This is a genomic window from Pseudoramibacter porci, from assembly GCF_009696145.1.
GTDB lineage: Bacteria > Bacillota > Clostridia > Eubacteriales > Eubacteriaceae > Pseudoramibacter > Pseudoramibacter porci.
On the sequence record NZ_VUMO01000004.1, the window covers coordinates 115,343 to 171,895 of the forward strand.

Annotated in this window: 50 protein-coding genes and 1 tRNA gene (1 of these 51 running past the window's edge); 46 read left to right on the forward strand and 5 right to left on the reverse strand. The window is 43.1% G+C overall.

Annotated features, from left to right (window positions below):
• The 22 genes from miaB to FYJ52_RS04495 form a co-directional block, all read left to right on the forward strand.
• Positions 1-160, forward strand: the final stretch of a protein-coding gene (miaB, locus tag FYJ52_RS04390; RefSeq protein ID WP_205960757.1) for a tRNA (N6-isopentenyl adenosine(37)-C2)-methylthiotransferase MiaB. 1,166 nt of this gene lie to the left of the window's left edge; only the last 160 of its 1,326 coding nucleotides appear in the window; its start codon lies beyond the left edge, outside the window; the stop codon is at positions 158-160.
• 23 nt (positions 161-183) lie between these two features.
• Positions 184-2,856, forward strand: a complete 2,673-nt coding sequence (gene mutS / locus FYJ52_RS04395) for a DNA mismatch repair protein MutS (protein ID WP_154576048.1) — start codon at positions 184-186, stop codon at positions 2,854-2,856.
• A gap of 11 nt (positions 2,857-2,867) precedes the next feature.
• Entirely contained in the window at positions 2,868-4,757 is a 1,890-nt protein-coding gene (gene mutL / locus FYJ52_RS04400; protein ID WP_154576049.1) for a DNA mismatch repair endonuclease MutL, read from the forward strand.
• Positions 4,754-5,740 carry a tRNA (adenosine(37)-N6)-dimethylallyltransferase MiaA gene (gene miaA, locus FYJ52_RS04405; protein WP_154576050.1) on the forward strand — a complete coding sequence of 329 codons (987 nt, stop codon included), beginning with the start codon at positions 4,754-4,756 and terminating at the stop codon, positions 5,738-5,740. Before mutL ends, miaA begins: the two co-directional genes overlap by 4 nt.
• Positions 5,721-7,043, forward strand: coding sequence for a methionine gamma-lyase family protein (locus FYJ52_RS04410; RefSeq protein WP_154576051.1), 1,323 nt, complete (start codon positions 5,721-5,723; stop codon positions 7,041-7,043). Before miaA ends, FYJ52_RS04410 begins: the two co-directional genes overlap by 20 nt.
• 18 nt (positions 7,044-7,061) lie before the next feature.
• A complete protein-coding gene (locus tag FYJ52_RS10295; protein WP_328598760.1) occupies positions 7,062-7,910 on the forward strand; it encodes a class I SAM-dependent methyltransferase in 849 nt (282 codons plus the stop codon).
• A 24-nt stretch (positions 7,911-7,934) separates the two neighbouring features.
• Positions 7,935-9,356: an aminopeptidase gene (locus FYJ52_RS04420; protein WP_154576052.1), complete on the forward strand. Its 1,422-nt coding sequence runs from the start codon at positions 7,935-7,937 to the stop codon at positions 9,354-9,356.
• 241 nt (positions 9,357-9,597) lie between these two features.
• Positions 9,598-10,947: an electron transport complex subunit RsxC gene (rsxC, locus tag FYJ52_RS04425; RefSeq protein ID WP_154576053.1), complete on the forward strand. Its 1,350-nt coding sequence runs from the start codon at positions 9,598-9,600 to the stop codon at positions 10,945-10,947.
• The gene (locus tag FYJ52_RS04430; protein WP_154576054.1) at positions 10,940-11,896 is read left to right on the forward strand and encodes an RnfABCDGE type electron transport complex subunit D; all 957 of its coding nucleotides are present in this window, start codon (positions 10,940-10,942) and stop codon (positions 11,894-11,896) included. Before rsxC ends, FYJ52_RS04430 begins: the two co-directional genes overlap by 8 nt.
• Before the next feature lie 13 nt (positions 11,897-11,909).
• Positions 11,910-12,527 carry an RnfABCDGE type electron transport complex subunit G gene (locus tag FYJ52_RS04435; RefSeq protein ID WP_154576055.1) on the forward strand — a complete coding sequence of 206 codons (618 nt, stop codon included), beginning with the start codon at positions 11,910-11,912 and terminating at the stop codon, positions 12,525-12,527.
• Complete coding sequence (gene rsxE, locus FYJ52_RS04440; RefSeq protein ID WP_154576056.1) at positions 12,527-13,183, forward strand: electron transport complex subunit RsxE; 657 nt, start codon at positions 12,527-12,529, stop codon at positions 13,181-13,183. Before FYJ52_RS04435 ends, rsxE begins: the two co-directional genes overlap by 1 nt.
• Before the next feature lie 28 nt (positions 13,184-13,211).
• Positions 13,212-13,784, forward strand: coding sequence for an electron transport complex subunit RsxA (rsxA, locus tag FYJ52_RS04445; protein ID WP_154576057.1), 573 nt, complete (start codon positions 13,212-13,214; stop codon positions 13,782-13,784).
• A 22-nt stretch (positions 13,785-13,806) separates the two neighbouring features.
• A complete protein-coding gene (locus FYJ52_RS04450; protein ID WP_154576058.1) occupies positions 13,807-14,676 on the forward strand; it encodes an RnfABCDGE type electron transport complex subunit B in 870 nt (289 codons plus the stop codon).
• Positions 14,677-14,766: 90 nt separating this feature from the next.
• Positions 14,767-15,951, forward strand: a complete 1,185-nt coding sequence (locus FYJ52_RS04455) for a cysteine desulfurase family protein (protein WP_154576059.1) — start codon at positions 14,767-14,769, stop codon at positions 15,949-15,951.
• Between the two features lie 10 nt (positions 15,952-15,961).
• Positions 15,962-17,134 (forward strand): tRNA uracil 4-sulfurtransferase ThiI, encoded by a 1,173-nt coding sequence (gene thiI / locus FYJ52_RS04460; protein WP_154576060.1) that lies wholly within the window; start codon positions 15,962-15,964, stop codon positions 17,132-17,134.
• Positions 17,135-17,218: 84 nt separating this feature from the next.
• Positions 17,219-17,794 carry a TetR/AcrR family transcriptional regulator gene (locus tag FYJ52_RS04465; protein ID WP_154576061.1) on the forward strand — a complete coding sequence of 192 codons (576 nt, stop codon included), beginning with the start codon at positions 17,219-17,221 and terminating at the stop codon, positions 17,792-17,794.
• A gap of 15 nt (positions 17,795-17,809) precedes the next feature.
• The gene (locus tag FYJ52_RS04470) at positions 17,810-18,400 is read left to right on the forward strand and encodes a ComEA family DNA-binding protein (RefSeq protein ID WP_205960758.1); all 591 of its coding nucleotides are present in this window, start codon (positions 17,810-17,812) and stop codon (positions 18,398-18,400) included.
• Between the two features lie 136 nt (positions 18,401-18,536).
• Positions 18,537-19,169, forward strand: a complete 633-nt coding sequence (locus FYJ52_RS04475; RefSeq protein WP_154576063.1) for a ribbon-helix-helix domain-containing protein — start codon at positions 18,537-18,539, stop codon at positions 19,167-19,169.
• A gap of 68 nt (positions 19,170-19,237) precedes the next feature.
• The gene (gene clpB, locus FYJ52_RS04480; RefSeq protein ID WP_154576064.1) at positions 19,238-21,841 is read left to right on the forward strand and encodes an ATP-dependent chaperone ClpB; all 2,604 of its coding nucleotides are present in this window, start codon (positions 19,238-19,240) and stop codon (positions 21,839-21,841) included.
• A 108-nt stretch (positions 21,842-21,949) separates the two neighbouring features.
• Positions 21,950-23,440: a sodium/proline symporter PutP gene (putP, locus tag FYJ52_RS04485; protein ID WP_154576065.1), complete on the forward strand. Its 1,491-nt coding sequence runs from the start codon at positions 21,950-21,952 to the stop codon at positions 23,438-23,440.
• A 78-nt stretch (positions 23,441-23,518) separates the two neighbouring features.
• Positions 23,519-23,725, forward strand: a complete 207-nt coding sequence (locus FYJ52_RS04490) for a hypothetical protein (RefSeq protein ID WP_154576066.1) — start codon at positions 23,519-23,521, stop codon at positions 23,723-23,725.
• Between the two features lie 95 nt (positions 23,726-23,820).
• Positions 23,821-25,236 carry an AAA family ATPase gene (locus FYJ52_RS04495; protein ID WP_154576067.1) on the forward strand — a complete coding sequence of 472 codons (1,416 nt, stop codon included), beginning with the start codon at positions 23,821-23,823 and terminating at the stop codon, positions 25,234-25,236.
• Positions 25,237-25,267: 31 nt separating this feature from the next.
• Here the strand turns inward: FYJ52_RS04495 and FYJ52_RS04500 are convergent, their stop codons facing one another.
• Positions 25,268-25,543 carry a metal-sensing transcriptional repressor gene (locus tag FYJ52_RS04500; RefSeq protein WP_154576095.1) on the reverse strand — a complete coding sequence of 92 codons (276 nt, stop codon included), beginning with the start codon at positions 25,541-25,543 and terminating at the stop codon, positions 25,268-25,270.
• 155 nt (positions 25,544-25,698) lie between these two features.
• Between FYJ52_RS04500 and radC the strand changes: the two genes are divergently transcribed.
• The 8 genes from radC (at position 25,699) to holA (ending at position 39,637) form a co-directional block, all read left to right on the forward strand.
• On the forward strand, positions 25,699-26,400 hold the full coding sequence (gene radC / locus FYJ52_RS04505) for a RadC family protein (protein ID WP_154576068.1): 702 nt from the start codon (positions 25,699-25,701) through the stop codon (positions 26,398-26,400).
• Between the two features lie 52 nt (positions 26,401-26,452).
• Complete coding sequence (locus tag FYJ52_RS04510) at positions 26,453-27,367, forward strand: RluA family pseudouridine synthase (protein WP_328598761.1); 915 nt, start codon at positions 26,453-26,455, stop codon at positions 27,365-27,367.
• A 14-nt stretch (positions 27,368-27,381) separates the two neighbouring features.
• Positions 27,382-29,922, forward strand: coding sequence for a transglycosylase domain-containing protein (locus tag FYJ52_RS04515; protein ID WP_235901531.1), 2,541 nt, complete (start codon positions 27,382-27,384; stop codon positions 29,920-29,922).
• Between the two features lie 60 nt (positions 29,923-29,982).
• Complete coding sequence (gene nth / locus FYJ52_RS04520) at positions 29,983-30,627, forward strand: endonuclease III (RefSeq protein WP_154576069.1); 645 nt, start codon at positions 29,983-29,985, stop codon at positions 30,625-30,627.
• A gap of 71 nt (positions 30,628-30,698) precedes the next feature.
• Positions 30,699-33,341 (forward strand): valine--tRNA ligase, encoded by a 2,643-nt coding sequence (locus tag FYJ52_RS04525; RefSeq protein WP_154576070.1) that lies wholly within the window; start codon positions 30,699-30,701, stop codon positions 33,339-33,341.
• Between the two features lie 195 nt (positions 33,342-33,536).
• Complete coding sequence (locus FYJ52_RS04530) at positions 33,537-36,182, forward strand: calcium-translocating P-type ATPase, PMCA-type (RefSeq protein ID WP_154576071.1); 2,646 nt, start codon at positions 33,537-33,539, stop codon at positions 36,180-36,182.
• A gap of 186 nt (positions 36,183-36,368) precedes the next feature.
• Positions 36,369-38,579 carry a DNA internalization-related competence protein ComEC/Rec2 gene (locus FYJ52_RS04535; RefSeq protein WP_154576072.1) on the forward strand — a complete coding sequence of 737 codons (2,211 nt, stop codon included), beginning with the start codon at positions 36,369-36,371 and terminating at the stop codon, positions 38,577-38,579.
• A 29-nt stretch (positions 38,580-38,608) separates the two neighbouring features.
• Positions 38,609-39,637, forward strand: a complete 1,029-nt coding sequence (holA, locus tag FYJ52_RS04540) for a DNA polymerase III subunit delta (protein WP_154576073.1) — start codon at positions 38,609-38,611, stop codon at positions 39,635-39,637.
• A gap of 49 nt (positions 39,638-39,686) precedes the next feature.
• Here the strand turns inward: holA and rpsT are convergent, their stop codons facing one another.
• The gene (gene rpsT, locus FYJ52_RS04545; RefSeq protein ID WP_154576074.1) at positions 39,687-39,953 is read right to left on the reverse strand and encodes a 30S ribosomal protein S20; all 267 of its coding nucleotides are present in this window, start codon (positions 39,951-39,953) and stop codon (positions 39,687-39,689) included.
• Between the two features lie 169 nt (positions 39,954-40,122).
• Between rpsT and lepA the strand changes: the two genes are divergently transcribed.
• On the forward strand, positions 40,123-41,931 hold the full coding sequence (gene lepA / locus FYJ52_RS04550) for a translation elongation factor 4 (protein ID WP_154576075.1): 1,809 nt from the start codon (positions 40,123-40,125) through the stop codon (positions 41,929-41,931).
• Positions 41,932-41,994: 63 nt separating this feature from the next.
• Here the strand turns inward: lepA and malQ are convergent, their stop codons facing one another.
• The 3 genes from malQ to FYJ52_RS04565 are packed head-to-tail and all read right to left on the reverse strand — an operon-like array spanning position 41,995 to position 44,501.
• Complete coding sequence (gene malQ, locus FYJ52_RS04555; RefSeq protein ID WP_154576076.1) at positions 41,995-43,581, reverse strand: 4-alpha-glucanotransferase; 1,587 nt, start codon at positions 43,579-43,581, stop codon at positions 41,995-41,997.
• Positions 43,582-43,603: 22 nt separating this feature from the next.
• Entirely contained in the window at positions 43,604-44,287 is a 684-nt protein-coding gene (locus FYJ52_RS04560) for an HAD family hydrolase (RefSeq protein WP_154576077.1), read from the reverse strand.
• Entirely contained in the window at positions 44,250-44,501 is a 252-nt protein-coding gene (locus FYJ52_RS04565; RefSeq protein ID WP_154576078.1) for a hypothetical protein, read from the reverse strand. Before FYJ52_RS04565 ends, FYJ52_RS04560 begins: the two co-directional genes overlap by 38 nt.
• Here FYJ52_RS04565 and uvrC point away from each other — a divergent pair.
• The 15 genes from uvrC (at position 44,480) to FYJ52_RS04640 (ending at position 56,392) form a co-directional block, all read left to right on the forward strand.
• Positions 44,480-46,492, forward strand: coding sequence for an excinuclease ABC subunit UvrC (gene uvrC / locus FYJ52_RS04570; RefSeq protein ID WP_328598762.1), 2,013 nt, complete (start codon positions 44,480-44,482; stop codon positions 46,490-46,492). The genes FYJ52_RS04565 and uvrC overlap by 22 nt on opposite strands.
• On the forward strand, positions 46,485-47,564 hold the full coding sequence (hprK, locus tag FYJ52_RS04575; protein WP_235901532.1) for an HPr(Ser) kinase/phosphatase: 1,080 nt from the start codon (positions 46,485-46,487) through the stop codon (positions 47,562-47,564). The genes uvrC and hprK overlap by 8 nt, the downstream gene beginning before the upstream one ends.
• A gap of 70 nt (positions 47,565-47,634) precedes the next feature.
• Positions 47,635-48,498 (forward strand): DegV family protein, encoded by an 864-nt coding sequence (locus tag FYJ52_RS04580; RefSeq protein ID WP_154576080.1) that lies wholly within the window; start codon positions 47,635-47,637, stop codon positions 48,496-48,498.
• A gap of 53 nt (positions 48,499-48,551) precedes the next feature.
• On the forward strand, positions 48,552-49,622 hold the full coding sequence (prfA, locus tag FYJ52_RS04585; RefSeq protein WP_154576081.1) for a peptide chain release factor 1: 1,071 nt from the start codon (positions 48,552-48,554) through the stop codon (positions 49,620-49,622).
• Between the two features lie 71 nt (positions 49,623-49,693).
• On the forward strand, positions 49,694-50,386 hold the full coding sequence (locus tag FYJ52_RS04590) for a regulatory protein RecX (protein ID WP_154576082.1): 693 nt from the start codon (positions 49,694-49,696) through the stop codon (positions 50,384-50,386).
• On the forward strand, positions 50,379-51,356 hold the full coding sequence (locus FYJ52_RS04595) for an NAD(P)-dependent oxidoreductase (RefSeq protein ID WP_154576083.1): 978 nt from the start codon (positions 50,379-50,381) through the stop codon (positions 51,354-51,356). Before FYJ52_RS04590 ends, FYJ52_RS04595 begins: the two co-directional genes overlap by 8 nt.
• A gap of 124 nt (positions 51,357-51,480) precedes the next feature.
• Positions 51,481-51,789 (forward strand): metal-sensing transcriptional repressor, encoded by a 309-nt coding sequence (locus FYJ52_RS04600; RefSeq protein ID WP_154576084.1) that lies wholly within the window; start codon positions 51,481-51,483, stop codon positions 51,787-51,789.
• A gap of 14 nt (positions 51,790-51,803) precedes the next feature.
• Positions 51,804-52,187 (forward strand): heavy-metal-associated domain-containing protein, encoded by a 384-nt coding sequence (locus tag FYJ52_RS04605; protein ID WP_154576085.1) that lies wholly within the window; start codon positions 51,804-51,806, stop codon positions 52,185-52,187.
• Between the two features lie 20 nt (positions 52,188-52,207).
• A complete protein-coding gene (locus FYJ52_RS04610; protein WP_328598763.1) occupies positions 52,208-52,423 on the forward strand; it encodes a heavy-metal-associated domain-containing protein in 216 nt (71 codons plus the stop codon).
• A 111-nt stretch (positions 52,424-52,534) separates the two neighbouring features.
• A tRNA-Leu gene (locus FYJ52_RS04615) sits at positions 52,535-52,618 on the forward strand.
• Positions 52,619-52,754: 136 nt separating this feature from the next.
• On the forward strand, positions 52,755-53,390 hold the full coding sequence (locus FYJ52_RS04620; RefSeq protein ID WP_154576087.1) for a redox-sensing transcriptional repressor Rex: 636 nt from the start codon (positions 52,755-52,757) through the stop codon (positions 53,388-53,390).
• 82 nt (positions 53,391-53,472) lie between these two features.
• Entirely contained in the window at positions 53,473-53,883 is a 411-nt protein-coding gene (locus FYJ52_RS04625) for a hypothetical protein (protein ID WP_154576088.1), read from the forward strand.
• A gap of 105 nt (positions 53,884-53,988) precedes the next feature.
• Positions 53,989-54,957: a TIGR01212 family radical SAM protein gene (locus FYJ52_RS04630; protein WP_154576089.1), complete on the forward strand. Its 969-nt coding sequence runs from the start codon at positions 53,989-53,991 to the stop codon at positions 54,955-54,957.
• A gap of 29 nt (positions 54,958-54,986) precedes the next feature.
• Positions 54,987-55,826, forward strand: a complete 840-nt coding sequence (locus tag FYJ52_RS04635; RefSeq protein ID WP_154576090.1) for a GTP pyrophosphokinase — start codon at positions 54,987-54,989, stop codon at positions 55,824-55,826.
• Positions 55,827-55,843: 17 nt separating this feature from the next.
• Positions 55,844-56,392 (forward strand): Uma2 family endonuclease, encoded by a 549-nt coding sequence (locus FYJ52_RS04640; RefSeq protein WP_154576091.1) that lies wholly within the window; start codon positions 55,844-55,846, stop codon positions 56,390-56,392.
• The last annotated feature ends 161 nt before the right edge of the window (positions 56,393-56,553 follow it).

Here is a 56,553-nt window from a genome sequence, read left to right on the forward strand (position 1 = left end):
CGTCGAAGGCAAGAGTGCACATAATCCCAATAAGCTATCCGGACGGACGAAAAACGGAAAATTGGTCAATTTTTCCGGTGATGATCAAACCATCGGCACGATTATTCCGGTGCACATCGACCGAGCTAAAACTTTCAGCCTTGACGGGACAGCAATTTAGTATAAAAAAAGGAAGTGGTAAAGATGGGTTTAACGCCGATGATGCAGCAGTATCTGAAAATGCACGAGCAGGTGCCGGATTGCATTATGTTATTTAGAGTCGGGGACTTCTTCGAAACATTTTTTGATGATGCGCTGACGGCATCTAAGGTGCTTGAAATTGCGCTGACAGGAAAACAATGTGGACTGGATGAACCGGCGCCGATGTGCGGCGTGCCCCATCATGCGGCAGAACCGTATATTGCCAAGCTGGTCGAAAGAGGTTACAAGGTTGCCGTGTGCGAACAGATGGAAGACCCGTCTTTAGCCAAGGGCTTAGTCAAACGTGAAATCATCAAAGTCATTACGCCGGGCACCATTACCTCAGACGGTGCGATTAAAGCGAAGGAAAATAATTATCTTGCTTCGCTTTACGGCGGACGGGGCAGTATCGGGCTGGCTTACGTCGATTTGACAACAGGAGATTTTAATACGACGGAAATTCCGAACACACCTGAACAGAATGAGCTGATGGGTGAAATTGGAAAGATCGGTCCGTCGGAAATCATCATGAGTTCAAGTCTGTTCAAGCAGTCAAAATTTGTCCATCAGCTGAAAATGCGTTTTAATTGTATGGTGTCGCTGTATGCCGATCAGCATTATCAGCTCGATTCCGGAAAAGAAGTGGTTAAAGAGCAGTTTCACGTTTTTGCGCTGGATGCTCTGGGATTAAAGGATCATGACGAGGCAGTTCGGGCTTCGGGGGCGCTTTTGGATTATATTGAATCGTCTCAAAAAAAAGTTTTAACCCATATCAATCACATCTCTTTTTATAAAACCAGCGAGTACATGCTCTTGGATTTGTCGACGCGGCGCAATTTGGAACTGACTGAAACCTTGAGACATGTCGAAAAGCGCGGCAGTCTTCTTTGGGTCTTGGATCAGACGACGACGGCGATGGGCGGCAGAATGCTCAGACAATGGATCGAAGCGCCATTAATCGATCGAGATAAAATTGAAATCCGCCAGCAATATGTGGCAGAACTGGTGGATAATCCAGGGGTACTCCAGGATTTTAAAATGATACTGGGGAAAATTTACGACTTGGAGCGGATCTGTGGAAAGATTTCTTTTGGAACGGTGAATCCGAAAGACATGCTGTCACTTAAACAGTCGGTTGGCATGCTTCCGGCATTGCGAGACTGCATCAACAGCATTCAAGCGCCAAAGCTTCAGCAGGCCTTTGGTCAGGCGGATGATCTCGAAGACATTTACCAGCTCATCGCGTCAGGCATTTCAGACGACGCGCCTTTCGTTTTGAAAGACGGCGGCGTGATTAAGACGGGCTACAATCAGGAAATTGATGAATATAGAGAGGCACAGAGCAAAGGCAAAGACTGGCTGAAGAATCTGGAGGGTGCAGAACGAGAAAAGACCGGCATCAAATCGTTGAAGGTGAAATACAATCGGGTCTTTGGCTATTTCATTGAAGTGACCAAAAGTAATTTGGACTTGGTCCCGGAGCATTATATTCGAAAACAGACCCTAGCCAATTCTGAACGGTTTTTCACACCCGAATTAAAGGAGATGGAGACAAAAATTCTCGGCGCAGAGCAGCGGCTTTCCCAGCTTGAGTATCAGATTTTTTCTGATATCCGGGAAAAAATCATGGCGCAGATTAAGCGGATTCAAAAGCGTGCTCACGACGTCGCCTTCTTGGACGCCCTTTATTCTCTTGCCGCAGTTGCTGTTTCCAATCATTACGTGAAGCCGGAAATTGCGGACGATGGGGTCATTGAAATGTACAACAGCCGTCATCCAGTGGCCGAGATGCTAATGGACGAGGGTACCTTTGTATCCAACGACTGTTTACTTGATTTAGCAGAAAATAGGATGATGTTGATCACGGGGCCCAATATGGCTGGAAAATCCACGTATATCAGACAAGTGGCAGTCATTACGCTGATGGCGCAGATTGGCTCATTCGTTCCAGCGGACAGTGCCCATATCGGGATTTGCGACCGCATTTTCACAAGAATCGGAGCATCGGACGACCTTACGACAGGTCAGAGCACTTTTATGGTCGAGATGTCTGAAGTTTCCAATATTTTAAAAAATGCGACACAGCATTCCCTCGTGATCTTGGATGAAATCGGCCGTGGCACCAGCACTTTTGACGGCGTCAGCATTGCGTGGGCGGTGGCAGAGTATCTGTCTAATCCATTGACCATTGGTGCGCGGACGCTGTTCGCAACGCATTATCATGAACTCACGCAATTAGAAGATCAGCAGCCAGGGGTTAAAAATTTAAGTATCGGTCTAAAAGAAACACCTGAAGGTGTTGTGTTTTTAAGAAAGATTCGTCACCAACCGGCCGATCAAAGTTATGGCATTGAGGTCGCTCGACTGGCGGGTTTTCCTAAAATCGTGACCCAGCGGGCGAAAGCGATTTTAGAGGAATTGGAGGCTGAAGCACCGGTCTCTAGTTTGTATAGAAAAGACCCAGCATTTCCTGAGAATGACAATCAAATCGGTTTTTTTACGGAAATGGTGCCGAAAAATTCAAAGCCAGAGCCTGAAAATGAGATGAAGCCGGCAGAAAAGGAAGTGTTGTCTCAGATTTGTGAGGCGGATTTAAACAGCATGACGCCGATTCAAGCACTTAACCTGCTCAGTACATTAAAAACAGAATTAACAGTACCTGAGACAGAGTCATAAAAAGGAGCGAGATGTTGAAAATTAAAATGTTGGCACCGGCGACCATTGAAAAGATCGCAGCGGGTGAGGTTATTGTCCGCCCAGCGTCTGTCGTCAAGGAGCTGGCGGAAAACGCCATTGATGCGGGCAGTGACCGCATTCGTGTCGATATCGAACAAGGCGGCAAGCGCAGCATTCGCATCCGCGATAATGGTGAAGGCATCCGATACAATGAGGTTAAGCTGGCTTTCGCGCGGCACGCAACGAGCAAGCTCTCTCAGATCGAAGATTTAAATCATTTGGAAACCTTGGGATTTCGCGGGGAGGCGTTGGCCAGTGTCGCGGCGATTTCCCGAGTGACGATCCGCACCATTTCAAAATCAGAGGAGCTTGGCAGTGAAACGACTTTTGAAGGTGGACACTGTACCGCACAGCGGGTGCTGCCATACGACAAAGGGACAGATATCTGTGTCAGAGATTTATTTTATAATGTGCCGGCTAGACAGAAGCACATGATGAAAGACAAGACGGAAGAACGGGTTATTCACCAGGTGATGGGGCGGATCGCATTGTCCCATCCTGAAATTGCCTTTGATTTTATCTCAGACGGGCGAAAAATTTTTTCGACGCCGGGAGATGGCCGTCTCCAAAGCGTGATCGAATGCTTGTACGGCCGATCTTTTTTTAAATCGCTTAAGAAATTGGACGCAAAAAACGAACCCATGGAATTACAGGGGTATATCGGCGACTTAACCAGTATGCGCAGTTCGAAAGACCGGCAGATTTTGTTCATTAACGGCCGAACCGTTGAAAACCGCGGACTCTCGCGGGCATTTGAAGAAGCTTATCAAGGGTACCTGATGAATCACAAACACCCGGTGGGCATCATTTTCATGACGCTGCCGGGCAGAATGTTGGACGTCAACATGCATCCTTCAAAAATGGAAATCGGAATACTGAATCAAAGCTTGGTTGATATTCTGTTTCGCCAGGAAATTCGGCGCGCGGTTCAGCAAATGGATTTAACCGTTGATTTGAGTGAAAAGATCGCGCCATCGCCAGAGGTGCAAAAAACGGAGGCGTACATCGAGCCCAATTCGCCATTGCCGAAGGTTTGCGAAGCACCAGAGCAGACAATGCTTTCGGGTTTTCAAAAAACACCTCTTGATCTAAAACCACAGCGCCCAATTAAAATACCTGAAAAGGCAGGTCAATTTCAACGAACGGCAATTAAAGACACGCCTTCGGAAGTAACAGAAAATCGGACGCAATATCGCGCGGCAGCACAGCAGCCGCTGTATGATCAGCAGGCGGCTGAAGTCGGTCGGCCTCATCTGGATTTATCGGGCACACGGATTATTGGACAATTATTTAAAACTTTTATTCTTTTGGAAAAAGAAGACATTGCCGTTTTAATTGATCAGCACGCCGCCCATGAGGCCTTTATGTTTGAAAATCTCAAGAAAAAAATGATGGGCAGCGAACGCGTTCCTTCGCAAGCCTTGTTAGTGCCTGAAGTTGTCGATGTGTCGAGAGAAATGGTCTTGCAATTGGATACCCTTCAAACGCAGCTCGAGGCAAAGGGATTTTTTTGCGAAGTGTCCGGCGAAACGTCATTGTGTGTGAAAAGTGTGCCGGTTTTGCTTGGAGAGCCGCAGTCGGCGGAGTTGCTTCCGATGTGGATTGAAAATATCATGACAGGAGACCCTGCGCTAAAAGAAAAGCAGTGGCTAAAAATTGCAACCATGGCCTGCAAAGCAGCAGTCAAGGGGAATCAGGAATTGGATGAGCGCGAGATTAGAAAGCTTTTAAATGATTTAATGACATTAGAAAATCCCTATACCTGTCCCCATGGACGGCCGATTATTTTGTATTTAAAAAAATACGAATTGGAAAAATTTTTTAAAAGGGTGGTTTCATGAATAAGCGGCAGAAAGGAGAAAAGCCGGTTGTTCCGGTAATTGTCGGACCAACGGCGTCGGGGAAAACCAGTCTTTCTATTGATATTGCTAAACATTTCGACGGAGAAATTGTATCAGCGGATTCGATGCAGATTTACCGAAGAATGAATATTGGAACGGCCAAACCGACTGAAACAGAGAAGCAGGGAATTGTCCATCATCTAATGGATTTTGTCGAGCCGGATCAAGCTTTTAGTGTGGCGGATTACAAAGACAGCGCGATTGCGGCGATTCACGATATCGTCGATCGAGGAAAAACAGCGATAATCGTCGGCGGAACGGGACTGTACATTAATGCGTTGACGCAGAAATGGGGCTTTCCAGATATTAAGACAGATCCAGAAATTCGGAGAAAGTTGACAGCGGCGTACAACACACAGCCGCCAGAGGCTATTTACAAGCGTTTAGAACAAATCGATCCAGAGGCTGCGGCAAAAATTCATCCACATAATCATAAGCGTGTCATTCGCGCGCTTGAAATCTATGAGACAACAGGCAAAACCAAGACCTATTGGGAAGGCCAGGTGCGAAAAATTGATTTGCCCTTTGATTATCTGCTTTTAGGCATTCAAATGTCGCGGGACGTTTTATATCAAAGGATCGACGAACGGGTCGATTTAATGATAAAAGATGGCTTGGTTGAGGAGGTTCGCGGTCTTTTAAATGATGGGTATGATCCAGCTCTTGTATCGATGCAGGCGCTGGGGTATAAAGAAATCGTGCCGGTTTTGAAAGGACAAGCTACTTTAGAGGAACAGGTCAGAATACTCAAACGCGACACACGGCATTTTGCGAAACGGCAGCTGACGTGGTTCAGAAAAAACACAGATATTCATTGGTTCGACGTAGAAAAAAACAAAGACCGTGAACAATTAGCCGATCAAATGATACAATACATTGAGAATTACAAAGGGGAATACAACATTGAACGATACTCTTATTGAAAGCTATTTAGCTGAAAATTTTCATATTTCAAAAGAAGTGATTGATTTTGTCGAAAAGTCGGAAGCAAAAATTTCAGATCGCATGGCCCATTGGAACAGACTGGCGGAGTACCATCAGTTTAAGGTGATTCAGGCGATGCAGAAAGTCGGTCTGAGCGATCGCCATTTCCATCCGACGACAGGCTACGGCTACGATGACGAAGGTCGGGAAGCCACAGAAAAAATTTTCGCCGATGTTTTTGGCTGCGAAGCAGCTCTGGTTCGTCCGCAAATCACCTGCGGAACTCACGCCATTTCGCTTTGCCTGTACGGTGTGCTCCGTCCAGGAGACGAGCTTTTGTCGATTAGTGGAGATCCCTACGATACGGTCCGAACCTTTATCGGCGCAAAAGGAGAAGAAAAGGGAAAAGGTACGCTGACCGATTTGGGCGTGATTTTCAATCAGATCGAATTAATGGCGGACGGGATTTTTGACACAGAAAAAATCATGAATGCCATTTCTGAAAAAACGAAAATGGTCTACATTCAGCGTTCAACCGGCTACAGCTGGCGGAAAGCCATCACTTTATCTGAAATTCAGAGAATCTGCACAGCTATTAAAGCTAAATGGCCGAAAGTTGTGATTTTCGTTGATAATTGCTATGGAGAATTTTTAGATGAAAAGGAACCGGTCGCGGTCGGGGCCGATTTAATGGCCGGCTCGCTCATCAAAAATCCAGGCGGCGGTTTGGCACCGACGGGCGGTTATACGGCAGGCCGGGCTGATTTGGTTCAGCTTTGCGCCAATCGTTTGGCAGCACCTGGTATTGGTGGCGAAACAGGAGCGACCCTTGGCATTACCAGAACATTCCTTCAAGGCTTTTTTCAGGCGCCTTATATTGTTTCTCAGGCGATGAAAACGGCGATTTTGGTCGGTGCGGTTTATAAAAATCTTGGTTATCCAGTTTGTCCGGACGTGGACGATTACCGGTCGGACATCATTCAAAGTATTCGGCTGGGTGATCCAAAGGCTGTTGAAGTTTTCTGTCAGGCAGTTCAAAAGGCGGCGCCGGTCGATTCCTTTGTAACGCCGGTTCCGTGGGATATGCCGGGGTACGACGTGCCGGTGATCATGGCCGCTGGTGCTTTTATTCAGGGATCGTCGATTGAACTGTCAGCAGATGCGCCGATGCGAGAACCCTACATCGTTTATTTTCAGGGCGGCTTAACTCACGCCCACGGCAAGCTCGGATTAATGCTTTCGCTCCAGCAATTGGTTGATGCGGGATTTGTCAAACCGGAAAAACTTCATGCCCTTGACTGAGAAAGCAGGAGGGAAAACGTGAATAAAAAAGTTTCAAAGTTGAAAACGCTCAAACAAAAACAGGCGAAGAGTCAGCTGTCAGATCGAGAAAAGAGCGTACAGCAGGATTTAAAGGCTCAGCTTCAAAAACAAATTGACGCGTTGAATTTCGGAAACCTTAAACCAGAAGAAACTTATACAGAAGCGGAGAAAAAGCACGTGGCAGATTTAACAGAAAAATTAAAAAAAGAATATTCGGAACAACAGATCACAGAGGCCGGCCGTCCCAATCACCCGACTGGCGAAGCAGGCCGTGCGATGCTCGAGCGTATGAACGACAGTCACGGGCCGATGACGCAGTGGGCCTTATCCCATTTGCAGTTTGGCGAAAAAGACCGGGTGCTCGATATTGGCTGTGGCGGCGGCGCATGTATAGCCAGGTTATCGACGATGGTCAAGGACGGCACCTTTGTCGGTATTGACTACGCGAAAACTTCTGTTGAGGCGACACGCCAGTTTAATCAGGCCCTCATTGACGCGGGGAAACTTGAGGTGATTGAGGCCTCTGTTTCCGATATGCCTTTTGCGGACGACACATTTGATAAAATTGTGACGGTGGAAAGTTATTATTTCTGGCCGGATTTTGAAACCGACATGCAAGAGGTTTACCGCGTCTTAAAACCCAGCGGACATTTTCTGTTGATCGCAGAAGTGTACGATCACGTTGGTCTGCCGCAGTCCGTTTTAGACAATATTCAGGCATATGAGATGCGTAATTTGGATCTCGATGGATTTATCGACGTTTTTGAAAAAACAGGATTTGCCGATATTGCAATCCACGTTAAACCGGGCGAGCGCTGGATTGCAGTTGAAGGCATTAAAGCATAAGAAAAAAATGACAGGAGGCAATCAATGGCAGCACAAACAATGAATAAGGCGCTTGGCGCTGAATTTAAACTTGGTTGGAAAAAACTGGAACCAGGTGAAGACCAAAAGGTTCTGAATTATGCGGAAGACTACAAGGCATTTCTGGATGCGGGCAAGACAGAGAGGCTTTGTGCGGAAAATGCCGTGAAATTAGCAAAAGAAGCCGGATTTCGTTCGATTGAACAGGCTATTGAATCAGGCGAAATAAAAAGCGGCGATAAAATTTACGCTATGCACCGAAATAAAACGGTCATGCTGTTTAAAATCGGCGAGGAGCCGCTGGAACAAGGCATGGCCGTTGTTGGCGCACACATGGATTGTCCGAGACTGGACCTTAAACCCATGCCGCTGTACGAAGATTCAAATATCGCTTATTTTAAAACCCATTATTACGGCGGCATCAAGAAATATCCATGGTTAACCCTGCCTCTGGCGCTTTATGGCACAGTCGTTAAAAAAGATGGCACCGTGGTGAAAATAACCATTGGCGACGCGCCAGACGATCCGGTTTTCTGTATTTCAGATTTGTTGCCCCATTTATCTCAAAAGCTGAATCAAAAGAAAGTCTCCGAGGCTTTTGAAGGTGAACAGCTTAATCCGATGATCGCCAGCAGACCCCTCAGCGGTGAAGAAGATGGCGAAGCGGTTAAAGCGACAGTGTTAAAATATTTAAATGAACACTATCAAATGACCGAAGATGATTTTGCATCCGCAGAATTTGAAATTGTACCAGCTGGAAAATCCCGAGATATTGGCTTTGACCGCTCGATGATCCTTGCATTCGGCCAAGACGATAGAATCTGCTCTTACGCAGCCGTCCGGGCAATGCTCGACGCATCAGACACGCCGCAGAAAACACAATGCGTTATTTTAGCAGATAAAGAAGAAATCGGCAGTTATGGCAATACCGGTATGCAGTCCCGATTTTTTGAAAACACGCTGGCGGAATTGGTGGCGCTCCAGTCTGATGGATCAAATTCTCTTTTAGTTCGCCGCTGTTTATCACATTCGTTCTGCTTATCTGCAGACGTAACGGCCGCCTACGATCCGAATTTCCCGAGCACGCACGACATGTATAACGCAACCTTTGCGGGAAAAGGGGTTGCTGTCAATAAATACGGCGGCGCTCGAGGAAAATCTGGCGGAAGCGATGCGAATCCGGAATTTTTGGGAAAGCTCAGAAAATGTTTCGATGAAGGCGGCGTGACATGGCAGCTGGGCGAAATGGGTAAAATAGATTTAGGCGGCGGCGGAACCATCGCTTATATGCTGGCTGCTTATGACATGGAAGTAGTTGACTGCGGAACACCGATTCTTTCGATGCATGCCCCGTGGGAACAGAGTACAAAGATTGACGCGTATATGACGTACAAAGCTTACCGCACGTTTTTCAATTACAAATGGTGAGGAAATGTATTAATTAACAGACAAGCGGCGTAATCGCCGCTTGTTTTTTTATATAAACGCGGATTTCTTAATTATCTAATTGTTTACAGAAATACAATATATAGCTATAATTGCCGAGATATTAAAAAATAGTACCATATGTATGATAGCAAACGTTTTCTTGATGGTATAAAATATACTGTTCATTTTCTTTTAAGAATGTTAAAATAATGAGGAAAATTTATAAGTAGAGGTGTTTGACTTGCAAAAAACGGAAACCTGTTCCTTTAAAGGTGGTATCCATCCACCTTATAATAAGGAATTAACGAATGCCGTTCCGGTTCGGAAAGCGAAAGAACCTGCAGTTGTCACGATCCCTATGTCATTGCATATCGGTGCGCCTTGCAAACCGGTTGTTAAAAAGGGAGACACCGTTTATATGGGACAAATGGTCGGCGAAGCCACAGGTTTTGTGTCCTCACCAGTGTTTGCCAGTGTCTCTGGGACGGTGAAAGCTGTAGAGGAACGTCCGCATCCAAACGGGAACAACGTGCTTTCAGTTGTCATCGAATCCGATGGAAAAGATACCGTTGATCCATCGATCCAGCCGTATAAACCTTATACGGCGTACGGTTCGAAAGAAATCATCGATATCATTAAAAACGCCGGAATCGTCGGTATGGGCGGGGCAACCTTCCCGACACACGTCAAATTGACCGTTTCACCGGATAAACACGTGGATACCGTGATATTAAACGGTGCGGAATGTGAACCGTATTTAACGGCTGACGATCATCTGATGCAGGATCATCCAGATCGTGTGGTGAAGGGGCTTCAGATTGCGATGCGCGCTTTAAATGTTTCAAAAGGCGTTATTGCGATTGAAAACAACAAACCTCAGGCCATTGAGGCTGTGGCCAAGGCAGCAGAAGGGCTCGACGGCATTGAAGTACAAAAGCTTGCGACTAAATATCCGCAAGGGGCTGAAAAGCAGTTAATTACGGCTGTCACGGGCCGGGAAGTTCCGGCAGGCGGTTTGCCAGCTGATGCTGGCGTGGTGGTGATGAATGTCGGGACAGCAGCTCAGGTTGCCTTGACTTTTGAAACCGGCATGCCATTAATCAGCCGTTATGTCACGTGTACAGGCGATGCAGTAAAAGAACCGTGCACGATGCTGGTGAAGGTCGGCACACCATATCAAGAAGTGATCGACCAATGCGGCGGTTTTTCCAAACCCGTTGGCAAGGTGATTTCCGGTGGTCCGATGATGGGGGTTGCGATGCAGCGCACGGATATCCCGGTCATGAAGGGAACATCCGGTATTTTATGCTTGTCGAAAGAAGCGGCCTATATTCCAGAACCGTCTGCATGTATCCGCTGCGGCAGATGTGCGTCGGTTTGTCCGATCCATTTACAGCCGTTTTTGATTAGTGCGTTTGCTCAGAAAAAACGTTGGGATCGGTGTGAAGAATTCCATGCACTCGACTGTATTGAATGCGGAAGCTGTTCGTTTATTTGTCCGGCTAAGCGCACAATCGTTTCGTCTATTCGTGTTGGCAAGCGTCAAGTTCAAGCTGAAAGAAAGAAGAAGGCGGTGAAGTCTAATGGATAATGAAAATATGATGCTGACAGTCTCATCTTCGCCGCATATTCGCGCGAAAGCGACAACAGCAGGTATTATGCGCGATGTTGTTATTGCACTCATTCCGGCTCTGATTGTAGCCGTGATTGTGTTTGGAGCAAAAGCGCTATTGATTGTGGCATTGTGTGTGGTGACCTGCGTAGCGTCCGAAGCGATCACAGAACGAATCATGCACCGCGATGTGACCATTAATGACTGCAGTGCCGTGGTCACAGGGATTCTACTAGCATATAACCTGCCGATTCAGGCACCATGGTGGATGTGCGTCGTTGGCAGCGTTTTTGCCATTGTTGTTGTCAAACAGCTTTTCGGCGGATTAGGACACAATTTTGTCAACCCGGCCTTGGCTGGACGTGCGTTTTTGTTATCCTCATGGCCGACACATATGACGGGGACAGCTTTTATTCCGCTTACAGATACCGTGACATCGGCGACGCCGCTTGGTATCTTGAAGGAAGGGGCAAATCTGTCAAAACTGCCAAGCAATTTGGATATGTTCTTAGGGCTGCACGGCGTATACGGTGCCATTGGTGAAATTTCAGCCTTAGCACTGCTGATCGGTGGTGTCTACTTGATCATTAGAAAAGTCATCAATTGGCGGATTCCTGTGATTTATATTGGAACCGTTGCGCTGCTTTCTTTCCCGTTTGGGCAGGATCCGATTTTCATGATTTGTTCAGGTGGGCTGATGCTCGGTGCAATTTTCATGGCAACGGATTATGTCACGTCACCGACGACGGCAACGGGCCAAGTGATCTACGCTGTTGGATGCGGCCTGATGACCATGCTGATTCGAATGTTTGGCGGCTATCCGGAAGGTGTTTCTTATTCCATTCTTCTGATGAACGTCGCAACGCCATTGATTGAACGATTTACCAGACCGAGAATTTACGGTTATGAAAAAGAAAAAAGCGAATGAGAAGGTGTGAGTCATGGAAAAAGATAAATTAGATGTTAAACACGTTATTCACGTCGCTTTAATCCTTTTGATTATTTCTGCGGTTGCAGCGGCTCTACTCGGAATGACCAATGCCGTGACGAAGTCGAAAATTGCAGAACAGGAAAAACAGACCAACATTGAAGCGCGTCAGAAAGTATTGAAAGGTGCCGATAAATTTACAGAAGTAAAAGATATTAAGGCAATCGCAAAAAAAGCATCCAAATCCAATGCCGGTATTGTCAGCGAAGCATATAAAGGCTACAAAAACGGCAAGTTGGTTGGCTATACCGTTAAAGTTGCACCAAAAGGTTATGGTGGGGAAGTTGAACTGCTGTTCGGCTTTAATACATCGGGAAAAACAACAGGCATAACAGTTGTTTCCAATTCGGAAACCGCTGGCCTCGGCGCAAGATGTACAGAACCCAGCTTCCAAAAACAATTCAAGGGATTGTCGGCAGATACCACTTATACGGTTGCTAAACACGGGAGTAAGACTTCAAATAATCAGATCGAAGCCCTTGCAGGAGCAACGATCACATCTAGAGCGGTTACACTTGGTTTAAATACATCCAATCAAGTCTATCGCGTTCTTTCAAAGGAGGCCAAATAATGAAAAAAATTAAATATTTTACAAACGGTATCCTTGATGAAAACCCTGTTTTTCGCTTAGTTTTGGGGACTTGTCCAACGCTTGCGATTACAACGGCCGCGATGAACGGCATCGCAATGGGAGCGGCAACGACTTTCGTTTTGATTTGCTCGAATCTTGTCATCTCTCTATTGCGAAAGGTTATTCCAGATAATGTTAGAATTCCGGCTTTTGTCGTGATCATCGCATCATTTGTTACGATTGTCGATATGGTAATGCATGCTTTTACGCCTGCGATGTACAAAACTCTCGGCATTTTTATTCCATTGATCGTTGTGAACTGTATTATCATGGGACGCGCTGAAGGCTTTGCATATTCTCATGGGCCGATCGATTCTATTCTGGACGGTGCTGGAATGGGACTTGGTTTCACACTTGCTGATACCTTTATCGCCTCTGTTCGAGAATTGATTGGCGCTGGTTCTATTTTCGGTATCCATGTAATGCCCGCAGGCTATCAGCCCGCATTAATCTTTATATTGGCACCAGGTGCTTTTTTGACATACGGTATTTTGATGGCAATTCTTAATCAAGTTGGAATCAGCCGTAAAAGAGCAAAGGCAAAAGCTGCGGAAGAAGAAAAGTTAACTGCCAGCAGTGAAGTTGTTGCAGAATAAGAAATAGCAAAAAGGAGAAGTATCCATTATGCGAATTTTTACAATTTTAATTGCCGGCGTATTTGTTAATAACTTTTTGTTATCAAAGTTTTTAGGGATTTGTTCATTTTTAGGTGTTTCTAAAAAAGTTGATACCTCAATTGGAATGGGGATTGCCGTTATTTTCGTTATGACGCTGGCGTCAGCCATTACTTATGTGATTCAATATGGCATTTTATCAAAACTTGGTCTGGAATACCTGCAGACAATCGCTTTTATTTTGGTTGTTGCAGCGCTGGTCCAGTTGGTTGAAATGTTTATAAAAAAATCAAGTATGTCTCTATATCAGGCATTGGGGATTTATCTGCCACTGATCACAACAAATTGTGCTGTTTTGGGTGTTTGCACTTTGAATATTCAAAACAGTTATAATTTTATTGAATCTGTTGTGAATGGTGCAGCAGGTGGAATCGGCTATACACTGGCCATTGTGTTAATGGCAGCAATTCGTGAAAGAGCCGAAGTCTCGGATGTCCCAGAAGCTTTCCAGGGATTTCCTATTACCATGATTACAGCGAGCTTGATGGCCATTTCATTCCTCGGATTTTCTGGCATGCTATAAGGAAGAAAAAGGAGGAAATTAAATGGCTAGTCAAATTATCGTTCCTGTCGTTATATTAGGCATTATGGCGCTCATTATTGGTGTGGCCTTGGCCATTGCGGCAAAGCGATTTGAAGTAAAAGAAGATGAACGTATTCCTCAGGTTCGCGCTGTACTCCCTGGCGCAAACTGCGGTGGTTGTGGTTATCCTGGATGTGATGGATGTGCAGCAGCTATAGTTAAAGGTGAAGCACCTGTCAATGCGTGCCCTGTCGGCGGCGCTTCAGTTGCAGAACAAGTCGGTGCCATTATGGGTGAAGAAGTCAGTGATGCGATGCCTAACGTCGCGCAGGTACTCTGCGGCGGCGATTGCGAAAAAGCACCGAGACGGACAGAATACTACGGCCTGAAAGACTGCAACGAAGCTGTTGTCGCCAATGGCGGGCCGAAGGGATGCCGTTTTGGCTGTATCGGCTTGGGATCCTGTGTTTCGGTATGTGAATTCGATGCCCTGCACATGACGAATAAAATGCTTCCGAGTGTCAATATCGAAAACTGCGTTGCGTGCGGGAAATGTGTCGATATTTGCCCTAAAAACGTCATGACATTGATTCCAAAAGATCAAATTGTTCATGTCGACTGCCAGTCAACAGAAAAAGGGAAAACGGTTCGCGAAAATTGCGAAGTCGGCTGTATTGGCTGCGGGTTGTGTGAAAAGACGTGCATGTTTGACGCCATTCACGTTCAGAACAATTTAGCGGTGATCGACTATTCGAAATGCTCAAATTGCGGCGCTTGTGTCAAGAAATGCCCGACACACGCCTTGATTAAAGAAGGTCGAAAAGTTGCACCGCGCAAAGGATTAAAGCCTGTCAAAAAGCCTCAGCCAAAACAAAAACCAGCTGAAGCCTAGAACAGATAATTGAGCTGTCAATTGTAGAATTGACGGCTCTTTTTTTTTGTAATAAGATAAAGAGAACGCAAGAAAGCTTAGGAGAATTTAATGAGTGAGATATGTTATTTAGATAATGCTGCGACGACAAAGTCTGCGCCGCAAGTCGTCGAACGGATGGTTAAAAGCTTTCAGCAAGATTATTTCAATCCTTCGGCGATGTATAAACCGGGACTTAATGAAGAAAAGGCAATTCAGGCGTGTAAGGCGCAGTTAATGGCCGCAATTCACGCGAAGGGAGATGCAGATCGCCGGATCATCTACACTTCTGGCGGCAGTGAAGGCGATAACCTATTAATTCGCGGCGTCTTGGACAGAAAACGGCCATCGGCTTTAGAAAACGGGTCAATTGTCACAACGATCATTGAACATCCAGCGGTGCGGGAAGTTTTTTCGGATTATGAAAAACGTGGCGTCAAGGTGATTTGGCTCCCTGTGGATGAGGCGGGATTCGTTGACCCTCAAGATTTGTCAGAAGTAGTTGACGAACACACACTGCTCGTTTCGATTATGGGCGTCAACAACGAATTGGGAACATTCCAGCCGCTTGAGACTTTGGGGAAAATCATCAAGGATCACAACCCGGATTGCTTTTTTCATTCTGATTTTGTGCAGGGTTTTATGAAATGTCCGATCGACGTTGAAAAGGCGCAGTTAGACGGTGTAACTTTGTGTGGCCATAAAATTAACGGACCCAAAGGAATCGGTGCAGTTTATTTGAGAGAAGGGTGGCCGATTAAACCACTTGTATTCGGAGGCGGACAAGAACACGGCCTTCGCAGCGGGACAGAAAATGTTCAGGGCATTGTCGGATTTGACGAAGCGGTCAAACTTTGGGAATCGCATGATGTCATCAAAAGGCTGGTTCAATATCGGCGTTATGTTGAAAACACGCTGATGGATACCTTGGAAAACGTTAAAATATTGGGGCCTCAGGACGAAGAAAAGCGCAGTCCGGCTGTGATGAGCGTCGCTATTGAAGGTGTGCGGGGTGAGGTCCTTTTGCATGCATGCGAAGCCAAGGGTGTTTATATTTCAACAGGCTCAGCCTGTTCGACGCACAAAAAAGAAAAACATCAGGTCCAGAAGGCCATTGGGCTGTCCCCAAGTTATATTGAAGGGACCATTCGGATATCTTTCTCGGCACTGACAACTTTTGATGAAGTTAAACAAGGGGTCGAGATCATAATCGGGGAAGCACAGCAGCTTAGAAAATTTGCAAAATTCATTAAGTAAAGGAACAATGATGGAAAACAGAGAACACGTTATTCTTGTACGGTACGGTGAGATTGCCTTAAAAGGGTTAAATCGGCATACGTTTATTGATTTATTGGTCAAAAATATCCGCGGCGCTCTGAGCCATTTGGAAAGCGTGAAGGTAGAGAAAATTCAAGGGCGCATTATTGTGCACATCAGTGATACCGAGCTGGATCAGGGTGTCGATGCGGTTAGCCGTGTGTTTGGCGTCGTTTCATTGAGCCCGGCGACCGTCGTTGACAGTCAGATGGAGCAGATCGAGCCAGTTGTTCTGGAAGAAGCAGATCGTGCACCCTTTGACAGTTTTAAAATATGCGTCAAACGTTCAGATAAGCGTTTTCCCATGACGTCTCCGGAAATCGGTCGTCATTTGGGAGGCGTTGTCCTCAAACATTATGACGGGCAGGGTAAAAAAGTTAAAATGAAAGGCGCGGACCGAGAAATTTGGGTTGAAGTCCGGGAATCCGCATACATTTATTCGCAATTTGTCAAAGGGCGCGGTGGTCTTCCAGTCGGCTGTTCTGGGCAGGCGGCACTGCTGTTGTCCGGAGGGATCGACAGCCCTGTGGCGGGTTATATGATGGCGAAGCGCGGCGTAAAATTGACCGCCGTGTATTTTCACAGTTTCCCGTTCACATCGGACCGTGCGAAGGAAAAGGTCGTCGATTTAGCACGGATTATGACGCGCTACACCGGGCATTTTGATCTGTACGTTGTGCCATTTACAGATATTCAGACAAAAATTGTTGAAGTTTGTCCGGAACGGCAGACGACATTGATTATCCGCCGCTTCATGATGCGCATTGCAGAAATCATTGCGAGAAAAACAGGATCACTGTCATTGATTACCGGCGAAAGTCTTGGACAGGTTGCGAGCCAGACACAGGAAAGCTTGTCAGCAACGGGCAGTGTTGTTGGCATGGAAGTCCTCCGGCCTTTGATTGGAATGGACAAACAGGAAATTGTGGAAATCGCCCAGGATATCGGGACATTTGAAACTTCTATTCTGCCGTACGAAGACTGCTGTACGATTTTTGTCCCGAAACATCCCGAAACTCATCCGAATTTAAAGAAGATTGCTGCCGGAGAAGCCGCGATGATGGATGATGCGGAGCGCATGATTCAAGAAGCTGTGGATCAGGCTGAAAAAATTCGGTTGTAAATCAATATATATTTATTTGAACGTTTTCAATAATTCTTGTATAATAGCAATAACGAAAACTAGCATATTGAAGGGGTTTAAGCGTTGGGCCGTAAAGCGGAAGAGAAAAGAGATTTAATTCTAGAACAGGCGAGAAAAATATTTTTAAATCAAGATTTCGATCAAGTGACGATGACAGCGATCATTAACGCCTGCGGTATCAGTCACGGAGGCATCTACCGTTATTTTGCGTCACCGTCTGAAATTTTTGTGACGCTTTTTGAACGCGATACCCATACGCTTTTAGATGCTGTTTCGATTTCGATGTGGGAGCAGCGTTCTGCTGTTGATATATTAAAAGAAGTATTTAAGGTTTACCAAAATGCAATTTGGGATCCAGAACCAAATATGGCGGCGCGCTACAATACATTTTTCAAAAATCACCCGGAAAAGCAAGACGTCAAACGAAATCAGATCGACCGATTTATTAAAACAATCGCACAGGTTTTGGTATACGGCAACGAAAGGGGAGAGCTCAATTCCGTTGATTCGACTTTTTGGGCAAATCAGTTGGTTTATTATTTAGAAGGTCTTGATCATAACGTTTCGGTAATCGGATTAAAACAGAAGGAAGTAGAAAATTTATTTATTCTTTGGCTTGAACATTTAAAAAACGATTAATTTAGGAGAATGGCCATGGATGCGCGTTCGAAACGTCAAAAACGGCATAGGATCAAAATCTTGGTCGGTGTCGTCATTGTTGGAGCTTTAGTTGCAATTTACGGTGTCAAGTCCTATCAAAAAAATGAACTGCTGTTGTCTAAATCCGCTGCATCGTCTGAACAGGAAACATCTGTTGAGTCATCCAGTTCAAAAATTTACGTTCACGTAACCGGGGCTGTTAATCAGCCAGGAGTTTACCAATTAAAGGCGGATGCACGGGGCATTGATGCAGTCAATGCGGCAAGGGGCCTTACTGGTGATGCAGACGGCGACGCAGTTAACTTGGCGGCGAAACTGAAAGATGGGCAGAAATTAAACATCCCGACAAAGACGCAGACGCAGCAGGTTCAGACGGCTGGTACATCCTCACAAGCGAAGGTCAATATTAATACGGCAACAAAGGAACAGCTGATGGCCTTGCCGGGAATTGGAGAGGTTTTAGCACAGAATATCATCGATTACAGAACAAAAAACGGTGCATTTAGCGACCCAAGCCAAATCAAGAATGTCAATCGAATTGGCGATAAATTGTACGAACAATTGAAAGATCTAATTATCGTATAATTTGAATGTATAGCAAGTCGTTCACTTCATGAGTGGGCGACTTTTTTCTTAACAATAAATAAATTGAACGTATTTTTATATAAAATGATTGACAAAATAAATAGATGAGTGCATAATTGTAATCGAGGTGGGAGAAATGAAGAAAAGCCTATACAGCTTGACGTTATTTGATGATATTGTCGAGCAGATTGATGATCTGGCCTTTACTCAAGGAACAAATCGTTCTCAGCTGGTTAATGATATATTGGCGAGTTATCTTGGGATCAAAACGCCAGAGCAAAAAATTCATTCAGTCTTGGAATCGATCAGTGAAAATATGGCGGGTGAATTAAATATCAATCAAACGAATCAGAATAATAGCATCTATTTTGGAAAGAGCCTAAAGTATAAATACCGGCCTAAAATCATTTATATGTATGAATTTAAAAATGAAAATGACGGTCAGTACGCCGTGCTGAAAATCAGCTCCAGAACGCAAAATCAAAATCTCAATGCTTTATTTAATGATTTTTTCGGACGTATCAGCGCGATCGAGCAGAATCATCAGCAGCCGGATTGTGACAGTGGCAACGAACAAACAAATCATAAGTTCGTTCGTGCCTTTAAACATGCAGGTTCAATCCAACGAGATGAAAAAAATCTATCGGATTATCTAACAAGATATTTAAAAATGATTGATTCTGCAATGGATCATTATTTTGATAGTACAGAGGCGGACGACCTCAACGACCGGTTAGACTCGATCTACCAATATTTCTTTAATGATTAGGCACTTTCGTTGTGTGGCTGGTTGCGCATCAAGGAAAAAAGAAAGTGTAAAGTAAGAAGGTGAAAAACATGGATATGAATGCTTTTACAAAAAAATCTTTAGAAGCAATTAAAAATGCAGAAATGATCGCATCGGAACATCAGCATCAACAGATCGAAACCGATCATCTGATGTCAGCACTGCTCTCACAGGAGGGCGGATTGGTTCCGAGAATTATCAGTCGACTTGGCAAACCGATTGATGAGATGAAGTCAGTTATTGATCGTGAAATTGATAAACGGCCGAGCGTCTCAGGACCAGGCTCTCAGCCTGGGCAGATTTATGTCAGTCCTGAAATGAATCAGGTTCTTAATGAAGCTTTTCAAATTGCTCAAAATTTGAAAGATCAATACGTTTCAGTTGAACATTTATTTCTCAGCATGTTCAGCCTGCCGGAACATAACGATGTAAAAGAAATGCTGAATCAATTCGGTATTAGCCGCTCAGCAGTTGAAAAGGTGGTGAGTGAAATGAGAAATGGACAAAATGTGACAAGCGACAATCCTGAAGAAACCTACGAAGCTTTAAAACAGTATGGTCATGATTTGGTTCAGGATTGTATTGACAATAAATTGGATCCTGTCATCGGCAGAGACAATGAAATCCGCCATACCATTCGGATTCTGTCAAGAAAAACTAAAAATAATCCGGTTCTGATCGGCGAACCAGGGGTTGGTAAGACCGCCATTGTCGAAGGCTTAGCGCAGCGAATTGTCGCGGGTGATGTGCCGGAGGGATTGAAGAATAAGCGAATCATTTCTTTGGATATGGGCGCTTTGGTCGCAGGTGCCAAATACCGCGGCGAATTTGAAGAAAGATTTAAAGCGGTTTTAAAAGAAGTTAAGAATTCAAACGGCGAAATCATCTTATTTATCGATGAATTGCACACGATTGTCGGCGCAGGGAAGAGCGACGGCAGCATGGATGCCGGCAACATGCTTAAGCCGATGCTGGCGAGAGGCGAATTGCATTGTATTGGTGCGACAACTCTGGATGAATATCGAAAATACATTGAAAAAGATCCGGCCCTTGAAAGACGGTTTCAGCCAGTGATGGTCGACGAACCGACGGTGGAAGACACCATTGCCATTCTCCGTGGTTTAAAAGAACGTTACGAAATTTTCCATGGGGTTAAAATTTCTGACAATGCGATTGTTGCCGCCGCAACTTTATCTGACCGCTACATTACCGATCGTTTCCTTCCTGATAAAGCCATTGACTTAATCGATGAAGCTTGCGCCATGATTCGAACGGAAATCGACTCGATGCCTGAAGAAATGGATGAAATCAATAGAAGAATCATTCAACTTGAAATCGAAGAATCAGCCCTGAAAAAAGAAGATGACCAGCTGAGTCAGGAACGTTTGGCCAAATTGCAGAAAGAATTGGCTGACGATCGAGAAAAATTTGATGCCATGAAGGCACAGTGGGAAGATGAAAAACGGTCGGTTGACGAAGTTCAAAACATTAAAGAACAGATTGACCGATTGAATCATCAAATTGAAATGGCTCAAAGAGACAACGACCTTGAAAAAGCTGGAGAGCTAAAATACGGCGAATTGCCGAAGCTCAAAGCCAAAATGAAAAGTATTGAAGAATCTGCCAGCTCGCAAAGCGATCATGAAGAACATTTGATCCGTGAAGAAGTAGGCGAAGAAGAAATCGGTGAAATTATTTCAAATTGGACAGGTATTCCTTTAAGCAAAGTTATGTCCGGCGAACGGGAAAAACTGCTTAAATTGGAGGATACTTTAAAAGAACGGGTCATCGGTCAAGAAGAACCGATTAAAAAAGTGACAGATGCCATTTTGAGATCGCGGGCCGGTATTAAAAATCCGAATACGCCGATTGGCTCCTTCCTCTTCTTGGGGCCGACAGGTGTTGGGAAAACGGAACTCGCAAAGGCTGTTGCCGCTAATCTGTTTGACTCGGAAGACAATATGATCCGGATCGATATGTCCGAATACATGGAAAAATTCTCTGTCAGTCGATTAATTGGAGCACCTCCAGGATACGTTGGATATGAAGAAGGCGGACAACTGACAGAGGCAGTGCGCCGCAAACCATATTCTGTGATCCTCTTGGATGAAATTGAAAAGGCGCATAAGGACGTTTTCAATATTCTGCTTCAGATCCTGGATGATGGGCGCGTAACGGATTCGCAAGGCCGTGTGGTCGATTTTAAAAATACCATTATCATCATGACCAGTAACCTTGGGAGTGAATACATTCTGGATGGTATTGACGCAAACGGAGACATCAAGCCGGAAACGCAGGAAACAGTCAAAAAGTTGTTGAAAGAATATTTCAGACCGGAATTTTTAAACCGAATTGACGAAGTCATTCTCTACAAGCCGTTATCGAAGGACACGGTAGGTAAGATTGTTGATTTGATGTTAAAAGATGTGCGCAAGCGTTTGAGCGAACAGCAGTTAGATTTTAAACTGACACCGGACGCCAAACAAGCCATTATCGATCAAGGATACAACCCATCTTTTGGGGCAAGACCCATGCGCCGATTCATTCAGCAAAATATCGAAACGCTTTTAGCGAAGAAGATATTAAAAGGCGATTTAAGCCAAGGCGACATTATGGTCGTTGATTATGACGGACAGCATTTTTACATTCAATAAGTGATTGGATTTAACAAAGCGTTCACGTTCTGTGGACGCTTTTTCTTTACATTAAGTGTCGTTTAAGGTAAACTTAAACGTATTACGACAAAAGAATGGAGGAAGACAATGGGTTCTGTAAATCCTATTGAATTGGGCATATTTATTGCCTACTTGGCCGTTTTGGTTTTCATCGGCTTGAAATTCTACAATGCATCTTCTGATTCATCGGAAGGATTCCTGCTAGGGGGCCGTGGGTTAGGTAGTTGGGTCACCGCCTTTTCGGCACAGGCTTCCGATATGAGCGGCTGGCTGCTGATGGGGCTGCCGGGTGCTATTTATCTGGGCGGTGTGCCGCAATTGTGGATCGGGATTGGTCTGTTTATCGGGACGTGTGTCAACTGGAAGATGGTTTCCGAAAGACTTCGCGTTTATACAGAAGAGGTCGATGCCATTACATTGCCGACTTTTTTTGAAAAGCGATACAAAGATCCAACTGGTGCCTTAAAAACAATATCAGCACTTATCATATTATTTTTCTTTACAATTTATTGCGCTTCGGGAATGGTTTCCTCGGGTAAGCTTTTTTCGACTATGTTTGGCATTAATTACAATGCAGCGGTCTTAATTGGCGCGGTGGTCATCATCTCCTATACGTTTTTAGGTGGATTTTTAGCAGTATGCTGGACCGATTTGATCCAAGGGATATTGATGGTGATCGCAATTGCGGTCGTGCCGACTTTAGCAATCATTGAAATGCACGGTTTGGGTACAACTAGAGTAGCAATGGCGAGCCAGCATATTTCAATGTCCCTTTTTGGTAAAGGTGTCACAGCGGCGACCATTATCTCTGCAGTTGTCTGGGGATTGGGATATTTTGGCCAACCACATATTTTGGTTCGGTTCATGGGAATCGATTCCGTTAAAGATATTCCAAAGGCAAGAAAAATTGCCATCGTCTGGTGTCTGATTTCTTTAGCAGGTGCGCTTTTAGTCGGACTGCTCTCGATTCCTTTGTTTAAAGGACTTTCCGGCGGAAAAGAAGAAACAGTATTTATCTTAATGATTCACAGATTCTTCCCGGTTTGGATAGCTGGTGTCTTCCTTGCTGCTATCATGGCTGCCATTATGTCAACCATTGATTCTCAGCTTTTGGTTTGTTCATCTGTTTTATCTGAAGATTTATCGCGGATTATCTTCAAAAAAGAATTAACAGATCAGCAGGCGGTTAAAGTAGGTCGCTGGTCCGTTATCGGCGTTTCGATCATTGCGCTGCTCATTGCGTTTAACGGAAATTCAACTGTTATGGGCCTGGTCTCTTATTCTTGGGGCGGTTTTGGTGCGGCATTTGGCCCGTTGGTTTTATTTGGGCTCTACTCCAGAAAAACAAGCTGGCAGTCCGCGTTATCTGGTATGGTTGTGGGGACATTGGTTCTCATTGTTTGGAAGGCAACAGGACTTTCAGCAACGTTGTTTGGAACTGGTATTTATGAAATCTTGCCAGGATTTGTCGCAAACGTCGTAACCATTTTGATTGTCAATCGCTTTAAAACGCCTGAAGCAGAAGTGGTGGACGAATTTGACGAAATGATTGCGCGTTACGAAAAAGCAAGAGCATAAAATAAATTTGAAATCGTTTCTATTCGGCAGAAAATGTGGTAAAATATAATAAGCATATGAATGAGGAGGCGAATTCAAGTGAGCAGCGATGCACCTAAGCCAATTTTAAAATTCAAAATCATTCAGGACGGTCCGGATGAATTTGTAGATATGGAAGTAAAAGATTTTCAGTTTAAAAAAGGTGGAACAGGTATTTGCCCCAAATGCGGCGGCGAAACAAAAGCAGTTGGACATGACTGGACTTGTGAATCCTGCGGCTTAAAATTAAATGGACCGATATTTTAATTTTTATCGCTTTAAAGACTTTCTTGTGTTTTCATAAGAAAGTCTTTTGTTTTGTGTTATATTATTTAGGAAATCAATCAAAGGGAGTTAGTGCAGTGCGATTTATCGGCCGTAAGCAGGAATTAAAGCAGTTAACAGAAGCTTGGAAAAAAGAAGATGCGTTGATTCTCATTACAGGGCGTCCACGCTTTGGAAAAACGAGATTAATCAAGGAATTTGTCAAAGATAAAAATCACTTATACTTTGAAGCGGGTGCACAATCGGATCGTCTTAATCGGGTTGCTTTTGAACGGGTCTTTAAATCCCATTTTGGTATTCAAGCGCCACCTTCCGATGCAGCTGCGATGGAGTGGCTGGAATTATTCAGACTTTACTCGGAAAAAACAGAAGACGGTGGGAAAATACTTGTTATTGACAATTTTGATCAACTCTATTTTGAAAACAAGTCGTTTTTGAAAATATTTAAAAAAGCGTGGCAAAAATATTTCAAAGTTAACGGCGTGACCGTAATGGCGGTGGCGAGAGAAGCAGCCTGGAATAGGGTCTCACAAACAGAACGCAGTGCGAAAAAAATTTGGACCGACCAGATTCACTTGACCCAAATGTCTTTTGCGGAAATGATGTCGGAATATCCCCATCACGATTTTAATCAGTTGATGATTGTTTACGCCATTACGGGCGGTGTTCCGGGGTATTGGCATTTTTTTAATCATTGTGTCAATATCAAACAAATTAAAAAATCGATTTTGCAGAATATATTAAATCCGTACGGCAAATTATTTGCAGAAGTATCAACTCTGCTGGAAACAGAGGTTTGGCGCCCCAACGCTTATCATGCCGTTCTGTCCTCTATGACCATGGGGAAAAAATCATTAGAACAAATAAGAGATATGACAGGATACAAAAAGGCAGATGTCCGCAAAATACTGTTCAATTTGGAAGGGTTGGGTTATATTGAAGAGGTTTCTTACCTACAGCCTAAAAAAACTTTGAAAAAAAAGAGTAAACAATATCAAATTGCGCTGCCATTTGTCGATTTTTGGTATACTTTTGTGTTTCCGGAGTTCGGTTTACTCAAAGACGATTTTCAATATTACAAGCGGCAGACACTTTCGGGCATGATTCCGTATATCAAGAAATGGTTCAATAAAATTCTAATTGAAATTATCAAAACGGCTTCAATTAAAAAGAAAATCGGAATAGAAATCGACGAAGTGGGCGGATATACAGAAAACGATCAATGGATTCCGATTTTGGCGTTTGACCACTCCCATCGAAAAATGCTCATTGCTGATTGTGTATACGATACAAATGCGTACGGCAAATTGGATTTTGAAAAGTTTAAAGAAAAAAGTACCGGGCTCGAGGCACTCAATAAAAAATACAGTACTTATGAGCGCGTGTACGGCGTCTTTTCAGTCTATCCGTTTGAAAAAGATTTGCTTGACTTTGCATTGGAAGCGTCGGATTTGTTTCTGTTTAATGGACTGTCGCTTTATTCATTAAAATAAAAATAAAAAGTTCTGAAAAATTTCAGAACTTTTATTTTAAATTAGCAAAACGTTCTACAGCTTTCGTAAAACTTGCAATGGTCTTGTCCGCATCGCCGTGTTGAATACCATCCTTGACACAATGCTGAAGGTGTCCTTCCAGGATAATTTGTCCAACTTTATGCATCGCTGATTTTACTGCATTGACCTGGGAGAGAATATCTTCACATGGAATATCCTCATCGATCATGCGATCAATAGCGCGGACCTGGCCTTGAATTTTGCTGAGTCTTCGATGCAGATTTGCAGCATCCATACATTGTTTCATATTATCACCATAATTCATTTAGTTTTTCTTCATTATAACAAGAATCAAAATGATTGTAAATTGAGAAAGGTCCCTAAACATGATATAATATTTATTATTTTTTGTGAAATCAAGTTGAACGGGTTTGAATTTTACAGATCACGATTGGTGAGACAATGAAAAATCATTTAACGCTTCGGGAATTGTCAGAGGATGATAAGCCTAGAGAAAAAATTATGCAGCATGGGGCGGGCTTGCTTAGTAACGCAGAATTGATTGCAGTGATCATTGGATCTGGACAGAGGAATATGACTGCTGTCGAATTGGGACAAAGACTGTTAAATTTTTACGACAGCGATTTGGAGCGGCTGCACAAAGTTTCTGTCGATGAGCTGTGTCAAAATGAAGATCTTAAAGGCATTGGGGAAGCGAAGGCCTGCAAAATCATTGCAGCTTTAGAGCTTGGAAGCCGTGTGAAGCATCAGAAAAAAACGATGGTTCAAATAAAAAGTCCTATGGACGCCGCTGCATTTCTCAGTCAGGAAATGTTTGGCTTTGAACGGGAACATTTTGAAATTCTGCTCCTCAATACAAAAAACGTGGTCTTTAAGACAGAGCTGATTTCGGTGGGAACAGTCAATGCTTCTTTGGTTCATCCGCGGGAAGTATTCAATCCAGCGATTCGCCAACGCGCCACGTCTATTATTTTAGCTCATAATCACCCATCTGGTGATACGACGCCCAGCAGCAATGATATTGAATTGACAGAGCGTCAGGTTCAGGCAGGGAAGCTGTTGGGAATTGAAGTCCTCGACCATATTGTGGTCTCGGATTGCGCAGAAGATTATTTTAGCTTTAAAGAACACGATTATTTTTAGGAAAATTTAAAAATCAATTGATTTAATATAAAAGATGCCATAAAATATTCCAGTGAATACATACAAAAAAATCAATCAATACCAGTACGTTTGCGATACAGACGCGCCGATTCAGCTCAAGCGTTATTTAAAAGAAAAGTACGCTTATTCCAGCCGACTCATGACGAGAATTATCCGAGAAGGAGAGATGTCAGTTAATGGAAAACCATGCTGGTCGACGGATCTTATTCAAAACGGGGACAAAATTTTTATTCAGATGCCGACAGAACACGTTGACCTCGTGCCGAATACAGGCCCATTAGATATCGTATATGAAGATGACGAAGTCCTGTCGGTCAATAAAGACGCCGGTGTTGTGACACATCCGACAAAAAGTCACGGAACAGACACGTTGGGCAATAGAGTGGCGGCGTATTTCGTTGCAACTCATCAGCCGGTTAAGGTTAGGTTTATCAGCCGTTTAGATATGGATACCTCAGGGATTATTCTGATTGCAAAAAACAAATACGTTCAGCATTTTTTGCAGTCGCATCTGACCATTGAAAAATCCAAAAAATTCTATACGGCTTTTGTGAATGGCTGTCCCGTTCCCAAATCGGGTCGCATTGATCTGCCCATTGGATTGGAATCCGAGGACGGCATTCGCCGAAAAGTGATGGCGGATGGCAAGCCATCGGTGACCCGGTATCAAGTTTTAGAAACCTATGGGAAAAGACAGTATTCAAAAGTGAGATTACTTTTAGAGACTGGGCGGACTCATCAGATTAGGGTGCATCTGTCGCACATTGGCTGCCCGATCATTGGTGATCCGCTATACAATCCAATGGTACAGGATTTGGGGATTGGAAGAACAGCACTGCATTCCAGTGAAATGCAGACAACACTTCCCAAAAAAGGAAATATTACGTTCATTGCACCATTAAAAGCTGATTTATTGGCTTTGGAAAATAGATTAAAAAGTCTTTAGGACTGGGGATAGGTATGGAAGAAGATAAGAAAAATAATCCAACAGATCAATCAAAAGAAAATCAAAAGCATTTTTCGTTTAAAGGTTTTAAAGGATTAAAGCCTTCTGATGCAGATTTGCCGCAGACACCAGAAGAAAAAGAGATTGAAGAAGTATTGGATTCGAATAATATCGAACAGGCGGATGTTGGCGCGACCATTGAAACATTGGCGCCGACCACAACGGATGGTGAAAATCAAGAACCCTCTTGTGATGAAGCATCCGATACTGATTCTATTCAAGCGGTCGATATGCACAAAGCCAATCAATTGGATTCGAGTCAGCTTGATCAGGATGTCGAAGAAATTATGACAAAAATGGAGGAGGAGGCGGAACCTGAAACGAAACATCCAGAACAGGCGCCCCAACAGTCCGCTGTAGCACCGCAATCTGTTTCTCAAGACACGTCTTCGCAGCAAAACGTTGAATCTCACTCGAAGCGCCAAGGGCTTCCACGAAGAGATCAAAACGCGAATAAAAGAGCTGAAGCAGCCGATCAGATTGAAGTTGGTGCGTATGATTCAAAACTTCATGAAATTGACAGCATGAGTATGAAGAGTAAGAAAAAAACAACCAATCGTCGTCAGAATCGAAATGACGCTAAAACGCTGAAAACAGCGAAGAAAAGCAATGGCGGTTTACCGAGCCGGAAACACAAGCGGAAAAAATTCAAAGTTTGGCAGAAAGTATTGATTGTTTTAGCTGTTCTTTTTGTAGCTGGAACAGCAGGGATTTTTGCCATGTATCAGCGAAACCGCGTTGATATTTCAAGTTATTCATACAAAGAAAAACAAAAAACACAAATTATTTCCGCGGACAATCAGGTCATTGCTGAATTGTTTACAGAAAATCGAACTTACGTGTCGCTTAATCAAATTCCGGACAATATGAAAAACGCGTTGATCGCAACAGAAGACCGTCGTTTTTACGACCACGGTGGGGTTGATTATTACGGAATCGCGCGCTCCATGGTGTTTAATGTTTTCCATCGCGATACGAGAAGTCAAGGGGCCAGTACATTGACACAGCAATTGGCCAGAACATTGTTCTTGCCGGATATTTCGACAGAACAAACCATGGGTGATTCGATTAATCGTAAATTTAAGGAAATTTCCATTGCCAGACAATTAGAAAAGAAATATTCTAAAAATCAGATTTTGGAAATGTATTTGAACGAAACCTATTTTGGCTCATCTGCTTACGGTATCGAAGAAGCGGCGAAAACTTATTTTGGCAAAGATATTTGGGATTGCGATCTGGCAGAATGTGCAATGCTTGCAGGTTTGCCACAGGCGCCATCTGGATACGCGCCAAATGCGCACTACGATGCGGCTAAAAAACGTCAAAGTGCTGTGCTTGGCAGAATGGTCGCTGCAGGTTATATCACGAAGGCACAAGCTGATCAAGCCAAAGCCGAACAGGTTAATGTTGCTAAGTGGGATGCGTCGAAATTGAATAACCAAGTCACAGAAGGTTACGAAAAATTTGTTAATAGAGCGCTTCAGCAATACGCCGAAGCCGTCGCGCCGACTGTCATGAAAAAACAGGGCATCTCAAAGAAAGAAGCCATTAAATATACGCGGACACAAGTATCCAGCGGTGAATACAAAATTTATACGACAATCAACACGGGGATGCAGAGCGATGCCATGAAAGTTGCACTCAGCAGATACCCAGAGGGCAGCAGTACGACTACAGCGATTGTTACCCTGGATCAGGACGGTTCAGTTAGAGCTTATTATGGCGGCAACACACAAATTGATATGTGTAATACCGCTAGACAGCCGGGGTCCAATATTAAGCCGTTGTATTACAGTGCAGCAATTGACAAAGGCATTTTTACGGCAACTTCTTCGCTGCACAATTACGGGACCTACGGCAACTGGACGCCAAGAGCTGAAGGCGGCGGCAGCACGGTAGATTTAACGACTGCCTTGGTTAAGTCCCTTAACCCGCCAGCAGCCTATGTTTTCTATACCGTCGGCGTGAATAATTCTGTTGATTGGATGAAGACAATGGGGATTTCGACTTTTGAACCGAGCGATTATAATATCAATACTTGTGTTGGTGGGATGCTATACGGGATTAAGCCGATTGAAATGGCAGCAGCCTTTAATATTTTTAATAATAACGGCATTTACAACCAACCGAAGTTTGTCACTAAGGTCGAAAACAGTAACGGCAGTACGGTCTTTACCACTTCAAATTTAAATTTAGATACCCATCAGGTTATGAAATCGTCAACGGCCTCGACGATGAAGTCTATCTTACGCAAGGTCGTGACGAGTGGGACCGGGACCAATGCAAATGTATATGGAACCGCCGGCAAAACCGGGACTACAGATTCTGGAAAAGATTTGTGGTTCACGGGTATGACTGGAGATTTGACCACATCGATTTGGACCGGTAACCTAAACAATAAAGCGCTTGGCGGATACGGCGTCATTTCTGCTGCAACTTACGGAAGCTACATGCGTGCTTTGGGTTCGGATAAATTAATTACTGGTGTTCAGTAAGGATGTACAAAATAAAGCATGACCCTGCCATTGTTACGGCAGGGTTTTTTTGAGGGAAAAATGAATCAAAGCGAAATTAATGAAACATTGAGAATTCTTCAAGATGTTTATGGAACACAGAAATGCGGACTGGATTTCAATTCACCGTATGAATTATTAATTGCCACGATGCTCTCTGCACAGTGCACAGATGTTCGCGTAAATAAAGTGACGGCTGAATTGTTTAAAGATTACAATACGCCTGAAAAAATGCTGTCGTTAACTGAAGGAGAACTTCGGGAAAAAATTAAATCCTGTGGCTTGTCGAATACCAAGGCAAAAAATATATTAAAGACGAGCCATCTTTTGCTTTCTGAATTTGGCGGAGAAGTGCCCAAAACAATGAAGGAATTGACCTCTTTGCCGGGGGTTGGCCGAAAAACAGCCAATGTCGTGATGAGCAACGCCTTTGGTATTCCGGCGATTGCCGTTGACACGCATGTTTTTAGAGTGTCAAATCGGCTGGGATTGGCAAAAGGGAAGAACGTGTTAGAGGTTGAAAAGGGATTGAGACAGAATCTTCCAGAATCCAGCTGGTCATCCACCCACCATCAGTTGATCTGGCACGGTCGGAAAATCTGTTCTGCACGAAATCCTAAATGCGATGTATGTCCGCTCGCACATCTTTGTGAGACGCGGCAGCTTGAACGGTCAAACTTGAAATAACGCATCATTTACGATAAAATGAACGCATTACGTTAAACTATCATATTACTGAAAGGTCTGAAATATAGCTGATGAAAAAGGAAATGTCGAAGGTTTACGAACCGGACGAAGTCGAAAATCGTATCTATTCCTGGTGGAGAGAAAAGGGATATTTTAAGCCGGAGGTTCATCCCAACGGCAAGCCCTATACGATTATTATGCCGCCGCCAAATATTACAGGGCAGCTGCACATGGGCCATGCATTTGACGATACGCTTCAGGACGCACTGATCCGATACAAAAGAATGCAAGGGTACGCGGCTCTTTGGGTGCCGGGTATGGATCACGCCAGTATTGCGACAGAAGTGAAAGTCTTAAATAATATTAAGGAAAAAGAAAACCGCTCGAAAAGTGACTTGACGCGAGACGAGTTTTTAAAATACGCTTGGGACTGGGCGAATTTTTACCGTAACCGTATCCGCACGCAGGTGACAAAGCTCGGCGCATCCTGCGATTGGGATCGGGAACGCTTTACGATGGATGAGGGCTGTTCAAAATCCGTGAAAGCGACTTTTGTTCGCCTTTATAATAAGGGACTCATTTACAAGGGCACACGTATGATCAATTGGTGCCCGGATTGTCAGACGGCATTATCCGACGCAGAAGTTGAGTATGAAGAAAAACACGGACATTTGTGGCATATTCGTTATCCCTTTGCCGATGGAAAGGGTGAGGTGATTATCGCAACAACCCGTCCAGAAACCCTTCTCGGTGACTCCGGTGTGGCTGTGAATCCAAACGATGAACGCTACAAGGACTTAGTGGGCCGTAAGGTTATTCTGCCCATTGTCAATAAAGAAATCCCTGTTGTCGCCGATGATTATGTCGATATGGCCTTTGGAACAGGCGTTGTTAAAATGACACCTGCGCACGATCCGAACGACTACGAAGTGGGTAAGCGGCACAATCTTGAAGAGATCAAGATTATGAATGATGACGGGACGATGAATGAGCGCTGCGGAAAATACACAGGAATGGACCGCTACGCATGCCGTAAAGCCATTCTGAAGGACTTAGAAGAACAGGGCTATCTCGTCAAGACAGAAGAACATGTACATAACGTCGGTCACTGTTACAGATGTCACACGACAGTTGAAACCATGACCAGTGAACAATGGTTTGTCCGTATGAAGGATTTGGCCAAACCGGCGATCGATGCTGTGCGCGAAGGTAAAACACAATTTATTCCAAAGCGTTTCTCCAAAATATATTTTAACTGGATGGAAAATATCAGAGATTGGTGTATTTCCAGACAATTGTGGTGGGGACATCAAATTCCAGCCTGGACTTGCAGTGATTGTGGTGAATTGATTGTCAGCGAAGAAACGCCGGAAGTATGTCCAAAATGTGGCGGCCACCACTTAAAGCAGGAAGAAGATGTTTTGGATACTTGGTTCTCCTCCGCGCTTTGGCCATTTTCGACGCTGGGGTGGCCAGACGATACAGTTGATCTTGAAAAATATTATCCCAACAACGTTCTTGTAACAGGGTACGATATTATTTTCTTCTGGGTTGCCAGAATGATTTTTATGGGCATTGATACCATGGGCGAACCGCCATTTTCCGATGTGTATATACACGGTCTGATCCGCGATGCACAAGGACGCAAAATGAGCAAGTCTCTGGGCAACGGCATAGACCCTCTGGAAGTCATCCGCGATTATTCTGCTGATGCGATGCGTTTTGCCATTCTCACTGGCAATTCTGCAGGGAATGATATCAGATGGACGCAAGATAAAATTGAATCCAGCCGAAATTTCTTGAATAAGATTTGGAATGCTGCCCGTTTTGTTTTGATGTACATGGACAGCGATATTGGACTTGACTTGTCCAAAGTCTCCCTTGAATCATCTGATCAATGGATTTTAAGCCGTATGAATCAGATCATTCGCGAAGTCACTGCGAATATTGATAAGTACGAATTAGGAATTGCAGCGCAAAAAGTCTACGATTTCGCGTGGAATGAATTCTGCGACTGGTACATCGAATTTGTAAAGCCGCGTTTGAATGGCGATGATCAGGGGAGTCGGCGCGCTGCGTTAACAGTTTTGAATGTTGTCCTGCAGAATATATTAAAACTGCTCCATCCGTTTATTCCGTTTATTACAGAGGAAATCTATCATTACCTGCCAGGAGCGGATGAAGCGTTGATTATCGCAAGCTGGCCAGAAGCAGACCAGGCCTATGATTTTCCTGAAGAAGAAGCGCAGATTCACTACCTTATGGGGATTATCCGGGCCCTTCGAAAAATTCGCAAAGAGTCGAATATTCCCAACAAGAAAAAGGCCGCTTTGTTTGTAACAACAGAAAATCAGAAAGATGTTAATGTTTTATCCAATGCCCTGGACACTTTGAATAAAATGGCTGGCGTCGAATCGATCAAGAAAATTGAGAAAGATGAAATTCGAGAAGATTTCGTTGCAGCAGTCGTGGAAGATTCGACGATTTATCTGGCACTTAACGATTTGGTTGACAAAACAAAGGAACTTGAACGTCTGAATCGAGAAAAAGAAAAGATTGAAAAGGATTTGAAGAAGACGAGCGGCAAATTAAATAACGAAAAATTCTTAGCTAACGCACCGGAAGCGGTTGTTGAAAAGGAACGGCAGAAGGACCAGGAAAACCAAGAAAAGTTGGCGCAGGTTGTAGCGCGGATTAATGCTTTAAATGCTTGACAGCCTTCAATGGTTTTGGTAGACTTTCATCATTGAAAGTTTAAAGGGGAGTAACTCACCTTCGTTCAGTCGTCATTTCGAGCTAACGCTCCGGTTGAACGCAAAATTATTTTTGCGAGTAAGACCTTTATTCGGAATTATCCGGATAGGGGTCTTTTATTTTTATCCGGATTGGTTTTAACGAAAGGAGAAATCATGGGAAAACAAAAAACGATACGGTATGATTTGATGGATGACCGCAGTTTTGATCAAGCACTTAAAATCGATCGCAAAAAGGGCCTTAATGAGCGGGAAGTTCAAGCGCGTCGTCTGGAATTTGGAAAAAATGAACTGACAGAAGGGAAAAAGGTTAGTTTATTTAGAAAATTTGTCGATCAATTTAAAGATTTCCTTATTCTCGTGTTGATTGCCGCTGCTGTCATATCAGGTGCCTTGGGTGAAGTATCTGATGCAGTATTAATCCTTTTAATTGTTGTTTTAAATGCTGTCATTGGGGTCGTTCAGGAAAATAAAGCGGAATCCGCGATGGCATCTCTCAAGAAAATGACAGTCCATGAAGCCAAGGTCATTCGCAGCGGCGTTCATCAAATTATTCGATCGGAAGAACTTGTTCCCGGCGACATTGTTTTGCTGGAAGCGGGGGATGCCGTACCGGCTGACGGACGTTTGATCGAAATAGCAGGTCTTAAAGTACAGGAATCGGCACTGACAGGCGAATCAGTCCCAGTTGAAAAAACGTTAAAGGGCGATTTTAACGAAGCAACGCCTTTAGCAGACCGAACGAATATGGTTTATATGCATTCCTCGGTTACCTATGGACGTGGTACATTTGTCGTGACAGCGACTGGGATGGATACAGAAATCGGCAAAATTGCCGGCATGATCCAAAATACTGAATCCCAGGCGACACCGCTGACACAAAACATCAATCAGCTGGGAAAAACGTTGGGCCTTGCAGCTCTAATCTGTTGTGGCGTCGTCTTTGCGGTGGGACTCCTTCGTGGCGGCAATCCATTGGAAATGTTTTTAACCGCGGTTTCGTTGGCAGTCGCAGCGATTCCAGAAGGATTGCCTGCCATTGTGACAGTTGTACTGGCTTTAGGAACCATGCGCCTTGCGAAAAAGAATGCGATTATTAGAAAGCTGCCCGCTGTTGAAACCTTAGGGTGTGCTTCGGTAATCTGCACAGATAAAACGGGCACATTAACCCAAAACCGAATGACTATAAAAAAAGTCTACGCAAATGAAGGTATTATTGACGCGGAGGCGATAAAAGAAGACGGATTTACACCGTCGGAAAAATTTGTGGTTCGCATTGGAGAATTGTGCAACGATGCACAGATTATTAAAGATCCTGGAAAGTCAGTTGAAGTCGGCGATCCAACTGAAGTGGCAATGGTTGATTATGCGGATCGTTTGGGATTTGAAAAAAATATTAACATTAAGGAAGCACCGCGGGTTGGCGAATTGCCATTTGATTCAGATCGGAAATTGATGACGACGGTGCATCATTATCACGACACATATTTGAGTTTTACAAAGGGGGCGCCGGACTGTCTGCTATCGAAATGTACCCATTATCTAAAAGGGTATGAAATTCTTGAACTTACGCCGGAACGGCGACAGGAAATCCTCTCAGCTAATGATACGCTGGCTAATGATTCTTACCGCGTCTTGGGGTATGCGTTCCAGCAATATCAAAAGAAGCCGCCTATTGAAGAAAAGAAATTAGAAAATGGATTAATTTTTGCGGGACTGACCGGTATGATCGATCCGCCGCGGGAAGAGGTTCGGGATTCTGTCAGAGATTGCCACCAGGCAGGCATTAAAACTGTGATGATTACCGGTGATCACAAACAGACAGCGGTTGCCATAGCTAAAGATTTAGAAATTTTCAAAGATGGCGATCTGGCGCTGTCAGGAGCAGAATTGGACCAGTTAACGGATCAGGAACTGGATGATGTGATTGCGCGTGTCAGTGTTTACGCGAGAGTATCGCCGGAAGATAAGGTGAGGATTGTTCAGGCTTGGCAGCGTCGCGGTGATGTTGTCGCCATGACTGGAGACGGCGTGAATGACGCGCCCGCACTGAAACGGGCTGACATTGGCTGTGCGATGGGCATTACAGGAACGGATGTTTCGAAGGAAGCAGCAGATATGATCCTGACAGATGATAACTTTTCAACGATCGTCTCGGCTGTTAAAGAAGGACGTGGTATTTACGATAACATCAAAAAGGCCGTTCATTTTTTGCTTTCCTGTAATATCGCAGAGATTTTAGTGATTTTTATCGCGACGCTAATCGGCCTTCCTCAGCCGCTAGTCCCGGTGCATATTTTATGGATTAACCTCGTGACAGACAGTCTGCCAGCTTTGGCACTTGGCATGGAAAAACAGAGCGATGATGTCATGAAAGAAAAACCGAGAAAGAAGGATGACAGCATTTTCGCCCATGGACTTGGCGGACGTATTGTGTTTCAGGGGATCGTGCTGTTTCTCATCTCTTTAATTGTTTTTGTTTCGGCAGAAAAAGCGTACGGTCTTGCGGTGGGGCGCACCATGACTTTTTGTGTGTTGGGATTATCCCAATTGGCTCATTTGCTGAATGTGCGCAGTGAGCAGCAATCAGCATTTAAACATCTTTTCACTAATCGCTATCTCTGGGGGGCGATGGCCATCTCGGTCTGTGTTCAGCTGATTGTTGTTTTGATTCCGGCACTTCATCCTTTCTTCACTGTAACGGCACTCAATGCTGTGCAGTGGGTCACCGTTGTGCTTGCTTCTGTTGCACCACTTGCAGTGGTTGAAATCACGAAAGCTGTACAGAAAGCCAGAGCATGAAAATTGAATCGCTCAAGTATTCTCTGAATAATAATGATACGCAGTGTAACAACAAACACTGCGTTTTTTTATTGAAAAATCAAAATTTCGTAATCGTTTAAAAATGCGGTCAAACGTGATATAATAAGCTTCAAAATAATCGAGTTCGCGTTGCTTAAAATGTAATAATGAACGCAGGAGTAAAAAATGAAAAGGCCGATGCTGGGGATAACACTTGTGATCATGCTTGTTATTTTTAGTTTCGGCTGTATTTTTTGCGATCGTCTTAATCCGCCGTCGTTTAAAGAACGTAAGGTTGAATTTATTGGCATTATTGATTCGAGAGTCCGGTCCAGGGATCACAAGACGACTTTTGTCTTAAAAAATGTCCAGCATACTAAGCCGAGAAAGTGGCAAGTGACCTGTTCTGACTACAAACATTCAGTTATTCAATCATTAAAGCCCGGTGATGTCATTGAAGGGAAAGGGCAAATGAGCATGGCCCGCGGAAAACACAATCCGGGTGGATTTAATTATTACGTCTATCTTAAATCCAAACACATCGATGCCTGTCTATACCTATCGCCGAGTTCTCCTGTGACAAAGATAGGGGAATGGCGGTCTCCGTATTACAGTATATTGGCGGTCAGAGAAAAAATGATCGATGCTTGTAATAAGGCATTTGAACCGAAAGCTGCACATTTTATTACTGGCATTTGTTTTGGAGAGTTGCAGGGAGATACTGAGCTCAGAGAGCAGTTTTCAGATGCTGGGATTGCGCATGTCCTGGCAGTATCTGGGCTTCACACCGGATATTTGTGTATGTTGGTCCTTGCTTTATGCCAGCGCGCTCAACTGGAGGATAGAAAAACATTTAGTCTGTTGGCAGCTGTTTTGCTCGTATATAATACACTGACGGGATTTTCAGTATCTGTCGTGCGCGCTTCGATTATGCTGTTGGCGTCGTCATCAGGCCGTTTATTTAAAAGGCATGTAGATACGTTATCCGCATTGGGTTTGGCTGCCTCTGTCATTCTATTGATTTGGCCGTATTGCTTATTTACCGCAAGCTTTCAAATGAGTTTCGGTGCTGTTTTGTCCTTTGTTTTGTTTAATCAGCCCCTATATTTTCGCGCGGCAAAAGAACTTCACATTGATGATCAAGAGACACTGGCAGGTCAGAGCTTGTCAGCTGCGATTACATCATGCACAGCGCTCGTCGGGACTTGGCCGGCAACCATGGTGCATTTTCATTATGTCAGCGTGATTGGGTTAGTGGGTAATCTTGTACTGGTGCCTTTAGTGGGTGTGCTGTTAATCGTTTCATGGGCAGTTCTTCCGTTTTTATGGCTGCTTCCCAATTTATATGTCATTTTAGGCTTTGTACCTGCAGTTTTATCCGGAATCATTTTCGATCTTATAGAACAAATCAATCGACTTAGTTTTCTCAATTTTTCAAGCGGAAAATTTTTCGACTTTATTTTTCCACTCAGTATGATGATTGTCATTCTTGTCTTTTATGCAGCTGGTTATATCGACCTCAATCGAAAAACAAATCGCGTTATCCTGTCGATTTGTGTGACTTTCCTTTGTGTATGGATGATATTTCCGGCTGTTCTGCCCGGGAAATTAAAAATTATCTATTTAGATGTGGGACAAGGGGATGCGGCACTGATTGAGACACCCAATCAACATTTTTACATGATTGATGGCGGAGGATATGAACCGGCAGTTCCGGGCCAGCAGACATCGGCAAAAAGAGATCCGATTTCAGAATCGGTTTTACTGCCGGCGCTTTATTCTGAGGGCATTGATCACTTAGACGGTGTATTTATCAGCCACAATCATGCAGATCATGCTCAGGGTTTGGAAGAATTAATCAATGGGAAAATACCGATCGGTCACATTTACGTCAGTACGAAGTATAATGGTCCATTACTTGCGCAAAAGCACACGCCGATCACGCAGCTGGGAGAAAATGAACATATTGAGTCTCCTGATCATGTGGATTTTCAGGTTTTATGGCCGGATACGTGGGTTGATCCGCTGCCGGACGATGAACAGAATGAACATTCTATGGTGATTCGATGTGTGTTTCAAGATAAGAAATTTTTATTTACAGGAGATGCCGGCCTTGCAACAGAAGGGATGCTTTCGGGAGAAAACGTAAAAGCTGATGTCTTAAAAATCGGACATCATGGGTCAGATTCTGCCACATCTTCAGCATTTTTAAAGAAGGTCCGCCCTGAACTTGCCGTCATTTCTGTCGGTGCATACAATCGATACGGCCATCCCGATCAAAAAATACTAACGCGACTGAAGAAACAGGGAATTTCATATTTGAGGACGGATCAGAATGGAGCGATCCAAGTGACAACAGACGGAAAAACCATAAAGGTCAGAACCTATGCGCAATAAGGGTGCATTTTTATGATAAAATAAGCGACATGAATTACCAACAACTTTTAAAGAATATCAAACAAAATAATTTTTCACTGTTATATTTGTTCTCGGGGCCAGAACAATACATTGCGAACATGATGGTTGACAATTTAATCAAAGCAGCCGTACCAGAAGCCATGTATCAGCTTAACGTGATGTCATTTTCGGAAAAGGATACGGAAATTTCAGATATTATCGAAATTTGCAGGCAACTGCCGATGATGAGTGCCTATCGAGTCGTAATTGTGCGAGAAGAAGTAGGATTAATGCGTACAGCCGCAAAAGAGACTGTAAAGGCATTTTCGGATTATCTCGTATCGCCAGAGCCAACAACGATATTAATTATTCTTGACAGCAAACCAGATAAGCGAAAAAAGATCTATAAACAATTAACTAAAAATGGTACGCTGGTCGATTTTGAAAAACTGTCACTGGTTGCATTGGAAAATTGGATAGCGATGCGGTTGAAACGGGAAAATAAAACGATCAGCGGCAGAGCCTTGAAATACGCGATTGAGCGAAGCCGGTACATTCAAAGTGAAAATGTGAATGTAGAAATGATGGATCATTGGACCGCACAGATGATCGATTTTGCTGGAACTGAAAATTCAATCGGTATAGAAACAGTCGAAGCCGTGATCCCGGAAGCCATTGACGACAATATATTTAAGATGATCGACGCGGCCATTAGCGGCGAAACTGGACATGCCCTGCAAATGTTGGATTTATTCTATCATCAAGGCGAATCGCCTTTTGGTGTTTTCGGTCTGATGACTGGGCAGATCCGAACGATGACAGAAGTGGGGATGTTGGCAGAGCGTCACATCTCGATCTCTCAAATTGCGAAGCAGGTGAGGCGCCCCTTATTTGTCGTAAAAAAGATGGCACGGCGCTGCAATCAAATTGGAGTGATGCAGCTGAAAAGAATGATGATCTCACTGGCTGATATAGATTTGTCGATGAAAACAGGAAAAATTGATCCAGAGCTTGCCATATCTCTGCTCATGATGCGTTTATCGAGACAAAAAAAATAAGGTGATCGATCGGATCACCTTGAGACACGTGTTAGGGAATAAACGAGAATTAGTCAGTAACAGAATTAAGAGCTTTGGCCAACTGGCTTTTTTTGTTAGATGCTTTGTTTTTGTGGATAACGTGTTTGGCAACGGCCTTGTCCCATTGTTTGGCAGCGACGTTGTATGCCTTCTGTGCGTTTTCCTTGTTGCCTTCCGCAACAGCAGCCTGGAACTGTTTTTCAACAGTTTTCAAGTTTGTGCGAACAGCTTTGTTACGCATCCGTGCAATTTCGTTGGTTTTTGCTCTTTTAATAGCAGATTTGATATTTGCCATGTTCTAGCAGACCTCCTCATTTATTGTTTAACGACCGAATTATAGCACAACATCTACAGAGAAACAAGCGAAAACACGAATCTTTTGACAAAATGCTGATAATAAGGGAAAATTATGATAAAATACCTTGGATTAATTCAATAAAAGAAAACAATAAAAAGAGGCATAAATGGCAAAAACACAACAGGAAAGAACGCGCAATTTTTCAATTATTGCGCACATTGACCATGGCAAATCAACTTTGGCAGACCGTTTGATTGAAAAGACAGGTCTTATTTCCGCCCATGATATGGAGGATCAACTGCTCGACAATATGGATATCGAGAGGGAGCGCGGTATCACCATTAAGCTTCAGGCGATCCGTTTGCTCTACAAGGCTAAGGATGGGGAATCCTACATATTAAATTTAATTGATACGCCGGGCCATGTGGATTTTACATACGAGGTTTCCAGATCCTTGGCGGCCTGCGAAGGGGCTGTCCTTGTCGTTGACGCTTCTCAGGGAATTGAAGCGCAGACTATCGCCAATACCTATCTGGCGCTGGACAATGATTTAGAAATTTTACCCGTCATTAACAAAATTGATCTACCGTCTGCGGAACCGGATCGGGTCAAAGGAGAAGTTGAAGATATATTGGGATTGCCGGCTGACGAGGCGCCGCTTATTTCAGCAAAAAACGACATGAATATTGAAGATGTTCTTGAAGACATTGTGCAAAATGTGCCGGCCCCGACAGGTGACCCAGACGCACCATTGAAAGCGCTGATCTTTGACTCGTATTACGACACTTACCGCGGTGTTATTGCCTCTGTCCGCGTAGTTGAAGGGACAATCAAAGCGGGAATGCGGGTACACCTCATGGCAGGCGGTTTAGATTTTGACGTTGAAGAAGTAGGGTTCTTTGAAAATAAGCTTTATCCGGGAGAAAAGCTGCAGGCAGGAGATGTCGGTTATGTTGTCGCTGGCGTAAAAACAGTTGGGGATACAGAAGTTGGCGATACGATTACGGAAAAGGCGAGACCCGCCGCTGAACCGCTTCCGGGTTACAAAAAAGTAGTCCCAATGGTTTATTGCGGAATTTATCCAGCGGATGGCGCAAAATATGAGGATTTAAAAGAGGCCCTGGCAAAACTGAAGCTGAATGATGCGTCGTTGTTATATGAACCGGAAACATCTATAGCTTTGGGATTTGGATTTCGTTGCGGTTTTTTGGGTCTATTGCATATGGAAATTATTCAGGAAAGATTGGAGCGGGAATTTAATTTAGACTTGGTCACAACGGCGCCATCGGTTATTTACAAGGTGATAAAGACCGACGGTCAAACGTTAATGGTTGATAATCCGGCCAATCTTCCAGATCCTTCCGAAATCTCAGAAATGGAAGAACCGATTGTCGATGCGTCCATTATGGTTCCCAGTGATTATCTCGGTCAAGTCATGGAACTTTGTCAGGAACGACGGGGAACTTACATCAATATGGAATACCTCGAGGAAACGCGAGTTAATATTCATTATGAAATGCCCCTTAATGAAATTGTGTACGACTTTTTTGACGCTCTAAAATCCAGGACGCGAGGTTATGCGTCTTTGGACTATGAGATAAAATCTTATCAGTCTGCCGATTTAGTTAAGCTCGATATTTTGCTCAATGGCGAAATGGTCGATGCCCTTTCTTTTATATTTCCAAGAGAAAAAGCCATTGCGAGAGGGCGTGCGATTTGTAAAAAACTCAAGGAAACGATTCCGAGACAAATGTTTGAGATTCCGATTCAAGCTGCGATCGGTAATCGGATTGTTGCGAGAGAGACCATTTCCGCTTTGCGTAAAGACGTTTTAGCAAAATGCTACGGCGGCGATATTACTCGAAAACGGAAGCTGCTTGAAAAGCAGAAGGCCGGAAAGAAGCGGATGCGGCAGGTTGGAAGTGTTGAAGTACCGCAGGAAGCCTTCATGTCTGTATTGAAGCTGGATAGTTAGAAACAGAAAAAAGCCCGTACAAACGGAAGTGTATGTTCGGTTGTGAGGGCTTTTTAAGTTAGATTAGAAAGCAGTTTGAGAATGGGGATTCATGCGCTTGTAGATCCGGTTCATTTCGTAGATCCATTTTGTATCAGCGGAATCAATCGCATCTTGCGGCAGACGGAATTTCCAGTTTCCCTCAGCCTGACCGGGCGTATTGGTTCTGGAATCGGCGCCGTATCCCAGCAAATCCTGCATTGGGATAATGGCAAGACGTGCACTGCTCATCCAAAGCAAGCGAATCAGTGCATGGCAGGAATCGCTGTGGGGGCCGCCTTGTTGCCATTCATCTCCTTGGCAGGGATAGTTGCAGTATTCAAAGGCAAATTTTCTAGCGCCTTCATTCAATTCCCAGAGATAGCCCAGCAAAGTGTTGTTGTCGTGGGTGCCTGTGTAGGCAACGGTATTGGGAATATAATTGTGCGGCCAATGGATGCCGTCGCCAGCGTCGATGAAGGCAAATTGCAGGACGCGCATGCCGGGAAATCCTGAATCGGCCAACAGCTGTCTGACGCCATCATCTTGAACGCCAAGGTCTTCTGCAATGATGCGCGGACTAGAAAAATTGAAGGTTTCAAAGACGTGATTGAACAAATCCATTCCTGGACCTGGCAGCCATTTACCGTTTTTTGCCGTTTTTTCTCCTACGGGGACAGACCAATAGGCGGAGAAAGCTCGGAAGTGATCAATTCTGACGGTGTCAAATAAAGTCAGCGCCATCTCTAAGCGGTCAAGCCACCATTTATAATTCTGTTCTTTAAGAGCGTCCCAATTATATAACGGATTGCCCCACAATTGACCATCTTCTGAAAAATAGTCGGGTGGAACACCGGCTACCGTTTTAGGCGTCCCATCTTCATTTAGATCAAAACATTCGGGATGTGTCCAGACATCTGGACTTTGTAATGCGACATACATCGGCATATCGCCGATAATATAGATATGATGGGCATTGGCGTAGGCTTTGATTTCATCCCATTGCGTAAAAAATAAATACTGCAAAAAAATTTGGAATTCGATTTCCTCAGACAATTTGTCGGTTGCCTTTTGGATGGCCGCTGCATTCCGGTCTCGTAAACCGGCCTCCCAATTAATCCAGCATTCTTCGCCGGTATCCGCTGAAATAGCGGTGTATAGTGCGTAGTCTTCAAGCCAAGGCTGCGTTTTTTTAAATTGTTTAATTTTTTCTCTTAATTGATCATCGGCACGATTAAAGGCTTTTCGAAATAAGTCGACTCGCGTTTCGCGGATAAAATCGTAGGCGACAGCCCATGGTGTTTCATCGTATCGCGCCGTCTGGACTTCGTCTTCAGTTAATAGTCCAGCATCTTTTAAACGTTCAGGGTCGATGAAAAAAGGGTTGCCTGCAAAAGCAGAAACAGCCTGATAAGGGGAGTTGAAGGCGTCTATTGGTCCAAAGGGGAGCACTTGCCAATAAGAACAGCCGATTTTGACGAGAAAATCGATAAATTTTTTAGCAGATGCGCCAAAAGTTCCAATCCCGAAATCACCGGGCAGAGCAGAAACCGGCATTAAAATGCCAGATGCGCGATCAAATAACGGAGACCGCTGCATGTGTGCAAGAGGGGTTGTAGTATTTTTTTTCATAGTTTCCTTATCGTATTTGTTTTTATAAAGTCGATAAAAATGTGTTTAGATCGTCGACTGAGTCCGAAATGTGTAGCGGATGCCATGGATCAGCGTCGGCGGCTGAATGGAAGCCGTAGCCGTAGGTGACGGCGACAAAGGGCATCATTTTTTTCCATGCGCCGAACGCGTCGAATCGGCTGTCACCAACGAGGAGCGCATCGCGCGTTGTTAAAGACAGATGATCAAGAGCCCGCTGCATAATATCCGATTTTTTTGCAGTAATGTGGTTTGGGGTTACGCCGCAAATCGTATCAAAAAATTGATCTAATTGGCCGGCCTCCAAAGTCTTTCGCGCAATGACTTCGCCCTTTAATGTCGAAACAGCCAGCAGATAACCGCGATCTTTCAACTGCATTAATAATTCCGCCATTCCAGGGTAAGATAGTGAAAGCTGATAACTGTATTTTTTTTGATACGCGCGATGCAAATGCGAGGCTTCGATGCCTTCTGTCTCGGAGATTCCGAAGGTCTTCATGTAAGACTGAACGAGAGGCGGTCCGACGAGTGTGTGCAGTGTTTTGTCGTCAATTTCAGGCCAGCCTTTCAGTTTTTGAACGTGGCGGAATGCGGCAAAAATGCCGGGGCCGGTGTCCATTAGTGTGCCGTCGAGATCCCAGAGAATGGCTTTATAATGTCCCATGGGCAGATAAGTTGTACTGGGCATCCAGCATTTCTTTAGCCGATTTTAATAACTGAGTGATAGACAGTGGCAGGCGGATGTCTCGAATTTCAATGATGTTTAAGGGATTATTCAATGCGCGCTTTGTGATGGTGTATCCGTGGTCATAAACTCTCGGACGTACTTCCACTTCGAATTGATTATTAGATATGACGGCGCTCTTGCCGCTTTTGATTCGTGTTTCAAATTTTTCTAGCATGTGAGCCTCCTATCAAGTCGATGTGGCATTATTATAACAAAAAGATTGAAAAAATAAAGTATTTTGACTATGATAATAACATGTATGATCGCAATAATTTAAAAAATATTCCTAAAAAACCAGGCATCTATATTATGCATAACCATGCCGGAGACATCATTTATGTCGGTAAGGCAAAAAATTTATTTAATCGCGTTCATTCGTATTTTCAAAACCCTAAAAAACTCCCGATTAAAACGCAGATTCAAGTGTCCCACGTTGAATCGATCGAGACCATTGTGGTTGATACTGAAATGGAAGCGTTGATTCTCGAATGTAATCTGATCAAGGAGCATCGTCCCCGGTACAACATTATGCTGAAGGACGATAAAAGCTATCCATATATTAAAATTACAACGCAGGAAAAATATCCTAAAATTCTCATGACGCGCAATCACCAGCGGGATGGCGGACGTTATTTCGGTCCTTTCACCAGCAGCACAGCGGTAAAGCAAACGATCGAAGCTTTGCAGCGCGTGTACCCTTTGCGCCGCTGCAATCGCAAGGTGGCAAAGGGCATTAAACGGGGCAGGCCGTGCATTTATTACCATATGGGGCAATGTCTTGCACCGTGTTCCGGAAAAATCGATCCCGAACAATACGCAATCAATGTTCAAAATGATATTGATATCTTAAGTGGAAAAAATAAGCCAATTGTCGATCAGCTCACTGCAGAGATGATACGCGCGTCGGAAAATTTAGAATACGAAAAGGCAGCGGATTGCCGGGATAAAATTCAAGCGATCGATTTTGTTGTATCCAAACAGAAGATCGTCAGCGAAAACCAGCAGAATCAAGATTATATTGCTTTCTATAGGGAAAATGCTCAGAATAAGGCAGATCAATTGGATGAAATAGATCAAAATATTGCGTGTGTGCAAGTTTTTAATGTGCGCGATGGAAAACTGTTGGGGCGTAACCGCATTATGGTTGATGGTGTAAAGGACGAGGCGGACGAAGCGATTATGACAAATGTTGTGAAGCAATATTACAATGGATCGCATTTTTTGCCCAAAGAGATCATTTTATCTTGCCCATTAGATGATGAAATGGCCAGCATCGAAGCGTGGCTGACCGCTCAGAGAGGATCCCGCGTTCGAATCACGGTGCCGCAAAAGGGAAAGAAAGATCATTTCATTCAAATGGTCGAGAAGAACGCAAAACTAACGCTTGAACAATATTTCATTGAAAAACGGCAAAAGGAAAAACGTCGAGAAAATAGAGTTGAATCCCTTCAAACATTGCTGGATATAGACGATGCGCCGAAGCGCATTGAAGCTTATGACATTTCAAATATATCTGGGACCAATAATGTCGGCGGAATGGTCGTTTTTGAACAGGGGAAACCGCAGCCAAAAGCGTATCGCCGTTTTAAAATCAAAACCGTCGAGGGTCAAAATGATTACGCGAGCATGCAGGAAATGCTGTTTCGTCGAATAGAACACGGCATGAAGGAATTAAAAGAAGGGAAAACGCCGGGAGAAAGTTCATTTCTGCCATTTCCTGAGATTTTCATGATCGATGGCGGCAAAACACATGTGGACGCAGCACAGTCGATTTTATCCATGTATCCGGAATTAGACAGCGTAGTTTGTGGTTTGGTTAAAGATGATCATCATCAATTAAGAGGTGTGATCTATCGAGATCAGGAATACCAATTGACATACGGTACGCCGGTATGCACATTTTTAAATGAAATATCAGAAGAAGTTCATCGGTTTGCGATTACTTATCACAGACAATTACGAAAAAAGAACATGTTGTCCTCACGCCTTGAGACCATTCCTGGAATTGGCAAGAAAAGGCGAAAAGCACTGATGCGTTACTTTAATACACTTGATAATATAAAAGAAGCCAGTCGAGATGAATTGATGAAAGTCAACGGCATGAATCAGAAAGCGGCTGATGCTGTCTATCAGTATTTTAGAAAACCAGGAGAAAAAAATGACTGAAAAGGAACCTTTATGCACGATTGAAGTTGAAGAATTTTGCAAGTCGTTAAATCTGGAAAAAATCATAGCGCCAATTCATTACTTTGAATTGTGGGATTCTGGAACCAATCGTCCGGGCCTGCAGCTGCATGGATACTACGAATATTTTGACAATCGGCGCATTCAGCTGGTTGGAAAAGTTGAAATTTCTTATTTAATGTCTTTGGATCCGAGACTTAGAGAAAAACGCATTGATGATTTTTTTAGTCATGATATTCCGTGTTTAATAGTCTGTTGGGATTTGCCAGAAACGACACTCTTTGAAAAGGCTGCCGCAAAATATAAAGTGATCTTGTTAAAGAGCAAGGAAAAAACAACATCGCTCAACTATCGCTTAATTGATTATATTGATAATAAGACAGCGCCGCGAACGGGCATCCACGGTGTGCTTGTCGAAGTTAGAGGGGTTGGCGTTGTGATTACCGGCGCTAGCGGTATCGGTAAAAGTGAAACGGCTCTAGAGTTAATCAAACGGGGTAATAGTTTTATCGCCGATGATGTCGTCGATATCACCTGCCACCATGGTAATCATTTAATCGGGGAAGCCCCGGAGATGCTTAGGTATTATATGGAAGTACGCGGAATTGGCATTATTGATGTCAGAATGCTTTTTGGTGCCAAGTCAGTCAAAAGATCGGTTGATATCGATATGGTAATTAGGCTTGAAAACTGGGACGAACATTCTCCGTACGATCGATTGGGTTTAGATGATCAGACAACCAATATTCTGGGAGTTGATATACCGCTTGTAACGATCCCAGTATCCAGCGGACGGAATTTAGCGGCAATCATAGAAACGGCAGCGATTAATAACAGAATGAAGGAAACTGGCTACCGTTCTGCGCAGGTTTTTGTCAAAAATATCGAAAAACATAACAAGGAAGAAGATCGGAAAAAAGCAGAAGAAGCCAAAAGAAAAAAAGAACGTGAAAAAATGAGTCATTTAGAAAAAAAGGCTAAAGAAAAAGAAGAAGATCTTCAAGAAGAAGTTCAAAATATTCAAAATCAGGAAAAAGGGGAAGGCTGGTATTAAAGCAGCAAGGTTGCGATAAGTGGATTCATGTGATAAACTTTATAGAAAATTTTAGTGAAGTGAGAGTTATATGTGCATTCATATTATTACGGATTCGGCCTGTGATTTGCCAAAGGAACGTTTAGAAGCATTACAGGTTCAAGTACTCCCGCTGTACGTGACACAGGGAGATAATATATATCGAGATGGCATTGATATTCAGCCTGAAGAAATTTATAAAAATATGAAAGAAGGGGTTGTTTATAAAACCTCTCAAATCCCATATCAAGACTACTACGACTGCTTTAAAACTTATGCGGAAGCAAGACAAGATGCGCTTTTGCTCAGCTTTTCGAGTGGCTTGTCGGGAACTTATCAGACGGCTTGCCTGGCGAAAAATGAGATTAACAAAGAATATCCTGATGTTGATATTCGCGTTGTCGATACAAAGGCGGTGACCGGCGGTTTGGGTATGGTTGTCGACGTTGTGGCAGAGCAAGCACAGAATGGCATGTCCATGGATGAGTTGATTCAGCTGACCAATCGTTGCCATGAGCATATTCATCACATTTTTACGGTCACGAATTTAGAGTACGTTTGTAGAGGCGGCCGTCTCAGTCGGCCCTCCGCTTTTATTGGTAATGCATTAAAAATTCATCCATTTATGATTGTGGACGACGAAGGGAAATTAGAAATTACGGATAAATGCAGGGGAGAAAAACGTCTGGTAAAAAAATTTGTCCAATACATTGCGGATCACAGTTATGATATTGCGCACCAAAAAATATATTTTGTTGATGCCTACCAAGATCATCTTGTTAACGCAGTTCAAGAACAATTAACTAAACAATACGGCTGCACCAATTTTTCAAGAAAGATATTAGCACCTGTCATTGGAACGCATATTGGTCCGGGTTCTATGACTGTTTTCTTCTACGATCAAAAACCATTGTAGCACAGTATTAAGATTTGAGTGTAAATGGATTTTTTTGTAGAAAGGAAAATAATATGTTTGAAAAATTAGAATCTCTTGAAGATAAATACGTTCAGTTAACACGTGATATTTCCAATCCGGACATTATCGCTGATCAGCAGAATTGGCAGCGTTTAATGAAAGAACATGCGCACCTCGAACCGATTGTTCAAAAGTATAAGGCGTATCGTTCAACGGAAAAGGCAATTCAGGAAAGTCAGGAGATGCTATCGGACAAATCAATAGACGCAGATTTTAAAGAAATGTGCGAGATCGAAGTAAAAGAGCAGACGGAAATACAGAAAAAATTAGAGGATGAAATAAAAATATTGCTCCTTCCGAAGGATCCTAATGATGATAAAAGCGTCATCGTTGAAATAAGAGCGGGTGCCGGTGGAGATGAAGCGGCACTTTTTGCTCACGATTTATTTCGGATGTATGTGCGCTACGCTGAACGCCATAGATGGCAGACGGAAATTATGAACTCTAATATTTTAGATCTTGGCGGCATAAAGGAAATTACTTTTTCCATTAATGGTCAAGGCGCGTACAGCCGCTTAAAATACGAAAGTGGAGTTCATCGTGTCCAACGTGTTCCGGAAACGGAATCTGGTGGGCGAATTCATACATCGACCGCAACCGTTGCAGTTTTGCCAGAAGTCGAAGATGTCGAAGTGAAAATTGATCCGAATGATTTGCGCATTGATGTATACCGCGCTTCGGGAAACGGGGGGCAATGCGTTAATACGACGGACTCGGCTGTCCGTATTACACATATTCCAAGTGGGTTAGTTGTAACGTGTCAAGACGAAAAATCTCAGATAAAAAATAAAGCAAAAGCCATGAAAGTATTGAAGGCTCGGCTTTACGATATGGAAACACAAAAGCAGCAAAGTGAGATTTCAGCGGAGAGAAAGAGTCAGATCGGAACAGGGGATAGAAGCGAACGCATTCGAACTTACAATTTCCCGCAAGGGCGCGTCACGGATCATCGTATTGGATTAACAGTTCATCAGCTTGATTCATTTTTAGACGGTGAAATTGATGAAATGATAGAAGCTTTGATCACAACTGACCAAGCGAAAAAAATGGAATTAGCTGAATAGCGAAATCAAGGCCTCTCAAAGAGGTCTTTTTTAGAATGATTGGAAATAAAAAGTATTGAGGCAGGATCATATTGGAAGAGCATACAAAAAAAACATCAAAATTATCAGCCTTTGATAGAGCGATGAATTATTTAACGTATCGCGATCGAACCGAAGCGGAAATGGTCAAGTATCTTCAAGATAAAAAATATTCGGAAAAAGAGATTGCAGCAGGTATGGAAGCTTTAATACGATATGGCTATATCGATGACGAGCGGTATATCAAAAATGCATGTGAATTGAATAAAAGTTCAAAACGATACAGCAGACGAAGATTGGCGCAGGACTTAATTCATAAAGGAATCCCAAGGGAAAAAATTGAGGATATTGATTTGTTTTTTTCCGAAGAAGAGGAAGAGCGCTGCTGTGAAGAATTGATTGATGAGGCTTTTGAACGATACCGCAATGAACATCGAGAGAAAAGAAGCCGCAAGGTTGCGAACTGGATGATGAGACGGGGGTATTCTTACGCGATGATTCGTGCACAAATATCTCGTAAACAAGAGATGTTTGCGGAGAATGTTGCGGATGATGAGGAGGAAACGCAGAGAAATCATATCGAGGCAGATTATCAAAAATATTTAAGGATGCAGCGATTAAAAGGGTATACAGGCTGGGAACTTCAAATGCGTGTACAGAGAAATTTGTTATCTAGAGGATTCCCTAAATCTGAGATATACGCATTGATTGATGAAAAAAAACAAGAGGGAGAATTTGATGAATAAGACTCCAAATCAAAAATCAAAGCTAAAGATTGTAATCATGGAGCCTTTAGGAATCAGTGATGACGCATTTAAGGCTCTGACAATGTTATTAAAGGCAGATGGTCATCAAATTATTGCATACGATCATAAGGCAGAAACAGAAGAAATATTAGCAGAGCGGGTCGCAGATGCAAACATCATTGTATTGGCCAATCAACCTTTAAGAAAAAAAGTTCTAGAACATTGCCATCATCTAAAAATGGTGGATGTTGCTTTTACTGGGGTTGATCATATCGATGTAGATTATTTGAAGGCCAACCACATCGCAATTTGCAATGCGGCCAATTATTCGACGCATGCGGTGGCAGAATTGGCAATTGGTTTGATGATTGACCTCAAGAGAAAAATTTCCGAAAGCCAAGATATTTTAGTGCAAGGGAAAAGTAAATTCCCGATTGGAAGTGAGCTTTGTGGTCAAACCTTGGGAATTGTTGGTACAGGCACGATTGGACTTCAAGTTGCTAAAATAGCAAAGGCTTTTGGATGCCATCTCATTGCGTACAGCAGAACACAGAGAGAAGAAGCTCAGGCAATGGGAATAGAATATGTTTCGTTAGACCAGTTGATGCGCCGGTCAGACATAATTTCTCTTCATGTCCCTTGGACAAAAGAGACGACGCAGATGATTGACGCGCAACAAATAAATAAAATGAAAAAAGAGGCCATTTTAATTAATACAGCTCGAGGCGCATTAATTGATTACCATGCCTTAGCCCAGGCGCTCAATATGGGAAAAATTGCTGGTGCGGGAATAGATGTGTTTGAAGAAGAACCACCGCTTCCGCCGGATCATCCGCTGCTCACAGCTAAGAATTGCATCATAACGCCGCATATTGCGTACGCAACTCGGGAAGCATTGTATAAGCGCGCAGAAATTGTTTTTGATAACATCAGATGTTGGTTGGAAGGCCAACCACAAAATATTATATGAGGGATTAAATCTTATCTTTGCATCAGTGGAGATAAGATTTTTTTGTACACTTGACAATACCCCCATCCGGGTATATAATCTGCGTATTATAAATACCTGAGTGGGGGTATTAAAAGGAGAAAAAATGGCTGAAGAAAAAAGCAGAGACTGCTGTGTACGGCATAAAAAAAGGGAGCCGGATCAGTATAGAGATATGATTAATCGCCTGAGTAGAATTGAAGGTCAGGTTCGAGGTATTAAAAGAATGGTAGAAAATGATGCGTATTGTCCGGACATTTTGGTTCAAAGTGCGGCTGTAACGGCAGCAATGAAATCATTTAATAAAGTTTTGTTAGAAGATCATATAAGGACTTGTGTCGTTGAAGACATTAAAGCAGACAAAGAAGGAACAGTTGATGAACTCGTCCGTGTCATTTTAAAATTAATGAAGTAAAAAAGGAAAGTACCATGACAGCAACAATAATGATTATTCTAGTATTGGCTGTGATCGTTTTTATAGCGGTGAAGAGTGCCCGAAAACGCTTCTCGGGAGACGGCAGCTGTTGCGGCAGCGGTGGTGATAAATGGATCGATGAAAAAAAGAAGCTTAATTATCCAATTATTGCGGAAAAAGAAGTAAAAATTCAGGGAATGAGCTGTGAAAATTGTCAAGGACGGATTCAACGGCAGTTAGATCGGATTGATGGCGTTTCTGCAGAAGTCGATTGGGAAAAAGGTGTTGCAAAAATATCTGAAGACCGTGAAGTGTCAGATGATATCATTAAAAGAACCATAGAACGACTGGATTATAAGGTTATGTGTGTTCGAACTGTTCCATTAAATCAAGAATGAGAAAAAATAGGAGGGTAAATATGATAACAGAAACAATAAAAATTGAAGGTATGATGTGCGAACATTGCGAAGCAACTGTGAAAAAGGCACTTGAAAATATTCCGGAAGTAGAACAAGCTCAGGTAGATCACCAAAAGGGAACAGCAGTTGTTATGCTCAATAAAGAAATTGACGATGTTCAATTAAAAAAAGTGATTGAAGACAAAGATTATACCGTTTTAGGATTTGAACGTTAAAGAAAAATTACAGATTAAAGCAGCAATTTTTCCTTGAAGTTGCTGCTCCTTTATGATATTTTTTAATAGCACGTTACATACGAGCGCTTGCCGTCTCGAGTGACGCTGCTTGCGGATGTGGCGGAATTGGCAGACGCGCTAGATTTAGGATCTAGTACCTCGTGTATGAAGGTTCGAATCCTTTCATCCGCACCATATTGTATTGAACTGCTTAAGTCTCTCTAGAAGCTTAAGTAGTTTTTTTATGTCCAATTGATTTATTGGAATTATTTTGTTATAATTATAACAATCAAATGGAATGATTGCATATTTTGAGATAGATGGAGCGCATATGCGGAAAAATTCAAAAAAAGTATCGATGAGTGTCGTTAGGCGACTTCCCAAATATTATCGATTTTTGACAGACTTAAACGAAAGGGGATTCCAGAAAATATCATCGATGGAATTGTCAAAGATGATGGGGCTGACAGCCTCTCAGATTAGGCAAGATCTGAATTCTTTTGGTGCCTATGGACAGCAGGGATATGGCTACCGTGTTCAAGAATTAAAGGACGTGATCCACGATTTATTGGGACTCGACCGTCCTTATCGTTGTGTCATTATCGGGGCAGGAAATCTGGGACATGCGATTTCTCATTATGAAGGTTTCAAAAATGAAGGCATATGGATTCGTGCTATGTTTGACATTGATTCGGAAAAAGTTGGTCAGACGCACGATGGTGTCCCGATTTTTCACATGGAGTACCTTGACGAATATGTTAAGGAAAATATGATCAATATCGCAATATTGTGTGTCCCGAGAGCCATTGGACAAAGTGTGGCGAATGAAGTTGTACGAACGGGCATTAAAGGGATTATGAATTTTGTCCCGATCGATTTAACTTTACCGGATGATGTTATGATTGAAGACGTCAATATTTCAGACAGTTTATATACATTGACATATATGCTGAGTCACACGCAGTAACGAAAAAGGCAAAAAAAAGCATTGAATAATATCGTTTTCACCGGTATAATAAAAATAACAACGTAGAAAGTAGGTGTCTTAAATGATTGAATTTGTATATGGAGCAAAGGGAAGCGGCAAGACGAAAAAAATGATCGACATGGCGAATGCAGAACTTGAAACTTCTAAAGGTCAAATTCTTTTTATAAATGACAGAGATAAATATCGCGTAACTGTCGATACAAAAATTCGCTTTATCAATAGTGACGATTTTGGCATTAAAGGAGAAGATGAATTATTCGGTTTTATCTGTGGCGTTTTAGGCAGCAATTACGATGTTGATACAATCTATATCGATAATTTATTGAGAATTTTAGATGCAAACGGACCGGAAGACGTAGAGGGTCTTTTGAAACGTTTAGATGTTATTCAGAAAAAACAAGATGTGAAATTCGTTTTAAGTCTTAGCTGCGACGAAAACGAAATTCCGGAATGCATCAAAAACTATAAATAAATTCGCTTTTAATGTTTTTTTGAAGGGTTTATTCAAAGGCGCCGATTGTGTGAAACTCATACATTCGGCGTTATCTGTTTATTGGGATATTTAGAAAGTTTTTGCATGAAAGATCCATATCAAATTCAATTGCCGTATCAAACTTACGCATCATGGCTGAAAAAACATTACGGGCAGAAGGTTTATAAAATACCTGTTAATACTGGCGGAACATGCCCGAATCGTGATGGCACGTTATCATGTGGCGGATGTATTTTTTGCGGTGAAAAGGGTGCTGGAAACGAAACGCTGTCATCATCTATTTCCATTAAGGATCAGATCAAAAGGAATGAAGCCTATATCAGCAAACGTTACCACGCCGATTTATTTATTCCGTTTTTACAAGATTTCTCAAATACTTATATCGATTTTAAAACCTTCCAATCTAATATTGAGGCTTGTTTAGGCGAACAGATTGTCGGCATTTCAATATCAACAAGACCGGACTGTATCAGCGATCAGCAGTTAGATTTTCTAAGCCAAATCAGCGAGCAAAATCATATCGATATTTGTATCGAGCTTGGACTTCAAACCATAAACGCCAAAACACTGCGTATCCTCAATCGGCAGCATTCGCTTTCTGATTATGTCGATGCCGCTATGAGAATAAAAGCGCATCATTTACAGCTTTGTACCCATATGATTTTGGATTTACCTTGGGATGACGAAATGGATGTGATCGAGGGGGCGGAGTTACTTTCGGTATTAAAGACAGATTTTGTTAAGTGCCACGCGCTTTACGTGGAACGTGGCACAAAATTGGCAGAGATGTATCAAAAAGGCCGAGTTCAGTTATTGAGCGTTGAAGATTACATTCATCGCGTTGTTCTTTTTTTAACGCATCTAGCGCCGGATATTGCGCTTCAGCGCGTTATTGGGCGTATTCCTGAGCAGGATTCGATCCAGACAAATTGGCACATTAGCTGGTGGAAAATCAGAGAGATGTTGATTGATCGTATGCGTGATCTGCATCTGACACAAGGGTGCGCTTATCAAAAAAATCGGCAGAAACTTATTGGAAAAATTGTTTTGTAAGTTATAATAAAGGGGGGAAAAGGAGAGAAATGAAAGCGAAGGATTGGCAACGTATATTAATTCCTTATCAGCAGGCCGTCGATGAATTGCTGCTTAAATTTAATCAATTAAAGGATCAGCGGGCACAGCTGGGCGAAACCTCACCGATTGAATCTGTTACAGGACGCGTCAAATCGTTGTCGAGTATTCTTGAAAAAATAAATAAATATCATTACAATGTCGACGATGTAGAAGAAAAAATTCGGGATATTGCAGGGATTCGTATCATTTGTCAATTTGTCGAAGATATTTATGAAGTGGCAGATATGATTTATTCGCGCAATAATAAGGATTTAACTGTTTTCCAAGTGAAGAATTATCTTCAAGGAGAAGATCGCTCGGCGTTCCACAGCGGAGAAGGAAAACCGAAAGAAAGCGGTTACCAAAGTTATCATATTATTGTAAAATACCCGGTTTTCAGCAGTGTGGGCTACCGAGAAATTTTTGTTGAAATTCAGATTCGAACCCTTGCGATGAATTTTTGGGCAGTCGTTGAACATTCGCTTAACTATAAGTATAAAGCTAAATTGCCGGAAGTGATAAAGAAACGCTTGACGCGGACAGCCAATACGATCCAGTCGTTGGATACGGAAATGTCGACGATTCGAGATGAAATTTTATCTGCTCAGAAATTATTTAGAATGAAATCAAGCACAGTTAACGATATCGTCGAAAATATTGAAACGTTGCGCCGTCTTCAGAGACCAGAGCTAGCGGATGAGTACAATACGGAATTCAACCGTATATCGGTCCAGGAAGATTTGATACAACTTATTTTATTAAAACGCGAGATTGAATCAGAAGTTGGACAGATTAAAGAGATGAAATAAAGGAGTAAAAGATAAAAATGGAAAACAATCACGATTCTATTGCTGCAGATGTGGTTATGACTGAGGAAAATACGCAGGAAGAACCAATCTTTACCCCTCAAGGTGAAATTATTAATGGTGAAGAATACGCTAAAAATACGACAGATTCTTCTGCAAAGGCAATCATTAAGTATCTGTCTTCGATTTTAAAACAATATCACTTAAGTCACCGTCCGCTTGACCAGCTGTCAGATCCGTATGAAGTGCTGATGGTCGGGCAGATGCATCATACGCAGCTGCGCCCGTCACTAACTGTAACCGTCAATGGCAGCTCTTTTCCAGATTGGGTCATTGAAGTTGTCACTCCGGAAGAAGAGGAAATGATCTATTTGATGAAAACAGGGATTTACGCAGAGGCGGGCGTGAAAGAATATTGGATCATCGATCCTCAGAAGCAAGTGATCATGGAATACAATTTCAAGAAAAATGCTTTTATCCCTAAGATTTATAACTCACCTCAGAGGATTAAAGTCTCGATTTATCGTGACTTGTTCATCTCATTTTCAAGTATTTTTAAAGCACAGTAAAAAAGTTTACAGAAGCATTCATTAGAATGCTTCTCAGACTGTAGACAAAGTCTAGGGCAAACGCTCTAGGCTTTGTTTATTATCGCAATCATTTTTCACCTGTTGCCATACAACCGTGGTAAAATAGCAATAATAGAAACAGGCCATGCATTCAGTAAGCA

Bases quoted from the DNA above. Each gene is read 5' to 3' on its own strand.
- FYJ52_RS04600 (WP_154576084.1), top strand. From the start codon at position 51,481: ATGGCTGAAGAAAAAAGCAGAGACTGCTGTGTACGGCATAAAAAAAGG.
- FYJ52_RS04475 (WP_154576063.1), top strand. From the start codon at position 18,537: ATGAAGAAAAGCCTATACAGCTTGACGTTATTTGATGATATTGTCGAG.
- FYJ52_RS04455 (WP_154576059.1), top strand. From the start codon at position 14,767: ATGAGTGAGATATGTTATTTAGATAATGCTGCGACGACAAAGTCTGCG.
- nth (WP_154576069.1), top strand. From the start codon at position 29,983: ATGAATCAAAGCGAAATTAATGAAACATTGAGAATTCTTCAAGATGTT.
- prfA (WP_154576081.1), top strand. From the start codon at position 48,552: ATGTTTGAAAAATTAGAATCTCTTGAAGATAAATACGTTCAGTTAACA.
- FYJ52_RS04610 (WP_328598763.1), top strand. From the start codon at position 52,208: ATGATAACAGAAACAATAAAAATTGAAGGTATGATGTGCGAACATTGC.
- radC (WP_154576068.1), top strand. From the start codon at position 25,699: ATGAAAAATCATTTAACGCTTCGGGAATTGTCAGAGGATGATAAGCCT.
- FYJ52_RS04630 (WP_154576089.1), top strand. From the start codon at position 53,989: ATGAAAGATCCATATCAAATTCAATTGCCGTATCAAACTTACGCATCA.
- hprK (WP_235901532.1), top strand. From the start codon at position 46,485: ATGACTGAAAAGGAACCTTTATGCACGATTGAAGTTGAAGAATTTTGC.
- FYJ52_RS04635 (WP_154576090.1), top strand. From the start codon at position 54,987: ATGAAAGCGAAGGATTGGCAACGTATATTAATTCCTTATCAGCAGGCC.
- FYJ52_RS04560 (WP_154576077.1), bottom strand. From the start codon at position 44,287: ATGCCCAGTACAACTTATCTGCCCATGGGACATTATAAAGCCATTCTC.
- FYJ52_RS04435 (WP_154576055.1), top strand. From the start codon at position 11,910: ATGGAAAAAGATAAATTAGATGTTAAACACGTTATTCACGTCGCTTTA.
- FYJ52_RS04500 (WP_154576095.1), bottom strand. From the start codon at position 25,543: ATGAAACAATGTATGGATGCTGCAAATCTGCATCGAAGACTCAGCAAA.
- putP (WP_154576065.1), top strand. From the start codon at position 21,950: ATGGGTTCTGTAAATCCTATTGAATTGGGCATATTTATTGCCTACTTG.
- FYJ52_RS04565 (WP_154576078.1), bottom strand. From the start codon at position 44,501: ATGCTAGAAAAATTTGAAACACGAATCAAAAGCGGCAAGAGCGCCGTC.
- FYJ52_RS04470 (WP_205960758.1), top strand. From the start codon at position 17,810: ATGGATGCGCGTTCGAAACGTCAAAAACGGCATAGGATCAAAATCTTG.
- FYJ52_RS04580 (WP_154576080.1), top strand. From the start codon at position 47,635: ATGTGCATTCATATTATTACGGATTCGGCCTGTGATTTGCCAAAGGAA.
- rsxE (WP_154576056.1), top strand. From the start codon at position 12,527: ATGAAAAAAATTAAATATTTTACAAACGGTATCCTTGATGAAAACCCT.
- FYJ52_RS04530 (WP_154576071.1), top strand. From the start codon at position 33,537: ATGGGAAAACAAAAAACGATACGGTATGATTTGATGGATGACCGCAGT.
- rsxA (WP_154576057.1), top strand. From the start codon at position 13,212: ATGCGAATTTTTACAATTTTAATTGCCGGCGTATTTGTTAATAACTTT.
- FYJ52_RS04450 (WP_154576058.1), top strand. From the start codon at position 13,807: ATGGCTAGTCAAATTATCGTTCCTGTCGTTATATTAGGCATTATGGCG.
- lepA (WP_154576075.1), top strand. From the start codon at position 40,123: ATGGCAAAAACACAACAGGAAAGAACGCGCAATTTTTCAATTATTGCG.
- mutL (WP_154576049.1), top strand. From the start codon at position 2,868: ATGTTGAAAATTAAAATGTTGGCACCGGCGACCATTGAAAAGATCGCA.
- FYJ52_RS04515 (WP_235901531.1), top strand. From the start codon at position 27,382: ATGGAAGAAGATAAGAAAAATAATCCAACAGATCAATCAAAAGAAAAT.
- holA (WP_154576073.1), top strand. From the start codon at position 38,609: ATGAATTACCAACAACTTTTAAAGAATATCAAACAAAATAATTTTTCA.
- FYJ52_RS04640 (WP_154576091.1), top strand. From the start codon at position 55,844: ATGGAAAACAATCACGATTCTATTGCTGCAGATGTGGTTATGACTGAG.
- FYJ52_RS04430 (WP_154576054.1), top strand. From the start codon at position 10,940: ATGGATAATGAAAATATGATGCTGACAGTCTCATCTTCGCCGCATATT.
- thiI (WP_154576060.1), top strand. From the start codon at position 15,962: ATGGAAAACAGAGAACACGTTATTCTTGTACGGTACGGTGAGATTGCC.
- mutS (WP_154576048.1), top strand. From the start codon at position 184: ATGGGTTTAACGCCGATGATGCAGCAGTATCTGAAAATGCACGAGCAG.
- rpsT (WP_154576074.1), bottom strand. From the start codon at position 39,953: ATGGCAAATATCAAATCTGCTATTAAAAGAGCAAAAACCAACGAAATT.
- FYJ52_RS04620 (WP_154576087.1), top strand. From the start codon at position 52,755: ATGCGGAAAAATTCAAAAAAAGTATCGATGAGTGTCGTTAGGCGACTT.
- miaA (WP_154576050.1), top strand. From the start codon at position 4,754: ATGAATAAGCGGCAGAAAGGAGAAAAGCCGGTTGTTCCGGTAATTGTC.
- FYJ52_RS04605 (WP_154576085.1), top strand. From the start codon at position 51,804: ATGACAGCAACAATAATGATTATTCTAGTATTGGCTGTGATCGTTTTT.
- FYJ52_RS04595 (WP_154576083.1), top strand. From the start codon at position 50,379: ATGAATAAGACTCCAAATCAAAAATCAAAGCTAAAGATTGTAATCATG.
- FYJ52_RS04625 (WP_154576088.1), top strand. From the start codon at position 53,473: ATGATTGAATTTGTATATGGAGCAAAGGGAAGCGGCAAGACGAAAAAA.
- FYJ52_RS04525 (WP_154576070.1), top strand. From the start codon at position 30,699: ATGAAAAAGGAAATGTCGAAGGTTTACGAACCGGACGAAGTCGAAAAT.
- FYJ52_RS04535 (WP_154576072.1), top strand. From the start codon at position 36,369: ATGAAAAGGCCGATGCTGGGGATAACACTTGTGATCATGCTTGTTATT.
- malQ (WP_154576076.1), bottom strand. From the start codon at position 43,581: ATGAAAAAAAATACTACAACCCCTCTTGCACACATGCAGCGGTCTCCG.
- clpB (WP_154576064.1), top strand. From the start codon at position 19,238: ATGGATATGAATGCTTTTACAAAAAAATCTTTAGAAGCAATTAAAAAT.
- FYJ52_RS04420 (WP_154576052.1), top strand. From the start codon at position 7,935: ATGGCAGCACAAACAATGAATAAGGCGCTTGGCGCTGAATTTAAACTT.